43 protein-coding genes and 8 pseudogenes are annotated in these 57671 nt (G+C 69.9%); 24 read left to right on the forward strand and 27 right to left on the reverse strand.

All coding sequences use genetic code 11. The annotated features are described in order from the left end of the window. Positions 1–366 precede the first annotated feature (366 nt). Positions 367–882: an RICIN domain-containing protein gene (locus ACIBAD_RS33240; protein ID WP_398910543.1), complete on the reverse strand. Its 516-nt coding sequence runs from the start codon at positions 880–882 to the stop codon at positions 367–369. An 821-nt stretch (positions 883–1703) separates the two neighbouring features. Between ACIBAD_RS33240 and ACIBAD_RS33245 the strand changes: the two genes are divergently transcribed. Next, positions 1704–2090: a peptidoglycan-binding protein gene (locus ACIBAD_RS33245; RefSeq protein ID WP_398910483.1), complete on the forward strand. Its 387-nt coding sequence runs from the start codon at positions 1704–1706 to the stop codon at positions 2088–2090. A gap of 361 nt (positions 2091–2451) precedes the next feature. On the opposite strand, the gene ACIBAD_RS33250 is transcribed toward ACIBAD_RS33245, so the two are convergent. Beyond that, a complete protein-coding gene (locus ACIBAD_RS33250; protein ID WP_398910485.1) occupies positions 2452–3009 on the reverse strand; it encodes a TetR/AcrR family transcriptional regulator in 558 nt (185 codons plus the stop codon). Between the two features lie 73 nt (positions 3010–3082). Here ACIBAD_RS33250 and ACIBAD_RS33255 point away from each other — a divergent pair, with 73 nt between their 5' ends. After that, positions 3083–4240, forward strand: coding sequence for an FAD-dependent monooxygenase (locus ACIBAD_RS33255; RefSeq protein ID WP_398910487.1), 1158 nt, complete (start codon positions 3083–3085; stop codon positions 4238–4240). Positions 4241–4458: 218 nt separating this feature from the next. Here the strand turns inward: ACIBAD_RS33255 and ACIBAD_RS33260 are convergent, their stop codons facing one another. Next, a complete protein-coding gene (locus tag ACIBAD_RS33260) occupies positions 4459–4977 on the reverse strand; it encodes a hypothetical protein (protein WP_398910489.1) in 519 nt (172 codons plus the stop codon). 328 nt (positions 4978–5305) lie between these two features. On the opposite strand from ACIBAD_RS33260, the gene ACIBAD_RS33265 reads away from it, so the two are divergent. Both ACIBAD_RS33265 and ACIBAD_RS33270 read left to right on the forward strand, forming a co-directional pair. Beyond that, the gene (locus ACIBAD_RS33265; RefSeq protein WP_398910490.1) at positions 5306–5674 is read left to right on the forward strand and encodes a hypothetical protein; all 369 of its coding nucleotides are present in this window, start codon (positions 5306–5308) and stop codon (positions 5672–5674) included. 76 nt (positions 5675–5750) lie between these two features. After that, positions 5751–6101 carry a PRC-barrel domain-containing protein gene (locus ACIBAD_RS33270; RefSeq protein WP_398910492.1) on the forward strand — a complete coding sequence of 117 codons (351 nt, stop codon included), beginning with the start codon at positions 5751–5753 and terminating at the stop codon, positions 6099–6101. Between the two features lie 233 nt (positions 6102–6334). Here the strand turns inward: ACIBAD_RS33270 and ACIBAD_RS33275 are convergent, their stop codons facing one another. The 5 genes from ACIBAD_RS33275 to ACIBAD_RS33295 all read right to left on the reverse strand — a co-directional run bounded on the left by ACIBAD_RS33275 (position 6335) and on the right by ACIBAD_RS33295 (position 11429). After that, positions 6335–6859: a hypothetical protein gene (locus tag ACIBAD_RS33275; RefSeq protein ID WP_398910494.1), complete on the reverse strand. Its 525-nt coding sequence runs from the start codon at positions 6857–6859 to the stop codon at positions 6335–6337. Between the two features lie 251 nt (positions 6860–7110). Next, complete coding sequence (locus ACIBAD_RS33280; protein ID WP_398910496.1) at positions 7111–8277, reverse strand: IS630 family transposase; 1167 nt, start codon at positions 8275–8277, stop codon at positions 7111–7113. A 203-nt stretch (positions 8278–8480) separates the two neighbouring features. Further along, on the reverse strand, positions 8481–9392 hold the full coding sequence (locus tag ACIBAD_RS33285; RefSeq protein WP_398910498.1) for an SDR family oxidoreductase: 912 nt from the start codon (positions 9390–9392) through the stop codon (positions 8481–8483). Continuing rightward, positions 9389–10012 carry a TetR/AcrR family transcriptional regulator gene (locus tag ACIBAD_RS33290; protein ID WP_398910545.1) on the reverse strand — a complete coding sequence of 208 codons (624 nt, stop codon included), beginning with the start codon at positions 10010–10012 and terminating at the stop codon, positions 9389–9391. Before ACIBAD_RS33290 ends, ACIBAD_RS33285 begins: the two co-directional genes overlap by 4 nt. Positions 10013–10664: 652 nt before the next feature. After that, positions 10665–11429: a hypothetical protein gene (locus tag ACIBAD_RS33295; RefSeq protein ID WP_398910500.1), complete on the reverse strand. Its 765-nt coding sequence runs from the start codon at positions 11427–11429 to the stop codon at positions 10665–10667. 72 nt (positions 11430–11501) lie between these two features. Between ACIBAD_RS33295 and ACIBAD_RS33300 the strand changes: the two are divergent. Beyond that, positions 11502–11843, forward strand: a pseudogene (locus tag ACIBAD_RS33300) (tyrosine-type recombinase/integrase); the annotation flags it as partial. A gap of 378 nt (positions 11844–12221) precedes the next feature. Here the strand turns inward: ACIBAD_RS33300 and ACIBAD_RS33305 are convergent. Beyond that, positions 12222–12653: a hypothetical protein gene (locus tag ACIBAD_RS33305; RefSeq protein ID WP_398910502.1), complete on the reverse strand. Its 432-nt coding sequence runs from the start codon at positions 12651–12653 to the stop codon at positions 12222–12224. A gap of 17 nt (positions 12654–12670) precedes the next feature. Next, the gene (locus ACIBAD_RS33310) at positions 12671–19627 is read right to left on the reverse strand and encodes a ricin-type beta-trefoil lectin domain protein (RefSeq protein ID WP_398910504.1); all 6957 of its coding nucleotides are present in this window, start codon (positions 19625–19627) and stop codon (positions 12671–12673) included. Positions 19628–20815: 1188 nt separating this feature from the next. On the opposite strand from ACIBAD_RS33310, the gene ACIBAD_RS33315 reads away from it, so the two are divergent. Then, positions 20816–25003 carry a ricin-type beta-trefoil lectin domain protein gene (locus tag ACIBAD_RS33315; protein ID WP_398910506.1) on the forward strand — a complete coding sequence of 1396 codons (4188 nt, stop codon included), beginning with the start codon at positions 20816–20818 and terminating at the stop codon, positions 25001–25003. A gap of 292 nt (positions 25004–25295) precedes the next feature. Then, positions 25296–25985: pseudogene (locus ACIBAD_RS33320) on the forward strand (ISL3 family transposase); the annotation flags it as partial. Between the two features lie 280 nt (positions 25986–26265). Here the strand turns inward: ACIBAD_RS33320 and ACIBAD_RS33325 are convergent. Further along, entirely contained in the window at positions 26266–26544 is a 279-nt protein-coding gene (locus tag ACIBAD_RS33325; protein ID WP_398910508.1) for a hypothetical protein, read from the reverse strand. A gap of 48 nt (positions 26545–26592) precedes the next feature. Here ACIBAD_RS33325 and ACIBAD_RS33330 point away from each other — a divergent pair. Together ACIBAD_RS33330 and ACIBAD_RS33335 are read left to right on the forward strand one after the other, a co-directional pair. After that, positions 26593–27028 (forward strand): annotated as a pseudogene (locus tag ACIBAD_RS33330) (transposase); the annotation flags it as partial. A 343-nt stretch (positions 27029–27371) separates the two neighbouring features. Beyond that, the gene (locus ACIBAD_RS33335; protein WP_398910509.1) at positions 27372–27524 is read left to right on the forward strand and encodes a hypothetical protein; all 153 of its coding nucleotides are present in this window, start codon (positions 27372–27374) and stop codon (positions 27522–27524) included. Between the two features lie 411 nt (positions 27525–27935). On the opposite strand, the gene ACIBAD_RS33340 is transcribed toward ACIBAD_RS33335, so the two are convergent. Genes ACIBAD_RS33340 through ACIBAD_RS33360 form a run of 5 tightly spaced genes read right to left on the reverse strand, consistent with a single transcriptional unit; the run spans position 27936 to position 33231 of the window. Then, positions 27936–29222: an MFS transporter gene (locus tag ACIBAD_RS33340; RefSeq protein ID WP_134076004.1), complete on the reverse strand. Its 1287-nt coding sequence runs from the start codon at positions 29220–29222 to the stop codon at positions 27936–27938. Between the two features lie 41 nt (positions 29223–29263). After that, on the reverse strand, positions 29264–30160 hold the full coding sequence (locus tag ACIBAD_RS33345) for a class I SAM-dependent methyltransferase (protein WP_398910511.1): 897 nt from the start codon (positions 30158–30160) through the stop codon (positions 29264–29266). A 54-nt stretch (positions 30161–30214) separates the two neighbouring features. Further along, entirely contained in the window at positions 30215–31156 is a 942-nt protein-coding gene (locus tag ACIBAD_RS33350) for a YcaO-like family protein (protein ID WP_134076008.1), read from the reverse strand. Next, on the reverse strand, positions 31146–32165 hold the full coding sequence (locus tag ACIBAD_RS33355) for an aKG-HExxH-type peptide beta-hydroxylase (protein ID WP_134076010.1): 1020 nt from the start codon (positions 32163–32165) through the stop codon (positions 31146–31148). Before ACIBAD_RS33355 ends, ACIBAD_RS33350 begins: the two co-directional genes overlap by 11 nt. 46 nt (positions 32166–32211) lie before the next feature. Further along, a complete protein-coding gene (locus tag ACIBAD_RS33360) occupies positions 32212–33231 on the reverse strand; it encodes an aKG-HExxH-type peptide beta-hydroxylase (protein ID WP_398910513.1) in 1020 nt (339 codons plus the stop codon). Between the two features lie 426 nt (positions 33232–33657). Between ACIBAD_RS33360 and ACIBAD_RS33365 the strand changes: the two are divergent. The 9 genes and pseudogenes from ACIBAD_RS33365 to ACIBAD_RS33405 all read left to right on the forward strand — a co-directional run. Next, positions 33658–35042 (forward strand): annotated as a pseudogene (locus tag ACIBAD_RS33365) (RHS repeat-associated core domain-containing protein); the annotation flags it as partial. Beyond that, positions 35043–35471 carry a hypothetical protein gene (locus ACIBAD_RS33370; RefSeq protein WP_134076014.1) on the forward strand — a complete coding sequence of 143 codons (429 nt, stop codon included), beginning with the start codon at positions 35043–35045 and terminating at the stop codon, positions 35469–35471. 12 nt (positions 35472–35483) lie between these two features. Further along, a pseudogene (locus ACIBAD_RS33375) lies at positions 35484–35635 on the forward strand (IS5/IS1182 family transposase); the annotation flags it as partial. A gap of 390 nt (positions 35636–36025) precedes the next feature. Continuing rightward, complete coding sequence (locus ACIBAD_RS33380; RefSeq protein ID WP_166682196.1) at positions 36026–36349, forward strand: type VII secretion target; 324 nt, start codon at positions 36026–36028, stop codon at positions 36347–36349. Between the two features lie 3 nt (positions 36350–36352). Next, complete coding sequence (locus tag ACIBAD_RS33385; RefSeq protein WP_134076020.1) at positions 36353–37654, forward strand: amidase domain-containing protein; 1302 nt, start codon at positions 36353–36355, stop codon at positions 37652–37654. Next, entirely contained in the window at positions 37654–38097 is a 444-nt protein-coding gene (locus ACIBAD_RS33390) for a hypothetical protein (protein ID WP_398910515.1), read from the forward strand. Before ACIBAD_RS33385 ends, ACIBAD_RS33390 begins: the two co-directional genes overlap by 1 nt. A gap of 369 nt (positions 38098–38466) precedes the next feature. Further along, complete coding sequence (locus tag ACIBAD_RS33395) at positions 38467–38739, forward strand: hypothetical protein (protein WP_134076024.1); 273 nt, start codon at positions 38467–38469, stop codon at positions 38737–38739. Then, a complete protein-coding gene (locus tag ACIBAD_RS33400; RefSeq protein WP_134076026.1) occupies positions 38736–39107 on the forward strand; it encodes a DUF6247 family protein in 372 nt (123 codons plus the stop codon). Before ACIBAD_RS33395 ends, ACIBAD_RS33400 begins: the two co-directional genes overlap by 4 nt. Continuing rightward, complete coding sequence (locus ACIBAD_RS33405) at positions 39104–39385, forward strand: hypothetical protein (protein WP_134076027.1); 282 nt, start codon at positions 39104–39106, stop codon at positions 39383–39385. Before ACIBAD_RS33400 ends, ACIBAD_RS33405 begins: the two co-directional genes overlap by 4 nt. A gap of 423 nt (positions 39386–39808) precedes the next feature. Here ACIBAD_RS33405 and ACIBAD_RS33410 read toward each other — a convergent pair. Further along, positions 39809–40197 (reverse strand): annotated as a pseudogene (locus ACIBAD_RS33410) (hypothetical protein); the annotation flags it as partial. Between the two features lie 485 nt (positions 40198–40682). Between ACIBAD_RS33410 and ACIBAD_RS33415 the strand changes: the two are divergent. Beyond that, positions 40683–41141, forward strand: coding sequence for a hypothetical protein (locus ACIBAD_RS33415; protein WP_134076029.1), 459 nt, complete (start codon positions 40683–40685; stop codon positions 41139–41141). Positions 41142–41650: 509 nt separating this feature from the next. Here ACIBAD_RS33415 and ACIBAD_RS33420 read toward each other — a convergent pair. Then, the gene (locus ACIBAD_RS33420; protein ID WP_134076031.1) at positions 41651–42268 is read right to left on the reverse strand and encodes a hypothetical protein; all 618 of its coding nucleotides are present in this window, start codon (positions 42266–42268) and stop codon (positions 41651–41653) included. Positions 42269–42552: 284 nt separating this feature from the next. Between ACIBAD_RS33420 and ACIBAD_RS33425 the strand changes: the two genes are divergently transcribed. Continuing rightward, complete coding sequence (locus ACIBAD_RS33425; RefSeq protein ID WP_398910518.1) at positions 42553–43008, forward strand: RpiB/LacA/LacB family sugar-phosphate isomerase; 456 nt, start codon at positions 42553–42555, stop codon at positions 43006–43008. Positions 43009–43365: 357 nt separating this feature from the next. Here the strand turns inward: ACIBAD_RS33425 and ACIBAD_RS33430 are convergent, their stop codons facing one another. Further along, the gene (locus tag ACIBAD_RS33430) at positions 43366–43626 is read right to left on the reverse strand and encodes a hypothetical protein (RefSeq protein WP_134076035.1); all 261 of its coding nucleotides are present in this window, start codon (positions 43624–43626) and stop codon (positions 43366–43368) included. A 690-nt stretch (positions 43627–44316) separates the two neighbouring features. Continuing rightward, entirely contained in the window at positions 44317–45255 is a 939-nt protein-coding gene (locus ACIBAD_RS33435; protein WP_398910520.1) for an alpha/beta fold hydrolase, read from the reverse strand. Positions 45256–45588: 333 nt separating this feature from the next. On the opposite strand from ACIBAD_RS33435, the pseudogene ACIBAD_RS33440 reads away from it, so the two are divergent. The 4 genes and pseudogenes from ACIBAD_RS33440 to ACIBAD_RS33455 form a co-directional block, all read left to right on the forward strand. Beyond that, positions 45589–45891: pseudogene (locus ACIBAD_RS33440) on the forward strand (helix-turn-helix domain-containing protein); the annotation flags it as partial. Positions 45892–46152: 261 nt separating this feature from the next. Then, on the forward strand, positions 46153–46524 hold the full coding sequence (locus tag ACIBAD_RS33445) for a hypothetical protein (protein ID WP_398910547.1): 372 nt from the start codon (positions 46153–46155) through the stop codon (positions 46522–46524). A gap of 137 nt (positions 46525–46661) precedes the next feature. Beyond that, a complete protein-coding gene (locus tag ACIBAD_RS33450) occupies positions 46662–46859 on the forward strand; it encodes a hypothetical protein (protein ID WP_134076039.1) in 198 nt (65 codons plus the stop codon). A 67-nt stretch (positions 46860–46926) separates the two neighbouring features. Continuing rightward, positions 46927–47112 (forward strand): annotated as a pseudogene (locus tag ACIBAD_RS33455) (darcynin family protein); the annotation flags it as partial. Between the two features lie 49 nt (positions 47113–47161). Here the strand turns inward: ACIBAD_RS33455 and ACIBAD_RS33460 are convergent. From ACIBAD_RS33460 to ACIBAD_RS33490, 7 genes are all read right to left on the reverse strand, one after another. After that, on the reverse strand, positions 47162–47677 hold the full coding sequence (locus ACIBAD_RS33460) for a hypothetical protein (protein WP_398910522.1): 516 nt from the start codon (positions 47675–47677) through the stop codon (positions 47162–47164). 676 nt (positions 47678–48353) lie between these two features. Continuing rightward, positions 48354–49061, reverse strand: a complete 708-nt coding sequence (locus ACIBAD_RS33465) for a formyltransferase family protein (RefSeq protein ID WP_398910524.1) — start codon at positions 49059–49061, stop codon at positions 48354–48356. After that, on the reverse strand, positions 49058–52561 hold the full coding sequence (locus ACIBAD_RS33470; RefSeq protein ID WP_398910526.1) for an amino acid adenylation domain-containing protein: 3504 nt from the start codon (positions 52559–52561) through the stop codon (positions 49058–49060). Before ACIBAD_RS33470 ends, ACIBAD_RS33465 begins: the two co-directional genes overlap by 4 nt. After that, positions 52558–53655 (reverse strand): NAD-dependent epimerase/dehydratase family protein, encoded by a 1098-nt coding sequence (locus ACIBAD_RS33475; protein ID WP_398910528.1) that lies wholly within the window; start codon positions 53653–53655, stop codon positions 52558–52560. Before ACIBAD_RS33475 ends, ACIBAD_RS33470 begins: the two co-directional genes overlap by 4 nt. Next, positions 53640–55598, reverse strand: coding sequence for a fatty acid CoA ligase family protein (locus ACIBAD_RS33480; RefSeq protein ID WP_208329172.1), 1959 nt, complete (start codon positions 55596–55598; stop codon positions 53640–53642). The genes ACIBAD_RS33475 and ACIBAD_RS33480 overlap by 16 nt, the downstream gene beginning before the upstream one ends. 9 nt (positions 55599–55607) lie before the next feature. Continuing rightward, a complete protein-coding gene (locus tag ACIBAD_RS33485; RefSeq protein WP_398910530.1) occupies positions 55608–56567 on the reverse strand; it encodes a hypothetical protein in 960 nt (319 codons plus the stop codon). 3 nt (positions 56568–56570) lie between these two features. Then, the gene (locus tag ACIBAD_RS33490; protein WP_166682197.1) at positions 56571–57638 is read right to left on the reverse strand and encodes a 3-oxoacyl-[acyl-carrier-protein] synthase III C-terminal domain-containing protein; all 1068 of its coding nucleotides are present in this window, start codon (positions 57636–57638) and stop codon (positions 56571–56573) included. Positions 57639–57671 lie beyond the last annotated feature (33 nt).

The raw sequence follows: 57671 nt of genomic DNA on the forward strand, positions 1-57671 counted from the left end.
CCCGCGGAGCGGGTACCTGAGCGCTGCGCGCTCAGGAGAGAACGGCCTCGCTTCGCTCGGCCAGGCGCCTTCGGCGCCTGGCCCTCCGCTTCGCTCCGGGCAGTGGCCGGCCCTTCGGGCCGGTGTCCTGCGCTTCGCTCCGGACTGGTTCGGGGTTCCGCTGCGCTTCACCCCGAACGGCCTGCTCCGCAGGCCTGGGTGACCCCGTTTCACGGGGTCCGGGCCTGCGGCCCGTTGGGCGGGTCCGCTTCGCTCCCCCGCCCAGGTCCTTCCGGCTTCGCCGCCAGGACCAGCCCGCTCCGCGGGCGCTTGCAGTCAAGTCCACAGTATCGCGACCTGGCTCCTGGCTTGTGGGGTCCGGACCTATTACAGGTCCACTCTCACCCAGCCCTGATTGAGGGATCCATTCGTCGGCCAAATGATCATCTGAGTGCCTGACTGGCCGGACATACCAGGGGGCTCAACGGAATTACTGCCACTCTGCAGATTACTGTAAGATCCCATGGCCACATCTTGACTACGCCCATAATTGCAGGACCATACGATTACAGTCCCTGGATTATATCCATTCCAAGTGTCGAGACAGTTTCCATAAGAGTTGTACAGCCTGGAATACACCGTATCACCGGCATGAAGCGGCCCGAAATACCACCACTGCCCACGCTCTTCACGATTGCAGTTCTCCTGCGTTACCCACGCACCAGGCCCGCCCCCCGAACTCGCGTGCAGACACAGACCGCTGTTCATGTTTTTCAGCAACACCCACCCGCCGCTCGCAGAAGCGGGAGCCGCTGCAGCCAATGTCGTCCCCGCAAGCCCAACAAGCAAACAACCAGCAGCCGCAAACCGGCCAACGGTTAGCGAGAAATTCTTCAACATCATAAATCCTTCCAAGGGAGGCAGTCCCACCTGCCGAATGATCACTCCCACTATATGTGATCATGGACATGGCCAACCCTCCCTGTAGCAGCCACCAGCAGCCGAGCCTCCCCTTCGCTGATTCATTCTGTCTCTTAGCTAAAACCTGGAGGGAGTCCCTGGCCGCCCTAGGGGCCAACCGCACGTGGTTGTTGTCGCGGATCAGTTGCGACACCGCGTCTCCCTGTCCAGCTCAACTCATCCCGGTGACACCACTCGCACCGCATCGCACTGTCCCCAAGAGCCGCCCCTCGCCGGCCTGACCAGCCCAAACCGAACACTGCCCGGAAGGACACCAGCTGCGGCCCGCTGGACAACCACCCGCGGTGTCGCAGTGATGGAGCCGCTGTTGGCCGAGGGGTGCCAGGGCGCGTTCACCAGTCCTGGCCGGCGATCGGCTCCGCAACCCTCGTCCATGCACCGCTGGCAGGATTCCGGCCGAGTGCGTACAGGCAGGCATACCGGCCCTGGAACTGAGCTTCGGTGGTCGCTTGCGGGTGCGGCGTCGTCGGCCGCCGGGAGGCGCCCCCGGCCCGTGAAACGGACGACCTCGCCCCATGGCACGCGCGGGGGTCCGTCCACCATCGGGTTGCGATCACATCCGCTGCGTCGGTCATACGCCCGTCTGACCAGCCCAGACGGGCAGACGGGCAGGGATTGGCCGAGAACGTCCGGTTGCGGCCCATGATCACTGGAATATCACGCCGACACCGGCATAGGTTCGCGGTCCCAACCCAACGGCGGGCTGCCCCGCCCCGTTCGAAGGACTCCACTTGCGTCAGCGCATGAGGCTTTCTCTGCTCACCGCCGCCGTGCTGGCAGCGGCTCTGCTCCCGGTCGGCTCAGCAACGGCCGCTCTGGCCGCATCCACCACCCCGCAGGCACCGAACGCGGCGACGGCCACCTGCCAGGAAACCCTCGATGGCGTGTACTGCGGCTACGACCGCAGCAACGCCTACACCGACCGCGGCGACTCGGGCGCCAGGGTGAAGGAAGTCCAGGCACTGCTGATCTACCACGGCTACTCGGTCGGTTCCACCGGCGTAGACGGCCAGTTCGGAGCAGGCACAGAGTCCGCCGTGAAGCGCTTCCAGACTGCGAAACACCTCACCGTTGACGGCAAGGTCGGCGCGAACACCTGGTCCTGGCTCCGAACCGAGCGCTACCCCTAAACGCTGGACGCCAACCAACCCTTGCCGTCATACCGCTGTGACGGCATGACGGCATCGGTGGACCTACCTGCGACTTCCATGGTTCTGCAACCCAACGTCACACAAGCCTGCCTGAGCGCGTATCAGGCCCGGCGCCCGCGCAGGAACACCCACTGCAGCCTGACAGGCGCCCAGTGGGGCGTGTGGGGCCTAGAACGGAGCGCCTGCGGCCTGAGTCTCCGCCGCGGCTACCGCTACAGCTACGGACGGACGGAGGTGGCTGAGCGGGAGGACTTACTGATCGATTCAGAATGAGGTTCGTAGGCGGCGGAGACAGCTGAGGCTGCCAGCTGTTTCGAGCGGGACCGTGGACGCCTGGGGTCTAACGCAGCGCGGCGGCGACCAGCCCTTCGAGGGCCTCGCGCGGTACTTCGCCGCCGTTCACCAGTCGATCGAAGACCAGTCCGTCGATGCAGGTCAGCAGAGTGTGAGTGCGGTTCTCGACGTCGCTTACGCCATGCTCGGCGAGGAACAGCCGGACGGCCTTGCGGCCGGCGTTCTCGCGGGGCACGAGGATCTCGCGCAGTTCTTTGTCGCGCACGCTCTCCACGGCGCAAGCGTGGCGGGCGAGCGAGCGCCGGCGGCCCTCGCCGGTGAGCCGCTGTCGGGTGAGCGTCACCATGCCGTCCACCAGTTCCTCGACGGTACGCAGGGGTAGAAGCTCGTCGGCCGTCGTCTGCAGTTCCGCCTGGTCGAGTTGGACCAGGCGGACGACGAGTCCGGTCAGCAGGGCAGCGCGGGTGCGGAAGTACGCCGAGGTGGTACCGGGCGGCATGGCTGCTCTGCGGTCGACCGCACGGTGGGTCAGGCCGCGCATCCCTTCTTCGGCGAGGACGTCGAGAGCTGCGTCTGCGAGGAGGGTGCGCCGGTCGGAAGCCATGACCCCTTTCTACACCCGTAGAGACGCACGATAGAGTCCGCTTCTACGGATGTAGAAGAAGGGGGGGTTCGTCATGGGCAACACGGCAGTGGTGGTCGGAGGGGGAATAGGCGGGCTGGCCGCCGCAATCGGCCTGCACCGCATTGGCTGGGACGTGACGGTCCTTGAGCGGTCGTCACTGGTTGAGGAGACGGGGGCAGGCATTTCATTGGCTGCCAACGGCCTGCGGGCACTGGACGAGCTCGGGGTCGGCGGGGCGGTTCGGGACGCGTCGCGAGGACAGTACAGCGGCGGCACCCGGACACCCCGGGGCGGCTGGCTGGCCCGGATGGACGGTTCAGCACTGGAGAAGGCGGTGGGCACACCGATCATGGGCATCCCCCGCTCCACCTTGCACCGACTGCTACGCGAAGCCTTGCCCGCCGGGTCACTGGCGATCGGCTCCGAGGCGGCAACGGTCGAGCAGGCCGGTCCGGGGCCGGTTCGCGTCGGCTGCAGCACCACGACCCTGCAGGCCGACCTGGTGGTGGCGGCCGACGGTATCGGCAGCACAGTCCGCAACCAACTCTTCCCAGACCACCCCGGCCCGGTCCACAGCGGCTCGACGGTGCTGCGGGCGATCACCGAGCACGCCGTCGATCTGCGTACCGACTTCGAGCTGACCTGGGGCCGAGGCGCGGAGTTCGGACACATCGCATTCCTGGACGGGAGGGCCGAGTGGCACGCCGTCCTCAGCCTCCCCGCCGGAACGCGGTTCGCCGACCCCCTGACCGAACTGCGCCGACGATTCCACACCTGGCACGCCCCAATCCCCGCTCTACTCCACGCGACCCGACCCGAGGCCGTGCTGCATCACGACGTGAACGAACTCCGCATGCCTCTCCCCTCATACGCGGTCGGGCGGATCGCGCTGCTCGGCGACGCGGCCCATGCGATGACCCCCAACCTGGGACAGGGCGCCTGCCAGGCATTGGAGGACGCGGTCACTCTGGCTGCCGCCCTGGATGCCGAGTCCACCGTCGAGGCCGCGCTCGCCCGCTACGACGCCGAGCGCCGGCCGCGGAGCCAGGCCGTCGCGGTGGCCGCCCGGCAGGCCGGGAAAATGGGCCAGCAACTGTCCCACCCGCTGGCCGTCACCCTGCGGAACACGGCGATGCGACTGACACCGTCCCGGGTCGCCATACATATGATCCTGCGTCACCACGCCTGGGTCCCGCCCTCGCTGAACTGACCTGGCTCCCGTCCGCCACCCCACAGGCGCCTTCTGAGCCAAGTCAAGCTGCGGGTTGTCCCCTGCGCCACGGCTACCAGCCCAAACAACACAACTGATCCACCGGACAACCCATGCGGCCCAACGGACAAGCACACGCGGCGTCGCAGGCAGCCATCCCTTCTTCCGCCTGTCGATGGTCCTCCGCGTGTGCGGAGGCGGGTACGGGCAGCCCCGCATCAGATCGGGTTCAGCCGTGGCCCACGCAAGGCCGTAATGGTCGGTACACCCCCACCCGCCGAGCCGTCCGCGGCGGTGCCCCGCAGGTCGGCGGGCCAGGCCAGCGTCACCCGCAGGCCACCCGACCCCGACCGGAACCGCTCGATCAGCCGCACCTGGCCCAGCACCGTCAACGGCGCCGTCCCCGGCGCAGTCAGCCGGCCCAACGAGGCTCCGAACTCCCCCGCCGCCAAGGCGGTCAGCTCGTCGGCGTCCGCATCCGTAGACCAGCCGGACAGCTCGTCTTCCCCCTCTGCTTCGTCGGCAAGGACCAGGTGCGGGCCATCCAGCCGGAACCGGACCGTACGGCGGCCGGCGCCGACCACGACCAGCGAGGCCGCCGGCATGGCCACAGGCACACCGGTCTTGTCGTGGGCGAGCAGCCACGCCACGATCGCCGGCCGGTCGAACTGCGGGTGCACGTCCGTGCCGCCGGACGGGGCGGGGAAGTCGCCGTGCCGGCGGCGCCAGCACGCCACCGCTGGCCCGGCCCACCCGAGCCATCCGCGCCACCTCGGCCAGCAGCACCCGGTCCCGGCCCGGGACAACCGGGTCCAGGGCGGCGAGCAGGGAGCGGCGGCCCGCGCGGGTGGCGCGCACCGCCCGCCAGTCGACCGAGGGCCGGGTGATGGGGAGCGGGGCGACATCCTCGGCTGAGTAGAGCGGGACCGTGGTGACGCCGCCGTGGGGCTTGTAGCCGATCTCCACCGAGCCGACCGGGGCGACCCAACCGAGCCTGACCACCTGGTCCCAATCCGTCCTGCGCACGCCCAGGCGCACCGCGGCCTGGTCCGGGCCGAGGGGAACGTGCCGGTCGAGCAGGACCGGCAGGTCCCGGCGGCGGCCGAGGGCGGCCACCTGGTCCGGGTGGACGTCGGAGCACTCGGCGTCCCCGCCGAGGCGGACCAGCAGACCCGCGCGGACGAGGTGACCAACCGCCGCCGCGGTCACCCGCGGCCGGCACCGCAACGGCTCCCCCAGAGCCTGCGTCAGCCGGTCCGCCGCCACCCCGGCACCGATCGGACCCCGCAGCGCCGCGCGCACCTGCTCCGGGTCGGCGGCCTCCACCACCGCCCGCGACCACAACCCGCGGCCGGCGTCGGCCAGCGGGACCAGGCCCGTACCGGCCGCCCACCGCCAGGCCGCCAACCTCTAGATCGCATCTCCTACGAATGAAGCGCTTGGTGGACGGACACGCTGCTCAAGCATGACCTCGCGTTCCGCAGTACAGGTACTGACCAAGGAGTCCTCATTGAACAATGAGATGTGGAGCTACGTTCCGACCGCCGGTCATGGCCCGGACAGTGACCTCACGGGGTACAAGGTCGAAGCCACCGACGGGCACATCGGCAAGGTCGACAAGCATTCCAACGAAGTCGCCAACCAGTACATCGTCGTCGACACCGGCGTATGGATCTTCGGCAAGCACGTCCTGCTGCCCGCCAGCACCGTAACCGCCATCGACAACGAGGCGCGGCGGATCCTGGTCTCGCGCACCAAGGCACAGATCAAGGACGCGCCGGAGTTCGACAAGGAGAAGCACCTGGGAGACCCCGCCTATCGCGACCAGCTCGGCGGGTACTACGGCGGTTCCGGCCACTGAACTCGCTCAGAGCCGCTCCGACTCGGCGCCGGGACCCCTCCTCGTACTCGCGGTACTAGGCGTCCCGGATCTCCGATGCGCGCTCGTACGCCGTCGACTTGCGGGCACACCGCGTAAGCCGCGTACGCGTACGCGAGGGGCGGATTCACCTCCTGCGGGGGACACTAAGCGGGAGTGGCCGCCCCATCGGCGGCCACCCCCGAGGGAGTGCGCGCCAGGCCGTGACGGGCCGGTCAGCCGGCGGCTGCAGCAGGCCCCTGCCCGAAGGGCGGAACGTCCTGCACGCCCATGTCGACGCGCAGCCGCCGGAATCGGAGCGGGTGGCGCCAGACCCCGCCCCGGTCGGCGCTGATCTCGGCCACCAGGTCGGGGCGGACCAGGCGTACGTCCAGGACGTCACGGCTCCCCCAGGTCGCGGCGAACGTGACGCCCTCCCAGGGGTGTCCGGGGTCGGCGGCCGTCAGGTGCTCGGCGACCAGGCGGGCCGCCTCCGTACGCAGCGGTACGGTGCGGCCGACCGCGCGGAGCCTGCCGTCTGGGTCGTGGCGGCCCAGGATCAGGAGCTGGGGGCGGGTGAGGGTGCCGGTGACCGCGCCGATGATCGCCTCGGTGGTGTCCCGGTGTCTGACCTTGGTCCACGCCCCCCTGTAGCCCGTCACGTAGCGGCTGGTCTGGGGCTTGACCACGATGCCCTCCACCCCGGACACATCCGTCCACGTCTCAAGCCATTCCCGGGCCTCGGCCAGGTCGGTGGTCATCGGGCAGAGCGTCCAGGGGGCCGTCAGGGCGTGGTCGGTGAACAGCTGCTCCAGTAGAGCGCGCCGCTCCTTGTCGAAGGCGGAAGCGCGCAGGTTCGCGGATTCTGGGATGGGCGAACACGGAAACCCACCCCCCCATGTGGAGGCTGAGATGCCTCTGCGGGCGGGTTCGCTGATGCCGAGGCGGGGAGATGATGGGGATCTCTGAGAGCGCGCTAAGTGGTCGAGCTTGGAAGTCCTTCGGGGGTTGATCAAGCTGCCAGGGCGACGGAGGATTCTTCTGGGTGATCGGCGGTGTGTCGGTCGAGTCTGGCCAGCAGATCGTCCAGGTCGGAGGTGGTGAACTTCCACTGGAACGGCTGTGCCGTGGCGTTGTAGCGGTCTTCGAAGACTCGGAGCCGATCCCCGACCTGGGCAAGGTCGGTGAAGTCGTTGGGCGAGACGACCTTGCGCTGCACGACGGAGAAGAAGATCTCCACTTGGTTCAACCAGGAGGCGTGCACTGGGGTGTGGACCAGTACCGCGTTGGGAAAGGCGGCGGTCAGGCGGTCGGCGGCGGCCTTGCCACGGTGGGAGGAGCCGTTGTCGACGACCCAGAACACCCGCTTCGCGCTGGCGTAGGGTTCCTGGCTCATGACCTGGGTGACCAGGGCCATGAACGGGTCGATGCCGGTACGTGCCTCGGTGCGGCCGAACACCTTCGCGCGGTGAACGTCGTAGGCGGCCAGGTAGGCCAGGGCGCCGCCGCGGCCGTAGGTGTGGTTCACCCGCATGGCCCTCGCCTGCCCCGGTGCGAGGGTGGGATGGCAGCGGCAGCGGGCCTGTATGGAGGTCTTCTCGTCCGCACTGATGACGTATTCGTCCGCACCGAGGGGCGTGCCGTTGAAAGTGCGGACGTACAAGTCCGGCACGCGCTCGGCCTTGCGACGGAAGTCTGGGGCGGTGATGAAGATCCAGGAGCGGTGCTGCCAAGGCTTGATCGCGTCCCTGGTGAGCCAGCGACGCACGGTGGACGCCGACAGGGTCGGGACGATGCGGCGGGCGACGGCCTCGCGCGCCAGTTCCGGGCACGACCACCGCGACAGCGGCGTGCCGGTCTCGGCGGGCAGTTGGCAGGCCAGGGCTTTGACCTGAGCGGTCTGCAGAGTGGTGAAGGATGCGGGTCGGCCCGGGCGCTTACGGTCGGTGAGCCCGGGCAGTCCCTGCTCGGCGAACCGTCTCCGCCAGGCCCGGACGGTGTCCAAGTGAACCCCGGTCTCGCGGGCGATGCGTGCGTTGGCCTGTCCCTGCGCCGCCAACAGCACGATGCGTGCTCGTATCCGAGACTGATGGGGTGTCTTGTGACCCCAGGCTGCCTTTTTCAGCCGATGCCGCTGGGAGGCGGTCAGGGATATCGGGCAGGCGGCGGCAACGGGCATGCAGGCGGGCCGATCGGGGAGAAGTGGATCACGGTCGCCCCCTGTCGGCCCTGCCTGACCGCCTTGACTGTCGGTCCGGAAGCCTTGTTCAGAACCGCTGCGGTGTCAGCCCGCTTCAGCCGCAGTGCCCGAGACCTGCGCTACGGCGGAGACCGACGAGGGGACTTCGGTACAGGATCACGCCGGTGCGTTGCGCTGTGGCGTCACAGAGGGTCTCCCAGCGGCCCATGGTCCTCCTCCAAGGAGTTGGCCCAGTGGGCGGCGAAGTCCGGTTGTGTGCCGTCTGTGTCGGTGAACCCGTACTCCTTGTAAAGGTCCCAGGTGGCCAGGGCTCGCCCGCTCTTGGCCATGATGTCGGGGTCGGCGGCCAGTGCGGCAACCGCACGCCCCAGGTAGGCGGGGGTTTCGGAGTGGGCGAAGTTCGGGTCCTTGGCCACACCGTCCCGCCAGTTGGCCTCGGTCACTCCGAAGTGCTCCAGCATGGCCTCCGAGCGCAGGAAGCCCGGTGTGATCGCAACGGCCGCGATGTCGTGCGCCTTCAGCTCGGCGGCCTGTGCGACGGCGAGGCGGATCACCGCGGACTTCGCGAGGTCGTAGAAGAACGAGCCGCGGTAGCGGGCGGTGTTTCCATCGGTGACCTCCACGACCAGACCGCTCTTGCGGGCGACCATCAACGGAAGTACGCACCGGCTGGTGATCACGTGGGTCTCCACCGCCCGCCGCAGCAGCCGAAGTCCGGTATCGAGGTCCTGCTCCCACAACGGATGCGCCCAGTCCGTCAGCTGGTCCCCACCCCATACGGAGTTGACCAGGACGTCGAGCCGCCCGTCCTGTTCGGCCGCGATCCGGTCAACCAGGGCACGGACTTCCTCCGGGCGGCTGTGGTCGGTGCGGACAGGGATGCCGAGGCCGCCGGCGGCGGTGATCTTCTCGGCGGTCTCCTCGATGGTTTCCGGGCGGTCCAGGTCGGAGCGTGCGGCCATGGTGCTGCGACCGGTGACGTACACCGTCGCGCCGGCTGCCCCGAGCTCGCCGGCGATACCCCGCCCGCCGCCTCGGGTACCGCCGGCGACCAGGGCCACCTTCCCCGCTAACGGCCGTGTGGCGTTCATCATGATTCCTCCAGGTCGTGGCTGCGGCGGGGCGGGATGTGCGGGGCCAGTACGTTGTCGAGCTCTTGCCGGAGCCGCCGCGCGAGGGTGTCTTGGCGGTCGAGCGCCCATGTGAGGCCCGCACCGGCGGTGATCGCCTGGACGGACCCCGCCAACGCTGCGACGTCCGTCCCGTCCTGGAGTTCGCCCGCGGAGACAGCCTCCGCCAGCAGTGACCGGATCACTCGACCCTGGGCCTGGTGAACGGCCAAGGCATGCTCGTAAAGCTGCGGATCCGCGAGGTCCGTACACAGGAACGCCAGATGGTTCGCGAAGCTCTCAGGCGTGGCCATCGGAGCCATGGACTCCACCACCAGCGCCGCCGTCGCCCCGAGCACCGATTCGTGCTCCTCCCGCACCCGCCCGTGCAGCACGTCCGCGTCCTTCGCGGACTGCTCGGCGAGTGCCACAAGCAGGCCGTGCTTGGATCCGAACCGCTGCACGAGGGTGCCGGGCACCAGCCCGACCTCGCGAGCCACGGCAGCCAGAGTCAGCCCTGCAGGACCCACCCGGCCGATCACCTCGGCCGCCGCACGCAAGATCACTACATCCTCGACCCCTCGGGGGCGTCCGGCCACCGCCACTCCCTCATTAATAAATGCCTGTTCATTTATTAAACCCCGCGATCGTCCGCCTGGCAAACCGGCATCAGTCGCGACCGTGCTCGCAATGCTGTCCGTTTTGCCTGCCGCGCTCCAGCGTGAGCCGATCGCGCTCGCCGCGAGCGGCGGACGCGCCACTGCCCGTGCCCGGGGCCGCCTCGGAGGGCGCCGGCCCAGCTCGCACCAGACCAGGCGGCGTTTCGCAGCAGCTCTACCGCGACCGGAAGAAGATCACCGACCTGTTCGGTGTACCTCGCTCACGGCGTACGGGCACTTCGATCGGGAGAAGACCGGGCCGCGCCGACCGAAGAAGGCCATTGCCGCGAAGGGCGACTGGCGACACGGCTTCGCGCCCCACATACCCGTCGCCCTCGGTATCTGATCGGAAGGCACACCTGGCATCGGCTCCAGTCAACCCCCGAAGGACTTCCAAGCTCGACCACTAAGGGCTGTCCCGCAAAGCCTCAGGTGCCCCAGCTGACGCCTGCAAGGTAGCTCGGGACATGATGGCTCTCGTGACGAACAGCCCCCAGACGCCTCCAGCCCTGATCCCGGGCTATGACGGCGGTCCCTTCCACCACCAGCCCGGCCTTCTGGACGAGCGCCTGTTCTGGATGGGCCACCTGCACAACTACTACTCCGAAAGCGAGGAGGCCGAGGACCTGGTACGTGACACGGACGAGCAGGCAGCCGGAAAGCTCCAGTCCCAACTGTTGGCAGGCGACACCTGGCCCGTCTTCACCGGAATGAGTACCCGCCATCGTTGATCGGATAGCCGCCATCGGCCGTTGTCCAGGACGCGGGGCCGCACGGCCCCTGATCCTCCAAGCAGCGCCGCGGCAAGCCGCTCGGGTGCCTCGACGCGAGTGCGGGCGCACAGCGCCGCGGCCAGACGATCGACAGCGCCTTCCGGCAAGTTGTCGTCGCCGAAAGCGGGTAGCAGAAGGAGCAGCCGGGCGTGAGGATCGACGGTGCTGCCGCCCGGCAGGTGGTTGTCCGCAGCTGCGGTCAGCTCGGCCCAGGACAGGCCAGGGCCCATGAAGTGCCCGTCGTCCTGGGCCAGACGCTCGGCCGCATCCCAGTCCGGGTGGTACAGGAGGTAGTCAATGCCTTCGTCCCCCTCCAAGGCGCGGTACACCACGTACAGGGAGTGGTCGCCATGGAGCGGCACCGTGAAGACGGGCCAGGGGTCGCCTGCCAACAGTTGGGACTGGAGCTTTCCGGCTGCCTGCTCGTCCGTGTCACGTACCAGGTCCTCGGCCTCCTCGCTTTCGGAGTAGTAGTTGTGCAGGTGGCCCATCCAGAACAGGCGCTCGTCCAGAAGGCCGGGCTGGTGGTGGAAGGGACCGCCGTCATAGCCCGGGATCAGGGCTGGAGGCGTCTGGGGGCTGTTCGTCACGAGAGCCATCATGTCCCGAGCTACCTTGCAGGCGTCAGCTGGGGCACCTGAGGCTTTGCGGGACAGCCCTTCGTCTTCAGCACGCCGGCAGGAGGGCCGATCGATCCCGCGAACCTCAATCGCAGCTTCCGCGCCCTCCTCGACCGGGCAGGGCTCCGCCGGATTCCCTTCCACGACCTACGGCACTCCACCGCCACGCTCCTCCTGGAGCAGGGTGTCGAGCTCATCGTGATCAAGGAACTCCTCGGCCGCGCACACATCGGCGTCACCGCCACGGTCTACGCCCACGTCAGACTCCGCGTCCAACGTGACGCCATCGACCTCCTCGGCCGCGCACTCCACAACCCCGCCGCGACCGCCAACCAGCCCGACACCAGCGACAACCCGCCGCATCGCGCACCCCGCGTCCACTGACGTTGCCGTCAACTACTGCCGTCAAACAGCCCAACAGCCCCCCGCCGTGAATTCGGCGGGGGGCTGTTGGTGGCCCTGCTGAACGCGTTGAGGCGCCGGTGAACTATCTCCCTACACGAAGTCCCTCACGCGCCAGAAATTCAAGCCGATGGCCGCAAATTGCACTTGACCATCCTCATGGTCCCAGAAATCAACCTGGTTTGCGCAGCAGCCTTCGGCGACCGAGAATCCCCGCCGGTCAATGATAAAGACCCTCTCCGTAACAGAATTGCAGAGAGGGTCTTTAATTACACATTTGAAATAATCGACCCGCTGCTTGCTTACAGCTAGATCGCGCCGAGTAATCTAAATAGAGCTGAGGGTGAAATCAGCCTGACATCACACTGAGTCTCTGACCTCGACTTCGCGCAACCCGAATCCTTCTAGAATTGGAACGAGGTTATTCAGATACCACCCCACATCGCAAAACCTAGAAGAATCTGACAAGGGCTTCCTGTTGATGGTGGCCATGAATGAGACGGCTGACCTACCTGGATGGAATAGCAAGTCACCACCTCGCTGAGAGTCGCGAAGGAGGAGAGAGATGCCTACGGTCGCATTAGCCCATCGCACGTCGCCCATCTCCGCAATGATTGCGGGGAGGCTCGACGCCGAGACGTCCTTCCAGTCAAACATCCCATTCTCATCGAATAGACTTGAAGCCCCCCCTTCCCTGATAAACGAGATGCCATCGTCCTGCATCTTCCGCAACGCCGCCGACGTGTCGATCGGTGTGTCAAACGTGAAATCGATGCCAGTCAATGCGCCCACTTGGACTTACCTCCTCCTCATCCCGCCGTCCTCGGACGTACCTCCCATGGGATGCCCTTCCTGTCGAACCAATCCGTAAATACACTCGGAATTGGATTTTCTGAAATTACCCGATATGGGATTCCTCGATTTTTGGCGATGCCGAATTTCTGGCCCTCCGTCGAGAAGAAGCCGCTCTGGCGATTATTCTTTAGGGTATTCTCCCAGAAATTCCCGGACTTGGCTTCGTACCATGTTCCGCGCCCAGTGGCGGAATCAATGAATGCACCGTCGAACTGGCGTCCCATTTCACTGAAGCCGCCGCCGCCGCCAAGAGTTTCTACGAGGTGATCCTCATAAGATTGGCCTGATTCTTGAGCGAGTCTGGCACCGCTCTTCCCGCCCGCGGCGCAGTTGTGAACCAGGACCGGAGTGGCCCCCGCCAGCACATAGTACGTGTGGACGTCGGCGATGGTCAGGTCGTGCGTGCGCTGGCGCTTGGTGTAGCGCTTGACCGCGGTGATCTGTACGTGGCTGCCTGCGCTGGTGCGGAGCCAGTTGCCCGTCTTGAGGTCGCCGGCCTTGACCCATTCTCTGAGTTCGGGGACCCAGAAGGGGTGAGTGTCCGTGGCGACGATGCTGGCCGGGCCGTCCTCCGTGGCCACGGTGAGGTCGGTGAAGTCCTTGTCGTCTTCGGTCCGAATGGTGTCGAGGACCGTCTTCTTGTAGCTCTCGCCCGTCTCCGGATCCGTGGCGAAGACTTCATCCCCGACTGCGACGTCCTCGATCTCCTTGCGAGACCCGTCCGCCATGAGGGTTTCCGTGCCCGGGAGGAAGGAGTGGCACATTCCGCTCACACCCTTGGCTTCGCCGGTGATACCGCCGAATACGAGCCCTGTCGCCCACGGGATGTCTTGGCCGTCCTCGTACCCCGGATCCGAAGTGTCGAACCCGATGTCCTCCATCAGGGAGTCATACGAGTTTTCCGGATGGAATCCGATAACGGAGAGCGGATTGGTGAGAATGTTGTTGCCGTAGGTGGAGACGAAATATCTCCCTATACCGGGAATGGTGTTCCGGTTGATCCTCAGCTTGCGTGGCGTGACGTTGTACCAGTCGCCGTAGCCGACGCCGCCGTATCGGTAGTCCCGCTTGCCCTTCTTCGTCTGGGTTGTCCATGACGACCACTTCCAGCCGCCGTTGCCCTTGTACTCCCAGGATTCGTGGTGGTCGGTTTCGACGCCGCTGCGGTCCGAGTCCGATACGCAGCGGCTGCTGTTGCCGCCGCAGACTCCGTCGGGCCGGAGGCCGGACGGGTCGGACAGGTTGAGCGGGTCGTTGTTGCTGTAGGCGTAGCCGTTCCACTGCTGCGGATCGGTCGGTACCAGGAGCGGGTCGGCGCTGATGAATCGGCCGGTCGAGGGCTGGTACTGGCGGGCTCCCAGGTTGGTGAGGCCGGTTGCGGGGTCCAGGGTGCCGCCCACGAAGCCCTTGTCGCCGTCCCACGTACCGGCCGTCGGCTGCGCCCCGCGGGGGTTGCCGAACGGGTCCATGGCGCGTCGGGCGACGGCCAGGGTCGCGGAGTCGACGGTGAGCTGGCCGCTGCCGTGGTGATCGGCGAGCTGGATGGACATGGCGTCCGTGCCCACTCGGACCATCGTCAGGCCGCCGGGGATCGGGTAGTACCGCGTTCCCGTCAGGGCCTTCGTCGCCGTGTCGTACGTCAGCTCGTCCGTGCCGAGGGTGATCGTGTTCTTGCCGGGGTTGCGACGGATCAGCTGGTTGCCGTCGGCGTCGTAGAGGTAGGACGTGGTCTGGTCGGTTGCCGTCCACTTCTGGCCGGCGGGCACCGTGGTGCCGCAGTCGCCGAGGACCAGGTCGGTGCCGTTCGTGCTGACATCACCGGGTACGGCGAGGCAGCGGATGGCCGCCGCGTTGTACAGGGTGCCGTCGGCGCGCTTGGTCCAGGTCTGGGCCGGGGTTCCGTCGCAGGGCTGGAGCAGGACGGTCGAGCCGGCCGTGGTGCCCGAGGCGGTGAGGCACTTGTTGAGTACCTTCAGCAGCGAGCCAGTCAGGGTGAACTTCTGCCCGCCGTTCGTGTTGCAGGTGTTGATCTGGGCGGGGGTGCCGTTGGCGGAGCTTCCGCCCTGGGTTTCCAGGCACTTGCCGCCGATGCCGGTGATCGGGATGGGCGGGGTGTAGCTGGCCAGCTTGCCCTCGGAGTTCCAGACCAGGCCCGCGGTGCCGGTCTTCGAGGTGTACATGCTGGTTGTGTTGCCGACGGCGTCGTAGCGGTTGCTGCCCGAGACCGTGGTAGTGGTTCCGACCTTGCTGCTGGTGCCGGTCAGCGCGTGAGGGCCTCCGCTGCCGCCTCCGTTGTTGGTCGTGCCGGCGGCCGGGAAGGTCTGGCTGGTGACCGTGTCCTTCGTGGTGTCGCCGGTCAGGTCGTGGGCGGTGAACGTCTTGCGGTTGCCCGTCACGTCGTACGTGTAGTCGTGCCAGTACGGGTTCCCGCCGCCGACCGTGGCCGCGGAGGGTGCCGTGCTGGTGCACCGGCCCTGGTCCTGAGTCTGCTTCTCGCTGGCAGCCGGGACGGTGACACCCGCGGTGTCGGTCCAGGCCGTCGTCAGCCGCCCGAGGCTGTCATAGGCGAAGCACTGCCGGTCGGTGGCCGACGGCGTATTGTCCGGGACCGTCGTGACGGAGGTGATCCGGCCCACGTCGTTGTACGTGTACCCGGTCTGCTGGACGGCGCCGGTCAGCGAGGTCTGCTTGTCCAGGTACTGATTACGCAGCCGCCCTGTCGCCTGGTCGTAATCAGCGGTGACCACGACCTGCGTCGTGTACGGATTGACCGTGGAACGGACGACGTTGCCATAGGCGTCGTAGTTGGTCTGGACGTCATATGTCGTCGCGCCCCCATACGCGAACAACTGGCCGTAGTCGTTGCGCGAGTAGTTCATCTTGTCGAGCGGCAGGCCGCCCAGTGCGGGGAACAGCGAGGACTTGAGTTGGCCTGTGAGCGGGTCGTATCCCGCGGTGGTCGTGTAACTGAACGTGGTGCCGGTGGCCTGGCCGACCTCGGTACCCGGGATGGTGATGGTGGAACCGGTGGCGCGGTAGGCGTCGTCGTACCCCTTCACCGTCGTGGTGTACGCCTGGCCGGCGCTACCCCCGACGTACCTGGTCGATGATGTCGGCTGGCCCTTGGCCACGGTGTCGAAGGTCCATCCGACCAGTTGGTTGGCCGGAGTGATGGAGCCCTCGTACGTGCCGGTCTTACGTCCGGACAGGTCGTACGTGTAGAGGAGCTTCTTGTTGCGGGCGTCCGTCGTGCCGGCGATGCGCGAGGCCGCGTCGTACTGGGTGACGGAGGTGCCGGCGTCGGGGTCGACCCGCTGGGTCTCCCGTCCTTGCAGGTCGTAGGTGTACTTCCAGGTGTTGCCGGCCGCGTCCTTGCGGGTATCGGCAGCACCCGCTGGGGTGTAGGTGTAGGACGTCACCGTGGCGTCGGCGCGGTTGCCGGTGGCCGTCGGGGTGCTGTACTGCCAGACCTCGCTGGTCCTTCCCCGGAGATCGGCGAACGTGCTGCTGGGGTAGCCGCCCTGTGGCGGGATCACATCGGTGCGGCCCGCGTCTGGATAGCTGGTCGTCGTACGGGACTGCTCGACGCCCAGTGCCCAGGCGGCCGTCACGGTCGGTCGGCCCCGACCGTCGTACGAGGTCCGGGCCTGTTGCAGGGCGGTGGAGTCCGCCGCCGCTACCAGAGTGCCGCCGGGCGCGGTCGAACTGTCGTACCAGGCGGAGGTGACCAGTGCCGTGCGGCCCTGGGAGTCCACCTTGTTGTCGCTGATGAGGCGGCCCGTGTAGGCCGGGTTCGGCGAGGTGGACTGGGTCTGCCGGCTGCGGCCGAACCCGTCGATCAGGTTGACGACGCTCGTCCGGACCGGGGTGTCGCCGTCCCGGGTCAGCACCCTCGTCGTCGTGTAGGAGGGCACACCCGGCGTGTCGGACAGTGAGTAGGCGAAGGTCGTGTTTGCCTCGGGGTTGAGCTGCGGGGTCCGGCCCGGCAGCCAGACAGCCGTCAGGCGGCCGATGGCGTCGTACGTCTGGGTGGTCACCTTGCCGTTGGGATCCGTGCTGCTCAGAGCGGCGGTACGGCGGGTACCCATGGTCTGGACCGTGTCCCAGGTGGCACCGGAGGCTCCCGGAGCCGGAGCGGAGATAGTTACGGTCTGCGGAAGTTCACCGGCTGCGGCCGGGGTGTACGTGGTGGTCGTGGTGGCGCCGTCGGGGTGCTGGGCGTCGGTGGTGCGGGGGTCGGTCACGGTCGATGTCCGCCCGTAGGCGTCGGACGTGAGGGTGGAGGTGGTGATGTACGAGGCGGTGCCGTCGGTGTTGTAGTGGTCCAGGACCTGGGTACTCGACGGTTCACCGAGCGCACCCGCCTGGCCGTGGGGCTTGCCGTCGTACAGGGTTCGCGCACCGGAGACGGTGTTCGTGGCGTCCGGCGCGGCCGTGCACGCGTTGGCACCCGAGACGATGAGCGTTTCGGAGACGAGGTCGGTCCGCTGTGCGTCCGGTCCCACCGCGTACTTGGGACGGGTGCACAGGTCGGGCAGACCGTCTGCCTGGTCGAGGCTGGTATCCGCACGGTTGTTCTGGGCGGGGTCCGTCTTCGCCGTCGTGGTGCGGGTGCGCCAGGTGCCGTCGGCCTTGCGCTCCTGGGCGGTGACCGTCGTCGTGGTGGAGCCGTAGCGCGCCACGAGGTCGGGCAGACCGTTTCCGACCACGTGCGTGGCGGTGGCGACCTCACCCGAAGGAGCATTCACCGTCCGGGCGGTGACGGTGCCGTCGGCCTGGTCGAAGGTCTCGGTCTGGAGGACCGCACCGCTCAGCCAGTCCACGTCGGTGACCTCCCGGCCGAGCACGTCGGTCAGGTGGACGCTGCGGCTGGTGCCGTCCTTGCGCTTGTCACCGTCCATGCCGGGCCGGTACGTGGTGCGGGACTGTGACCGCGGGCCGTCCGTTCCGCTGCCAATGGTCGTGGTGACGGTGGTGAAGCCGCGGAAGTCGCCCCAGGTGCGGGCCTTGGCCTCCGTGAACTCGTTGTCGTCGCGGTGCCAGGCGGCGGGACCGTAGCTGTAGTTGGTGATCTTCGCCGGCGCGTCCGTCGTGGTGTCGTTCTCGGTGATCGACTTGACGGTGTAGTGGTTGAACCAGTCCAGGACCGGATCTGCGTCCACGACCGAACCGGGCGGTGACCACCGGACCGGGTAGCAGGCCATGGTGTTGTCGTCTTCGGCGGTCGGCATCACGTTGGTGCGGCGCGAGCAGCCGGGCAGGTTGTAATCCACATTGAGGACGCCGCCGGTCTCGGTCTTGATCTGCTGGATGCGTCCGCGGTTCATGATCGGCGGGGCCGGCACCAGGTCTGTGCCATCGACCCGGTTGGGCAGCATGACGGGGGTGAAGGTGACTGGCTTCAGGGGCACTGCCGGAGACTCGGCCTTGCCGGTCCGCAGCACGGAGTCGAGCCAGAGGACCTTCTCGCTGGTGGCGTCCTTCGGGTCCGGGAAGGAGTGCTTGAGCTCGTAGTAGTCGATGTCCTTCCAGGCATTGTTGATGCGGACCTGGGTGGTCACGTCGGCCAGGCGGCGGGTCGTGAAGTAGGTCGGGCTGTAGGTGGTGCAGGTCCCGGTCTGCTTGCACTCCTGGTCGACGGGTACGTCCGGCCAGTTGGTCTTGTTGGCGCTGGTGCGGTGGGCCTCGTCGCAGTTGGTCTGGGAGAGGCAGCGCTCTGCCGTGTTGAAGTTGACGCGGGCGGCCGGCTCCAGTGTGCCCTTCGCGGCGATCTGATCACTGATGCGCTGCCCGTAGGCGATCTTCTTGACGGTGGTCGCGCGGGTGTACTGCGTACGGGTTCCGGTGCCGGCGTTCTGGGCTCCGCCACGCTCGTACCAGTTGGTCTCGGGAGACCAGGTGTACGAGGTCAGGTTGCCGTTCGGGTCGACGACGTAGTCGAGGGAGAGCCGCTGCCACATTGTGCAGAACGAGGCCGCGCCCTTGGCACTGTCGTAGCAGGGGTCACCGCTCTTCGGCGAGTAGACCGGAACGCTGGAGACGGAATTGCTCGCAGGGTCGGAGTTGTCGCCCCCGGGCAGATGGTTGACGCCGAAGTAGAAGACGGTTCCGGAGCTGTCGGTCACCTTCGCGTAGGTGCCGTCCTTGACACCGTTGGCGGCGCCGGAGAGAAATTCGACCTTGCTGCCGTCATCTCCCTTGAGGCGCCAGGTGCCCGTGGCCGCGTCAGTGGTGGCGTTGGCCGATCCCTGAGCCTTGTCTCGGACGAGCTGCCCGCTGTGGGATCCCGCCGAGATGGTGGCGTTGAAACCGCCCCAGCACAGGTCACCGGAGTTCTTGATGCCGTTCTTGTCGCACGGCTTGAACGAACGCTCGATGTAGCCGGGGTTGAAGTCCCAGCCGTCACCGATCCACGATGCCTGCGAGTTTGTCGCCGACGTACGGCCGTCCACCGAAGAGGAGTTGTAGCCAAGAGAGACAGCCGGAGCCGGGCCGCCGAGGGTCGGCGGCATCTCGAAGGGATAGCTGTACGTCATCGAACCGGCGGATGAGCCGGCGACCCAGCCCGAGGAGGAAGCCAGCGGGGTCGCGGCGTACGAGCCGCCGCCACCCGAAGGGCCGGTCTCCGCGGCGAGCACCATGGCCTGGGGCGGTGCGGCCGGTGGAACGGTCGAAGCCGACGATGCCGCCTGCCCGGACTGCTTGGCCTGCGGTGTGAGTACGGAGCCGCTGGGGGACGGGAGATCCACATCGGCGCTCACCCGGCCGGTGGCCTTGTCGAAGGCCGTTGTCACGGGCGTGCGCTTGCGGCATTCGGGGAGGTTCGGAGTGACGGACGCGCACGAAGGCAGCGCCACCAAGCGGCCGCGGGAGGCGAACTGCCCGTCCGTGGCCTCCTGAAGTGCGCCCATGTCGAGAGCCACACGGGTGGGCACCCCACCGGCTGTCGGGCTGCCGCCCTGCTGAGACACGGTGAGTGTCAGCAGGGTGCCGTTGACACCGGCTGCTTCCGCGGCTCGTGTGCCGCTGCGGACAACCGTGACCGTTGTGCCGGCGGGCCCCTTCTTGGCGGTGGGCGCAATCCATACCGGTAGATCCCCGGCCTTGGCAGGAGCGCCCTCCTGAGCCGCGCTCAGATTCACCGCTCCGGTCTGGGCCGGGCGGGCAGCAGCTGCCCGTTGCGGCTTCACCCGGCTGGGAACCTCGTAGCGCGGTTCGATCTTGCCCGCGGAGCGGCTCGCAGACACGGCCACCGAAGCGGTGTGCGGCAGCGGCGTGTGCGGAGGCTTCCACACCTTGCTGAAGTCGGGCCCGCCCGCCACTGCCTGCCCGACGGGCACGGACAGCAGGGACGTCGTAAGGGCGAGAACAACGGGACCAGTGACCCGTATCCGACTTCTTCGACTATTTCTACGTATGCCAAATGATGGCATCGCGACTCCCCCCGGAGTGAGCTGAGATGGCCGGGATCTCTGCTGATCAACGGCCCAATCGCACGGAATTTACCTCCCAGAACGGTAGCGAGCCGACTGCCCCTGGAGTTGGTCGCGTGCTTCAGGTCACTTTCGGACGGATTGACCGCGATCTTCGCCTGCCGTGGCAGGGAAGCCTGGCGGTTGCTGCGGTCCCCGGCCCACACCTGGAGCGGCAGCTCGTCTTTTCCGTAAGGGAGTTCAGGATTGATCCCGTCCAGGTCGGCGCGACGGTTCAGATCACGGGTGACACGCATCTTGCGCGGGTGTTCAAGATCACCTCACATTTTCGACCACCACATCCGGCATAACGGGAATAAGCCGCAGCTCGCACGTTGCCGGAAAGTCGCGTTCCTGTCAGAGTGCCCCGGATCTCTGTGCGTAATTGTCCAGAGGCGCAGATGTAATGGGGGGAAGTGCGCAAGCATGTCCAATATGCCAAGACCCGGCCCGGGATCGCTGCTGAAGAAGCAGATAACGGAGCGGGGGCCGAACAAGTCAATCCGGGCGATATCAGCCACGACGGCTTTTACGCTTTCCGCGGCGCTACTGCTGGCCGCACCGTACGCCGCACAGGCGGCCACCCCACAGCCTTCCGCCAGCGCCAGCCCCCCCACACCCCAGACCGTGAGCAGCCCGCCCACCGCGCCCACACCTTCCAGCCCTGCAGAGAAGGCGCGGGCGGAGGCGGTGAAGACCGGCAAGGACGTGCCGGTGCCCGAGCTCACCACCGAGTTCAACACGACGGTGGTGACTCCACAGGGGAAGCTGCGCACCGAGCGGAGCCTGCTGCCTGAACGCACGAAGAACCAGCAGGGGCAGTGGCTCGCCCTGGACGACACGTTGACCGCGGGGGCGGACGGCACGGTCGTACCCAAGGCCTCGAGTTCCGCGCTGGTCATCTCCGGGGGCGGTACGGGGCCGCTGGCCACCATGACCACCCAGGACGGCAAGCAGCTGTCGGTGTCGTCGCCCTTCCCGGGCGCCCTGCCCAAGCCCGTACTCCAGGGCAACGGCGCGCTCTTTCAGAACGTGGCCCCTGACACCGACCTTCAGGTGAACGCCACCAAGTGGGGCGGCTACACCACCGTCGTGATCCTGCGCAGCCCCGCAGCGGCCGCCAACCCGGCCGCGCGCGACCTCGTCTTCCCGACCACCGCCAAGGGGCTCACCCTTGCACGGGAAGAGGACGGCAGCCTCACGGCTGCCAGCGGTCAGGAGGCCGCTTTCCGGGCTCCCGAGCCGCTGATGTGGTCCGCCAAGGAGCCCCGCCAGCCGGCGGCTCGCGGTGCCGCGTTCGCCAACCTGGACGCCGCAGTCGAGACGACGGGCTCCGGCCCCGGCGCTGCCTTGAGCAGCGCCCAGGGGCCCGGTGCCAATGCCACCGTGGCGAAGATCCCGGTCACGCGCGCCGAGGTCACCGGCCCGCCCGCCGGTGCCAGCGGCGCCATCGCACTCGCCCCGAGTCCGGAGCTGCTCGACGGCGAGAACACCAGCTATCCGATCTACGTGGACCCCTCGTGGTCACCCGACGCCCGTGGCAAGCAGCACCACGCCTGGGTCGGCTCCGCATGGCCCGGCACGAGCAACTTCGACCGCACGGGCTCCGCCGACCGAGACCACCCGGGCGTGGGCTACCAAGGCTGGGAAACCCAGACCGGTATCGAGCGCGCGTTGTACGAGTTCGACATCAACGGGTACTCCGGCGCGACCATCAACTACGCCAACCTGCGTGTGAGTCAGTACATCTCCGCGGACTGGTCGTGCACGAACAAGTACTCCGTGAACGTTTACCGGGCACGGGAGTTCGACGGCTCGGTGTCCTGGAGCAACCACGAGATCCGCGACTGGATCGCTACCCAGGATGTGCCCGGCAACGGAAGCTCCGACTGCTACGCCGACGTCCCCGTGGACTTCAACGTCACCGGCGCGATGCGTGACGCGATTCGCGACACCGGCAAGCCGCTCGCTTTTGCCCTGCGTGGACCGGAGGGCTCCGGCAACAAGATTGCTTTCAAGCGGTTCTCGTACAACGCGACCCTGAGCACCGAGTACGACTTCCCGCCCAGGATCCCGGACAACCCGCACACCGTCCCGGCCCCGCGCCGCGTGGTAGCCGGCGATACGCAGTCCTGCGGCAGCGTGGCCGCGGCGCAGTACGGGTGGATCACCACGAGCAACGTCACCCTCGCTTCCACCGTCAGCAGCCCCAACCAGGGCCAGCTCACCGAGTGGGTGGACGTCTGGGACGAGACCGCCTCCGCCACAGCGCACCAGAACTGGTCCGGCTTCGTCGGAAGCGGCACCGAGGCGCGCTACACGACGCCGCCCGGCACGCTCCAGGACGGCCACAACTACGCCTGGGCCACCCACGGGGACGACGGGCTTCTGCGAGGTCCCTCCAGCACCACCTGCCACTTCGCGGTGGACCTCACCCCGCCGGTCATGCAGTTCGGCCAGTTCACCGACCAGGCCACCCAGTTCCCCCCTGCGGGCAACGGCCAGATCACCAAGCTGGGCCTCGGCGACACCGGCACCATCCCAGTCACAGCCTCCGACGCGAGCCCCGGTACAGGTCTGCGCAGCTCCGGCTTGGCCTGCATCCAGTTCGGCTTCGACCCGCAGCTCGTCGGCGCCACCCAGCAGTGCAACAGCCCGCTCAACCTCACCGGCATCAGCGTCAAGCCGACCCACTGGGGCACCAACACCGTTTATGCCCGGGTCCTCGACGAGGCCGGCAACTCCTCGCAGACCCTCGCCTACTCCTTCTACGTACCGTGGAAGGCCGGCCCGGTCGCCTTCGGTGACACCAGCGGAGACGCCCGCCCCGACATCCTGCTCCCGGACAGTGTCGGAAACCTGATCGCGCACGGCCGCGCCAGCGACGGCACCGCCGCCAGCATGATCCCCAGCGGGACCACCGCCAGCGCCCTGCAAGGGCCGGAGACGGCGGCCGGCCGGACGTGGAAGGACTACCGGGTTTCCCACCGCGGCTCCCGCGACCCCGGCCGCAACGTGGACGACCTCTTCGTCCACCGCGAGCCGACCTCCATCGGCGGTCTCGGCGGCTCGGACCTCTTCGTCTACGACAACAACCTGCTCAATCCGGGCACGTACGACCTGGGCGCCAAGGAGAAGCTCGACAAGCCCGGGTGCGACACCGCGTACAGCCCGTCCTGTACGGGTTACCACAACGTCACCACCTGGCAGTACTCCAGCCAGATCACCATGACCGGCCCGGCCAAGACCACCCGCACCCCCGGCCGCACCGTCACCGATGCCACCGGAATGCTCGCGGTGGAATCCGGCAACCTGTGGTTCTACCCCGTACAGAGCAACAGGCTGCTCGCCGAGCCGACCCTGGTCGACGGCAGCGGCACCTGGGACGACAAGGACCTGATGGTCCCGGGCAACGCTCTGCGCATCGGCGGCACCACCGACAGCGCCCCAGCCCTCTGGGCGCGCAACCGGACCACGGGTGACGTCTTCCAGTACGACATGAAGACCGCCGCCCGCGCCGACACGCTCGTCGTGGTGACCGGCCTGGCCCAGCAGCCGACCGCGAGGATCGGCTACGGCATCAAGGGCGCCGACTACCCGCGGGTGGGCTCGGACGGAGACCTGACCGGCGACGGAATCCCAGACTTCTGGGCGCAGGACACGGCCGGCACCCTGCACGCATGGGCCGGCTTGACGGGTGCTCCCGTCGGGGGGATCAGCACGGTGACCGGCTTCACCGGTTACCACCAGCGCGCCAGCGGGCTCGCCCCGACCCTCGAATGGAGGCTCGACGGCAACACCAAAGCGATCCCAGAGAAGAACGCCGCAGGGGATCCGAACAGCACCACCGAATCGGGTGTCACCTACCCGACGCAGCAGATAGATGGCAAGACCCGCCAGGTCGCCGCCTTCGACGACGCGGTCCACTCGCAGGTCAATGGCCCGGCCAAGGTCGTCGACACCCGACAGTCCTTCACCATCAGCACCTGGGCGAAGCTCGACAAGCCCGATAGCGTCATCGTCAGCCAGGACGGGGCGCACGCGAGCAACTTCATGCTGTGGGCCGACCCCCAGCACTGGCGCTTCGCCCTGGCGCGAGGCGACGACGACAGCTGGATGTACGACCACAACGTCGCCGTTACCCCGGCCAACGTATTCAAGCCGGGCGTCTGGACGCAGCTCACCGCCACGTACAACGCCACGACAGGAGCGATGAGCCTCTACGTCAACGGCACGCTGGCCTCCAGCGGCTACCACGCCGCGAGCACCAGCCCGGCACCCAGCGGCCAGCTGGTCCTCGGCCGGTACAAGTACCAGAGCAAGCCGGCCTCCTGGCTGAAGGGCAGCATCGCGAACCTGTCTGTCTACCAGAACTACGTCCCGGCAATGACGGCGTCCAAGGTTCCGGTCCGCTACGCCGCGTCGCCGGACATCTGCATGGACGCACCGAACGGAAACTCCGGTAACGGCCAGCGCCCCGAACTCTGGGGCTGCAACGGCTTGGACGCTCAGCAGTTCGACGTCAATGCCAACGGCACCCTGACGCTGAAGGGCCAGTGCACGGCGGCCATCGGAAACCAGACGGCCCCCGGCACGGCCGTGATCTTCTGGCAGTGCCTGGGGGAGGGCGGCCAGCAGTGGCTCCCGCGCGCCGACGGCAGCATCTACAACCCGCAGTCGGACACCTGCGTCGACGTCCCCTGGGCCAACCGCGAGTGGGGCACCCTCTTCCAGCTATACGGATGCAACGGCACACCGGCTCAGCGCTGGAGCATCCCCACGGTGACCACGGCCAACCTGCCGTTCTCCCCGTAACCCCGCAACACGAACGAACTCAGAGCGCTCGGCCGGGCAACCCCGGCCGAGCGCTCTGAGCTTTGCCACAAACGACAACCGGGGTCCAGGACATCTCCCAGCGTCCTGAGCCTGGGGCTCCTGGTTGGTCGTAGGGAGGGCTCAGCGTCAGTTGGCTGCGTGGGTGAATACGGGCTCTGGTCCACTTCTTGTGGTCGCGTACGCAGCGTGACGGTTGCTCGTCGTTGGATAGCTGACGAAGTCGCCCGAAAACCGTCCTGCCTGGGTGGAATGGGGTCGACAGTTCGGGCCCATGAAGCAAGTACGGCCGCAGCTGGATGAGCTGCTGTTCGGGTCGCTGGAGAACGTGTCGGTGGAGTTGGTCGAGGTAGCCGACACCGTCGTGCGCGTGGAGGCCCAGACCACGGCCAGTGGGGCGGCCTGTCCGGGCTGCGGGTACTGGTCAGGGCGAATACACGGCTCCTACCTGCGGTTTCCCCGTGACCTGCCAACCGCAGGCAAGCTGGTCGTGGTGGCGCTGCGAGTGCGCCGGTTCCTCTGCGTCGAGGCGCCCTGCCCACGTAAGACGTTCGTCGAACAGGTGCCAGGGCTCACCCGTCGGTTCGGCCGCCGGACAGAGCGGCTACGTTCGACGCTGGTCTCGGTCGGGCTCGCACTCGCGGGGCGGGCCGGCGCCCGGATGTCGGACGCCTTCGGGGTGCGAGTCAGCCGGAACACGCTGCTGAGGCTGATCACCTCGCTGCCGGATCCGCCCGCCTCCACGCCCCGCGTCGTCGGAGTCGACGAATACGCCCAGCGCAAGGGCCGGATCTACGGAACCGTGCTCGTCGATGTCGAGACCCGCCGCCCCGTGGACCTCTTGCCGAACCGGGAGGCGGACACCCTCGCGGCCTGGCTGGCCGAGAGGCCCGGGATCGAGATCATCTGCCGGGACCGCGCCCGCTTCTACGCCGAAGGAGCCACCCGAGGCGCCCCACAGGCTCTCCAGGTCGCTGTAGGTGGCACCTCTGGCACAACCTCGGCGAAGCCGCAGAGAAGTGCGTCTTCCGGGCACCGCGCCTGCCTGCGACCGCCACCGGCACCGCTCGAAGAGCTTCAGCAGATATCGGAACCGCCCGAGTCGTCGCCGTGGCCGACTGGGCACCGGTTCGCTGAGAGGACCCGCGCCAAGCACGCCACCGTCCACGCGCTCCTGGCCGCCGGCCAATGCCGGTTTCGAACTCCTCCGCAAGCGGGTCTTGCTCTACTCCTGAAAAGGCTGCTCAGGACACATCGTCGATCAGCCCGAAGCCCTCCGGAAACGCTTCCAGGAAACCGCGGCGAGCCGGGTTGTCCTCGGCGGCCGCCATCTCCCCGACCAGCTCGATCAGCTCCTGCCGCTGATCACTCGGCAGCGTGCTGACCACGTGGGCAAAACCCTCCATGACCTTGACCGCGTCGTCCTGATCCATCTGCTCGTCCTCGCTTCCGTCGATGAACCACAAGACATCGACCAAAGCCTCGGCCAAGGCACGAGTCAGGGATGGATACGAGGACGTCACGAGGGCCTCCCAGCGGATCAACGGCAGAGTCAGGCCATCCCACCACACACCACTGACATCACTGTCCGTGAGCCTTCACAAGAAGGGCCAGAGCCGCTACTGACGTATAAAGCCATCGTCATCGACGCCGACACCCGGCCGGTTGTCGCCGTCGGGCACGCCCTACCCGGCAACCGCAACGACTGCAAGGCCTGGGTCGGGTCCGGGGGCAGCGGCCATCGTCGGCCGGACCACCACGATCGCCGACGGCGGCTATCCCGGCACCGGTCTCGTCATCCCGCACCGCCGGCCGAACGGCAGCGAGCTCTGCCAGTGGAAGCAGGAGCACAACCGTTCCCACCAACAGGTCCGCGCCCGAGTCGAGCACGTCTTCGCCCGGATGAAGACCTTGAAGATCCTGCGCGACTGCCGCCTCAAGGGCGACGGCGTCCACCACGCCATGCTCGGCATCGCCCGCCTGCACTACCTGAGCCAGGCCGCGTAGCCGAGCGGTCGCCCCAACCCGCAGCTCGCTCCAGCGCGTCAGTGATCAATTACGGGACAGCCCTTAGACCTGGGGCGCCTACCTCTCGGCCAGGGTCCGCACCGGTGTGTTCTCGGTCAGACCGACCCGGAAAGCGGCCAGCCGGCCGGCCGCGGTGTCCTCGTTGATCTCACGGTTCCGTGCCACGGCACCCTTCCCCACCGAACTGTCCATCCCTGACCACGCGATGACCACCCTCGTATGCCCCGCGACCAGCCGCAACACCCAGTCCCGGTCCATGGACAGCCCACCCGGGGCGAGGCTCTCCCCACGCCATCCGGGACTGCCCACAGGGAGAGCGCCCATGAGCCTGTGCACGCTGTACGCCTTCCTCGCCCACGACGTCCTCGGCAACGTCCTGGCCGCACTCATCGCCGCGGGAACGGGATACACAGCCAAGAAGATCCGCACCGGCATCCACAAGCGGAACAGCGAAACCCACAACACCGGCCAGTAATCGGATCGTGCGGCCCGCGTCCACCGGGGCGGCCCGCACGCGGACCACCAGCCTGCTCAGGAGCGCTTAACACCCGCGCTCTGCCGACCACCTCGATCACCCCGGCCCCCACACGAAGAGGCCCCACCCCCGAAGAGGTGGGACCCCTATGCGCCGTACCGAGGACTACGGCGCCGGGGTGAACTCCGCCTTCGTGCCGCCGCACCACGGCCGTGATGTCCAGCAGCTGCTCCATCCACGGCAAGGCCCCAGTGGAGCTTGGTCGCGATCTGCTCCGCGGCGTACCGGCCCAGCGCGTCCGGCGCCGGCAGCAGCATCCTGGTCCGCCTTCGATCGGTTCGAGCAGGCGGTCACCGCGACCAGCGGCGCCGCCCCGCCGCCTCGGCGATCTCCCGGCGCCGTCGCGACACGTCACTCTCCCGAGGAAGAGGGCTCCCTCCGCGCTGAGCTGGAGACGCTCTCGTCACTCACCAACATGGCCACCCCTGAGGGGTGCTTCGACGCGGTGGCCGTGCGGCGGCCGGCCGGGAAGAGCGCCGGAACCGTGAGCAGGCAAGCAGCGGATACCCATGCCGATTCCACGCCGTACCCCATGAGAACGCCTCCGAGCGCCGGTCCCGCGATGAGGCCGGTCTTGCTGGCGAAGACGTGGAGCGCGAGGATCCGGGGTCGATTGGTCTCGGACACGGCTTCGGGCAGCTGCGGCACGAGGCAGGCCGTGTGGAGGCACTCGGTGAGGGAGAAGAGGAACACGGCACCCCAGGCGATGATCAGAGCGGCCGTACGGCTGCCCAGCTGGAGGCCCACTACCAAGAGGAGCCAGGCCGCCGAAGCCCCGAGGAAGAAGATCCGCACGGCCGTCGGGCGGTTCAACCTCCCGGCGACCCGGGAGATGGGCAACTGCAGACAAATGATGATCACCGTATTGGCCGCAAGGAGTACCGCGACCTGCCGCAGGGACAGCAGCTTCGCCTGGCTGGCGAGGAGCGGCAGCAGGAGAAGGAACCCGATGCCGAACGTGAAGTAGATGCCGTCGGCGATGAGGAGCCGGCGGGCGTGGGGCTGGCGCAGCACTTCCCGGTAGGAGCCCGTGGCATCCTCGCGCGTGCCGAGGGCGGCAGGGCCGTGGCGCGGCAGCACCACGTACACGACCGCGGCGAAGAGGGCGAACGTAGCGGCGTTGACGAGGAAGACGGGGCGCATGGTGTCGGCGAGGTTGCCGGTGACCATGTAGCCCCCGGCGAGGAAGCCGAGTCCCTGGCCCAGGTTGAGGACGACTTGCAGATGGGACCAGACCCGGTCCTCTCGCCCGCCGGCGAGGGTGAGGGAACCCAGGACCGCGGCTTGCGCGGCCGAGGCGATTCCCTGGGCCGACCCCAGTGAGAAGAGCAGGACGGCGGCGGCGGGAAGGCTGCCCGCGACCGTGAGGAGAAGGGCCGCCAAGGCCGACAGGGAGAGCGCGCCGGCCAGCACCTTACGAGGAGGGACCAGCGTGAGCAGGCGACCGGCGTACAAGGTCGCGATGAGTTGCCCGGCCCCCGTCGCGCCGAAGAGGATGCCGGCCACCCGCGTGGAGCCGTGCGGAAGCACCGCCAGCCAGCTGATGACGTAGGGCGTCATCAGCCCGTTGCCGAAGGCGTTGACCGCTACGCCTGTGAGTGTCGCGCGGTACGTACGCGGGGGAACTGGTGTGGGCACCGGCGCTCCTGGGCATTCGGCGGATCAGCGGGCTCGACCCGTCAGGGCGTGCGGGTGGCGGTGAGTCCGACCAGGGCGAAGGGCCGCGTGATGTGGTTTTGACACTCGGTCAGAACGTAGTCGCGCACGGCCTCCCTCAGTGCGCTGCGCGCACGGTCGTCCATGCGCCGGAAGGCCCCATAGGACTCCAGCGCCGCAACGAAGCCGTCCGCGTCGTACTGGCGGCTCTGGACCTCCCCCGCCACGGTCACCGGCCCGAACATGTCCTCGACCGGGACGGAGTCGGCTTCCAGGGGCTTGCCGAACTCCACGTATTCGAGGGCACGGCCGATCGAGTCCGGGTGGGCTTCCAGACCCTCGAAGAGCTCGTCGGCCGTCCGGGTGCCGAAGCGCGGACCCTTGTGGTGGGGGGCGTGCCGGGCGAACAGGGTTCGGATGTCGGCGCAGCGCCGTTCCCACTCGTCGTCGCCGATGAGTTCGGAGTAGGTGACGAAGACCAGCTTCCCATCGGGCTTGAGCAGCTTCCGGGCCAAGGCATAGGACCGGGTGGGATCGGTCCAGTGGAATGCGGACGCCGAGAAGACGCAGTCGTAGGTACCGGTGTGCCAATCCTCGAAGTACGACTCGTGGACGTCGACGTTCGGGTGGCCGGCCATCCTCTCCTGGGCCTGGCGACACAGGTTGCTGCCGGGCTCGATCGCGGTCACGCGGCTGAACAGGTCCAGCAGAAGGCCGGTGGCCTGGCCCGTTCCGGCTCCTACCTCAAGCACGTGCGCGTCCGGCGCCACCGGGGTGATGAGCGAGTGCAGGAACTCCGTCGGGTAGGAGGGGCGTCCGACGGAATAGACGTGGGAAAGCGTCTCGAACTGGTCTCCGCGTTCGCGTCGATCGAGGCCCAGTTCGATGGGTGGCGCGGGAGGGAATTGCATGTCGGCCATGCTCGACTCCTGGGATGGTCAGATCGTGGGTGCGGAAGCCTAGCGGTCCGGATATCAGGTGAACGGATCCGGAGGTACGGCTCGACCCTGTCTCCGGCGGGCCTTGAGGGTGTTGGCGCCTTCGGGGGCGACGGCCCTGACGAGGGATACGCCTTCCCATTCGACGAGCTGATAGAGCGTGATCTCGTCGCCGAGCGGCTCGCTACCGGCGCTGGGCCGACCGCCACCCACCAGGCGGGTGGCCAGGTGGCGCGCACGGGTCGTGTGCAGGTCGCCGCGCAGGGACTCGTACCGGCCCCGCGAGAGCGAGGTGTGGTAGCGAGGGGTTCTGCCTTCCCACACGCCGTCGTACACCATGACCGCCTCACTCAGTGCGTGCTCGACGGCCTGTTCCCGACTTTCCCGCACCGCGGAGCCGATGACGAAGATCTCGCTGTCCGGGTCGTGCCAGGCCGCGAGCGAGAAGAACCCGAGCCGGCAACCGAACGTGTACGTCCGCATACGGCCCCTGGTCACACAGGAGTGGTCGGTGATCTCGCTGGGGAGCGGTTCGGTGCCGTACCAGACGGTCGCGAGCAGGGCCCGCTCCAGGAGCTCTCGTTCAGCGGAGAGCCGTGCGGCCGGGGTGGTGGCGTGCACCGCAAGACCGGTGGCGTCCAGGCCCGGACGATAGGTGCTGTGCCAGGGGCGCGGCACGATGTCCTCGAACGGTCGGCTGCTGGTGGTGGCGCCGCTCCGGGTCGTGCCGCGGACTCGTCGTCCAAGGCTGCCCGAGATCTCTGCGACCATCAGCAGACGCTCGTACGTTTCCCACAGCGCGGAGTCACGGCTGCGTTCGGGGCTGCGCGAGCACCCGAACCCGAGCGCGGCGTGCCGCTGCCCGCCGATGGAGAATCCCAGTCCGCTGGAGACGCTGAGGAACTCCGGGGCACAGGCCGGGGCGTGTTCGTGCCGCCTGACCGGTAGCCTGCGGAGGTCCTCAGCGCTACGCAGCAACGATCTCCTTGCAGGAGGCGGCCACGCTGTGGCCGGCGGGGGTGAGGTCGGCGTGCTCCATGACGGTGCTGTAGCCCATGCCGAACCTTTTCAGGGCCACGTCGCGGGCCGCCCGCGCGCCCGGCGCCCCCGTGGCGTCCGCGTACCGGGCCAGGACGCGGTGGATCCGGCTCAGGACGAACATGGCGTGGAAGATCCCGTACAGGGGGCGGGGGTCATTGCGGATCGGAGCCTGGTAGCGGGCGGTGAAACCGTTCGTCAGCAAGGGGTCGATCCCCATGATGGCGTGCAGCAGGATGTGTGAGGACTCGTGGACCAGGTGCTCCAGGAAGAAGAGCGTCGGGTCCGCCGCCTCCTCGGCGTCGGGGTGGCGCAGGTACATCTGCCCCCAGTAGCGGAGGCTGGAGATGCCGGTCGTGGTGGAACCGGTGAGCGTGGACCGGTCGAACAGGCGTACGGCGGCGACCAGGTCGGCGAACTCCGCGTGCATGGCCGGATCGAGCTCGTGCAGGATCTGGAGGCTCTCCCCGATCCGCCGGCGCCCCTCGATCAGCCGGGCGTCGGAGACCGCGGTGATCTCGACCACCTCCCCGCTTCGGGACCGGGGGCCGTCCTTGCCCAGCAGGAAACTCGACACCTCGGCGTCAGCCAGGTCCCAGGAGACGGTGTCGACGGTCAAGTCGGGTCGGTGGAAACCTCCCGCGTCCCCCATCTGGGAGATCCGGCCCAGGGCCGTGAGGACGCCGCCCGGGTCCTGCGCGCGAAGAGCCCGTCCCAACATCCAGTGCAGCGTGAACAGCTGCGGGTTGAGTCTGCTCTCGATGCTGATGTGGCGCAGGGTACGGGCGGCCGCCTCGGATGTCCGCGGCAGCAACGTCGATGCCACGGTGGTGTACTGCCGGAGGTCACGGACCAGCGTCGCGTTGATGCGCGACCGCAGCGCCGGCGTTCGATTCGCCTGGGGTCGCGCGTGGAAGGACAGGTCCGCGGTGGGTTCGACGATGGTCACGTGAGAACTCCGGTAGTGGGTTTCGTCGCGCTGGAGCGAGGTCGTCTCAGAGCTCGGCTTCGACCAGTTCGTGGCACGAGGCGAGGACCATGCGGCCGGCGTCGGTCAGGTCGGCGTGCTCGATGATCGTCTCGTAGCCCTTGCGGAAGCGCTGCACCGACTCGTCCCGCAGGGCCCGGGTGACGGGGCGCGGGTCGGCGGCGGTGTGGCGGGCGAGGACGCGCGAGATGCGGCTCAGTACGAACGTCGCGTGGAAGACGCCGTAGAGGGGGCGGGCGTCCCTGCGGATCGGGGCCGAGTGGCGGGCTTCGAAGGGGTTCTTCAAGAGCGGGTCCGCGCTCATGAGGGCGTGCAGCATCAGGTGGCCCGACTCGTGGACCAAGTGGTCCAGGAAGTAGTTCACCGGCTCTGCCGACTCCGCCCCCGGGTCGGGGACCCGCAGGTAGTTCAGGCCCCAGCAACGCGAGCTGGTGGCTCCTCGGATCACGCTGCCGTGGACGAGGCGCAGCCGGGAGACGAGTTCGTCGAACTCCTCGTGGAGCTCCGAGTCCAGCTCCCGCAGGGCGTCCAACGCCTGAGAGACCCACACCTTGCCGGTGCGAAGCTCCGCCGGAGTGACCGGAGCGATCTCGACGAGCCCTCCGCGTTCCGAGCGGGGGCCGTCCGCGCCGGTGAAGAAGCTCGCGGCCTCCGCATCGATGACGTCCCAGTCCATCGTCTCGACCCGGAACCCGTCGCCGTACAGCTCGCCGTCGGTCGCTACACGTGCCAGGCGGCCGAGGGCGGCGGACACGGCGCCGGGCTGCTGCGTACGGAGTCCCTCGTTGAGCTGCCAGTGGAGCGTGAACAGCAGGGGGTTGAGCTTGCGGGTGACGTCGAGGCCATCGAGGGCGGCCGCAGCGGCCGCGGCGCTGTTGGGCAGCCGCCTCGCAGCCGAGTCCACGTAGACGCGGAGGTCGTTCGCGAGAACACCGTTGATGCTGCGCCGGAGGCGAGCGGCCCGTGCGCGGTCGGGGTGGGCCCCGAAGAGGATCTCGGTGTCAGCAAGGGGGGCTGTGGCGGTCATGCTTCTCCTGGCGTGATGGCGGCCGGCGGACCGGGTGGCGCGACGGGAATCGCGCCACCCGGTGGTGCCGCGGTGGGGTTGTCAGTCACCCTGCATGAGCTGCGAGGACTCGGACAGGTAGCTCTCCGGGATCTCGTCGAACGCGATCTCCGCCTGCTCGGCGGTCTCGGTCTGAAGCTCCTTGTTCTCCATGTGGCATTCACCTCCTCGTGGGTCAGGAGACCCTCAAGGAAGGAACTCCTGAAATGTGCTCGTCGCGGACTCGACGTCCGCTCGGCTCGTATGCGTGCCAGACTCCCCCGGACGGCTCGGGTGGCGACGGAGCCCTGCTCGCGACGAACTCAAGTGCACTCCGGGGCTCGGGTTCGTGCGGGGGAGGCGGGGCGGGAGTGCGTCAAAGCGTCGGCCCCGGCGCCCCCGCACGGGGCGTCGCCCCGCCACGCGAAACGGGCGACGACGGCTTCGGCGCCGCACGGCGGTTCAGCCGGCTGGTACGCGGGCGGTTCAGCCGGCTGGTACGCGCTGGACCCGGTCGGCAGTGGCACCGCGGTGAGCGCCCACGACTGGAGCGAGCGATACGCCTACGACGCCGCAGGCAACCAGACGGAGGCCGTCTGGCCAGCCGCTCACCCGGGCGGCCCCGACGCCACCGGGCCGGGCACGTACGAGGGCACCCGGCTCACCGGCGCGGGCCGCGTCCGGTACGAGTACGACGCCATGGGCAGGATCGCGCTCCGCCAGCGCACCCGGCTCTCGCGCAAGCCCGACACCTGGCGCTACGAGTGGGACGCAGAAGACCGGCTCAAGGCGGTCACCGCCCCCGACGGCACGCTGTGGCGCGACGCCTACGACGCCCTCGGCTGGCGCAGTGCCAAGCGCCACATGGCCGCGGACGGTGTCACCGTGGCCGAGGAGGTCACCTTCGTCTGGGACGGGATGACGCTGTGCGAGCAGACGACGACCTCGGCGGACCTGCCGCACACGGTCACCTTGACCTGGGAGCACGACGGCCTCCAGCCGCTCGCCCAGACCGAGAGACTGGCCGATGCGGACGGACGGGAGATCGACAGCCGCTTCTTCGGGATCGTCACCGACCGGGTTGGCACGCCGACGGAACTCGTCGACGAAGCGGGTGGGATCGCGTGGCGCACGCGTAGCGCCCTGTGGGGAACAACGACCTGGAACGTGGATGCGAACGCCTACACGCCGCTCCGCTTCCCCGGGCAGTACTTCGACCCTGAATCGGGTCTGCATGACAACTGCTTGCGGTACTACGACCCCGAGACCGCCCGCTACCTGTCGGTCGACCCCCTCGGCCTCGGCCCCGCGCCCGATCCGGTCGCCTACGTCTCCACCCGCACACCTGGTCCGATCCGCTGGGCCTCAGCCCGTGCCCGCCCAAGGGCGAGAAGAGCAACCCGTTCAAGCTGCGGTCCGACGCCGAGCGTGCGGCGTTCGACGCCGCGGGAGTCCCTTTCGGGACCACTCCTGATGCCGAATGGATCGTCATGGGTGACAAGACTCTGAAGAACATGCCCGGACACGTCTACTCGAGCGATCCCACTCACTGGGGCAACTTCCGCCAGTTCGAAACGCCAAACGGCTCCCGTGTGGTCGTCGAGCACACCGATGATCCCGCCGGACCGCACTTCCACGCGGGCGGGCCGAAGGGCAGCACGATCGAGGACCAGTCGCGCTCCGGAGTGAATTTGGCTGGGACAACACGGTCGACGGCTACCGGAACAATGGAGCGCTACCGAGCCATCGACAAGCCCGGTGGAGAGCACTACTTCTTTTACGAGGAGAAATGAGTGCCCACAAGCGAGCAGAACCTCATCGAGCTCATTCGGAGCAGTGGCCTCGAGGTGGACGCCGTCGAGAGCAATGACCTCGGTCCGTCGGTCGACGCAGCCTGGCGCGCGATGGCGGGCTTCGGCGTGGAGCCCAGTGCAACCCTTCCCCTGAAGGGCGAGCTCGGAGGGGTCCACCGGCTGTGGCTCGACCACGCCCGTCGGGCTGGTGTCATCGGCGAAGACGGGACGTTCCTCCTCACGGCGGTAGTGACCGGCAGTGCTGCGGTCGGCTGGGTCCGCGTGCGCCTGACGGAAACAGCCGATGTATCCCGCCTCCTCGACGACCAGGGCCGAATCGAATTCATCGCCCGCTCCTCATCCGGCGGCCACATCTGCGGGGTCACCGCGGAGGAATACGACTACTGGGTGGTCACCCTGGCCCTCTGACAGCGACAGCCCTGGGCCTACCTTCCGCATGACTTCCCGCCGCACCCGAGCGTCTACGGCTACTTCGCCAGATGGGCGGACGAAGCATATTTGCCCATCTCAACGGACTCCTCCGCCAACTCCTACGGGAGAAGGAGGGACGGGACGCGGAGCCCTCCGCGTGCTGCACGGCCTGGTCGCTGGACGGCCCGCGGCGCCCCGCCATCCGCACGCGCACCACGCCCTCAGCGCCTCTGATCCTCAAGGAGCGCCCGCGGCAAGCCGCTCGGGCCTTGTGGTGCGGGTGCGGGCGCGCAGCGCCGCGGTCAGACGCTCGACGGCGTCATCCGGAACGGCGTCGTCGACGAACGCAGGTGGCAGGAGGAGCAGTCGGGCATGGGGATCAGTGGTGCTGCCACCAGCCGGGCGGTGACCGTCGTCCTCGAACCTGCCGCCTGGCCCAACGGCCGAGCCCGCCTGAGGCCTGAGGCCTGACTCGGTTCCGGTCATCGCCTGCTGTCAGATCCGGCCACAAGATCAAGTTACGCTGTTCTCCGGTATTTACGGGGGATTACGTGGACATAGACATCAAGACGTACTACGTGCGGCAGAGCGCGGGAGGTGCCGACGCTGCCGCCGAGAAGGCGCTGGAGAACCTCCGCAAGTCCCTCGATTCGAGCGACACCGCAGCCGACGGGCACCACGGCTGGGCCTCCGCGGCGGCGCTGAAGCGGTGTGCGACCGCGTGGGAGGACCACATGGTCGACCTGGGCAAGCAGATGAACACCATGGCCGACAACCTCCACACCACGGCCCACGCCTATGACACCACCGACGCCCAGGCGGAGGACGCCTTCAGCAGGCTCCGGCACGGCCTCGCCGACTTCGGGAGGAACTGACCCGTGGTCGCCTATCACGACCTGTACGACTGCCGCGTGGACCAGTGGCAGAAGGCCGCGGACGACTGGGTCGACCTGGCACGGCGCTCCTCTTCCGCCTGCGAGGACATCCGCGCTCAGGGCAAGAAGCCGCTCGACGACCACTGGGCGGACGCCACCGGGAAGCAGGCCGGCAAGCGCCTGGAGGACCTCGCCGACCGCCTGGAGTCCGGCGGCGACATCATGAAGGGCGTGGCCATGGTCCTCGACGCCCTGGCCCATTCCATGGGCTTCGCCCAGCGCACTCTCTTCCATGCGGCCGAGTTGGCGAGGGAGCACGGGCTGGGCATCCAGGACGGCCGCGCCGTGGGCGCGTACACGGGTGCCGCACCCGTCGGCCCGAACGTCCCGCAGAACGTGCGCGACGCCTACACCAAGGAACTGGGGCACATCTCGGAGGTCAACGCGCTGATAGAGGAAGCCCTGCGCGAGGCCTCCCAGGCGGACGGGAAGGCCTCCGCCGAGCTGGACAAGCTGGCGACGACCATCAATGTCGCCGACACCTCGCAGGCGCACAACGAGATCCTGGTCGAGGCGTCCCACGTCGAATTCGACATGCTCAGGGCGGACATCCCGGTCGGGAAGGACCCGCACCTCCAGCGCGCCTGGTGGGACGGCCTGACCCCGCAACAGCAGAAGGACCTCATGCGGGCCGATCCCGTGACCCTCGCCGACCTCAAGGGCCTGCCGCCCGAGGTCGGGCGCGAACTCCGCGGACCCGACGGCAAGATCGACCGGGTCGAGATGGTGCGGTACGCACTCGACCACTGGGACAAGAAGGACGACCTGGACTACGGGGCCTCCGGCAACTGCACCAACTTCGTGTCGTCCAGTCTGGAAGCGGGCGGCATGAAGAAGAAGATCTCGCCCTGGACGGGGCTGATGGGCGACGACACCTGGGGCCGCCAGAGCGGGACCGGGTGGGACTGGCTCGACCAGAACGCGTACCACTCCGAGTCCTGGGCGCGGGCCGAGGGGTTGCAGAACTTCCTGCTGCGCCACGGCAGCAAGGAGGTCCCGAGGGCGGACGCGCGCCCCGGTGACATCATCTTCTACGAGCAGGTGGCGCCCGGCACGGAAACAGCCCCGGGCGAGACCCACCATGCCGCCGTCGTCACCTCGGTCACCCCTGACGGGGACATCAAGCTGACCCAGCACACCAGCTCGTTCCAGAACGTGAGTCTGGACAGCCGGGAACACATCGCGAACAGGAACGGGGGCGAGCAGCGCATCCGCATCGTCCGCCCGGAACCGGATTGGTACTGATGGCCGCCACCTCACCCTCCCCCGCTACGAGCGGCGGCACCGCGCGCCCGCGTGCCGTCACGTTCGGCACCGTGACGGCGGCACTGATGGTGCCGCTCATGATCGTGGCGGGTGTGGCGGCCTCCCTGCACACGCAGGAGATCCAGCACGAGTGGGCCGACCGTCAGCGGGAAGCCTGTCGGCACTTGCCCTTCCCGATGGCGGAGTACGCCGCCGGGTGGGCTGGTGCGATCCTCGGCGTAGCGGCGGTGGCGGTGTGCGTGCTGCTCGCGCGGTGGCTGCGCGGCCGCTATGGCCTCCGGCTCGGGGAGACCTGGCCAGGTCTGCTCGCCGGCACCACCGTGTGGCTCAGCGTCCTGGCGATTCCGATGGAGCTGATCCAGCTGTATGTCGTGTACTCGGCCGCCGCGTCGGGGATCAAACTCGGCGACGGGTGTTTCTGAGCTTGTAAGCGGGGTGTCGTCGGTGTGGTACCGGTTGCGGTGAGGCATCTGTCGATGGCGTCGCTGCGGTGTTGGATCTGGCGGAGGCCGTGTCGTAGCCGGCGGATGAGGCGGCCGGGGTCGGTGAAAGCATGTTGGCCTGGCTGGTCCCAGCCTCAGCTGCGCGACCCCTTGGAGCCATGCCTGCTCGCACTTCTTGATCGAACGTTGTGACACGTACGCAGTGGTCCTGCCGATCGGGTGGTGCCGGCTGGTCGCGGCTGTCGGAGCCGGCCCGGGGGCACTCCCTCCGCCAGACCTCGCGCCTTGGCGGCGGCGCTTTGTCAAGCGCGCTTGCGTTTGCGGTTCGGGTGAGGAAGGCTCGGTCCCATGACGACCCCCATGGGCGCGACACGCGTCGCGCTCGCGCCCGGCGAAACGGACGAGCTGGACCACCTCTTCCGTACGGTGGAGGAGCTCACGGCTGCCCTTGAACAGGCCCGCGCTGCACTCAGTGAGGCCGCGGGACGGATCGCAGCCGGGCACGGGCGGGGCGGGCCGGCCGCCGTCGCAGCCCAGGTCGGCTGGTCGCGCCAGCACGTCTCGACCCTCGCCGCCGCCCACCGCCGACAGGAAAACGGCAGCCGAAAGGACGCGGCGTGAGCACCGCCGCCGAGCACCCCCACGACGGCGGCCTCCCGCAGCCCGCCGCCACCGTCGAGGATCTGCGCGCAGCCCTGGTACGGATCGCGCCGGATGCGGTCGCCACCTTCGACGCCGAACGCGCCGCGGCCGTCGCCCAGGCCCGCCGCGAGGTCAGCTCGGCCCCGGTACGCCGGTTCCTGCGGCAGTGGGCGCTGCATGTGGCGATCGAGCGGCACCCCGACCTCGCCGCCCGGCTGCGGCACCTCGAAGCGAGGGCCGCGCACGTCACTGACCCCGAAGAGGGCCGGATGATCACCGCTGAGATCGGGCGAATCCTCGACAAAGCCGCAGCCGAAGCCGGACTGCACCATGGCGGGGAGTCTTGAGCGGCTGGCGGTGGGAGTACGACCCCGATGCCGAGCACGTCGTCAAAGGCCTGCCCGGCCATGTGGTCGCCGAGGTCGAGCGCCTCGCGGACGAGCTCGTCGCGCTCGCCGACGTCGGAATCGATGTCACCGACATCGGCGAAGGAGCCCGCCGCGGCGTCGGCGGCGGGCTACGCCGTATCCCCCTCCTCGCCGACGGCTGGTTCTACGCCCTGCCCCTGCCCCGTCTCCAGCTCATCGCGGTGGTTCGCGTCATCCCCCCGTACGCCGATCTGTAAGACCTCCGTGGCACGCCGCCGTGGAGGACCGGGATCCGGCCGCCCTTGCCCGGCTGCTGGCCGCTGACCAGGCCCCGCGCGATCAGAGTGAGGACCGGCGCCGCGCCGGCGTCCTGGCCGCGCTGATCGCGAATCTGGTGGACACCTATGGGACTGATGGCGATCGGCCTGTGTGAACGGCTGCGCTGGTGGTACTGACGGGCATCGGTCGGTCCTGACGTCCGAGGACCTCGAGCGGTCTCACGACGCCGTGTAGGGCGTGTCCCTCACATCTGACGGTGAGTTCGCCATTCGAGCCAGTTGGGTTGCGTGACCGCTACGGGCGCGCTGCACGGCGACGTCTGTGGACCACGCGCTTCGCCGGGTGTGGAGCCTGCAAGTCCGATTCACGGAATCCGGTGATCGAGTCCCAGCCCTGACCCAGCGGACGCTGCCCAGGGTGCGGTCGGCTTCGGAGCCGCTCAACCTCGGGGTGGTTTCCTCGATGCGGTGGAAGCGGCCGTCGGGGGCCAGGTCGGCGAAGGCGTAGACCGCCATGGTGACGGTGGTCCCGTCGTTCTTGGTGATGTGGCAGGTGTGCCGGTCGGCGTACTTGCCGCCGTCGTACAGCTCTTTGTGGACCTCTACCGTGCCGCCGGAGACTATGCCTCGCAGGTGGCTGAGGTGGTCGAGGAACTCGGCGCGGTCGGCCCACTTGGCGTCCGTGCGCTGGCGGTACCCGGGCGTGAAGGGCGCTCGGCGGCCTCCTCCAGGGTGATGTCGTGGTTGAAGAGCAGGTCGTTGAGGGCGGCTTCGATTCCGGTGCGGGTCATGGTGACGGCTGACGGCTCCCTTGGGTGTGCGTGGGTGGGTGCGTGGGTGGGTGCGCGGGTGGGTGCGCGGGTGGGTTGCTCGGTGTCAGGCGGTGGGGGCGAGGGTGGTGTCGAGCCAGTCGTAGATGCGGGTCCAGAGCCAGGCGCGTGGCTCCGGGGTGGCAGGGGGCGCCTGCTCCTTCCTCGGGTCAAGGACACCCCGGACAGCAGATTCACCGAGCCGCGGGAGACACCCTCCGCCCGACTTCGACAACATCATGCGCCACCGGTCGATCCGCGCGCTGGCGGTATCGATTGCCTCGCTCGCGGGGACCTCGTTTCCCGAACGCCGGGCTGACCGCTGCCTCGGAGAGCTGTTCACCTCCGGACAGAAGGAGTTCAGGGCGCGATCACCTTGCATTCTTGTGTGATGTGAAATATCACATCACACAAGGCGCGTTGATGACCCGTCACGCACCGACGAAGACACAAGGAGAGCACGTCCCATGAACCGCTTAGCCCTTCTCGCGGTCGGCGTTGCCGGCCTGACCGTTCTGGCCGCAGGCCCTGCCTCCGCCGCGACCCCTGAGGCCGCCGCCGACCAGACCGTGACCACCTGCGGGAACTCGGGGCTCCAGGCAGGCCTGCTCACCCGGCTGTGCGCGGAGGTCACCGGTAACACGGTGCAGTTCTACGGCAAGGTCAGCCTCGCCGGGCCGCCCTCTCCCGGCAGCCCGGCGCCGGCTCCGAAGGAGCTGTCCACCACGCTGTCCACCGAGGTCGTGGGCGCCGGCGCCCCGCCCCTCACGCAGGACAAGCCGGTCGTCTTCACCTCCACGACGCTCGACGTGCGCGGCCCGGCGAGCACCGTCCCCTGTGGCGCGACGGTTCGCGGCACGTTCGGCGTGGCCTCCTTCCCCTGGTCGCCCCGGCCGGTCGTGCACGAGGTCACCCTCACCTGCTGACGCCCCGTCGCCCGGCGACCCCGTCACGTCCGGCCCGGCGACTCGCCCGAGCGGGTCGCCGGGCCGGTCACGCCGCCCGTAGACCGTTTGGCCTGGTGGTGCGGTGCGCGGGCACCGCAGGCTCCGCGGGCGCGGCCCGCCGGGGGCTGCGCCGGTGGGGTGGTGGAGGAGCGGGCGGCCGAGGCGGAAACGCGGGCCGTCGGGAACCGGGGCGCCGGGCGGGCTGGTCAGGGCACGCAGGACCTGGCCGACCATACGGCCCGCCAGTGAGCGGACAGCGTGGGCTCCTCCAGGCCGTGCGCTACGACGGCGGCGACGGCTTCCCGGACCTGGAGATGAACGACAAGGTCAACAACGGCACCGCCCCCCTCTTCGGCCGCATCAGCCTGCTGAAGCAGTGGAACCAGACGGACCTGCGCTGCTCGAAGGCGCCCGGAACCGTAACCCGTTCATCGACCACCCGGAGTGGGTCGACTCCATCTGGTGGCAGCCCGGGGGCGCTCGGCGTGCTACTTGACGTAGATCTCGTCGAGGGTGTCGATGACCCCCGCCGCGTTCAGGTGGTAGTGGAAGGGGAGCCCCTTGTCCGGGTGGGTGTCCAGCCACCCGGTCAGCTCGCTGGTGGAGATGGGCTTGCCCATCACCGTGGAGGGCCCGAGGATCGGCGCCGTCGCGGTGATCTTGGCCGTCTCCGCGATCGGGATGTACGTCCACGGGCCCGACGGTTCGAAGCGCCCGGGGCAGCCGTACGTGCCGTGCTGGACGATGAGACTGGTCATACCGCCCTCGGGCGTGTAGCGGTGCACGGCGATCGTGTCGGGCGAGACCGGCATCCTGCCGTCGGCGCCGCAGGTCGGCGCGGGGGGCGGGGCCGGGGCGGGTGGAGTCTTCCCCGCCGGGGTGGCGGTCGCCGAGGGCTTGGGCGCCGCGCCGGTCTTCGAGGGGGCCGGCACGGCAACCGTGGCGCTGGCGGTGGGCGGGGCCGGGGCGGTGGGCGGGGCCGGTGCGGCCGCGGTGGGCTTCGCGTCCGGCGCGGCCGGGTCGTCGCCGTTCTGACAGGCGGTGAGCGCCAGCACGCCGCACACCGCCAGGGCGGCCATGGCCGCCTGCCTCCGAACCGCTCTCATGGTCTTCTCCCTCTCCCGGATTCCGGCGTCGCCGCACCGTAACCCCCGGGATCCGGCCGGGGCGACGGCCGGACGCGGTTCGTCACCGGGCCGGGATCCCGTTGTTGCGGAGTGCGGACCTCCGCCCCCGCCCCGCGGACGCCCGTGACCGCTCACCGGTCGGGGTCAGGGGGCCGGGCGGCCGGCGAGGGCCTGGAACTGCGGCCAGGCGGCCTGCGGCGGGCAGGGGTCCCAGAGCGTCAGCACCTACGACCAGGCGAGTTCAACCTGAGTAGTCTCGGGGCATGCGGATCTCCGTTTCCTCGGACATGGACGAACCCGTGGCTCGTGCGCTCCTGGGGCAACTGCGCGACCGCGGACACGACGTGGTGGTGTACGGGGCGCTGAGCCCCGGCGACGACACGCAGTGGGCGGCCTGCTCGGAGGCGGCGGCCCGCGAGGTCGCCGCCGGGCATGCCGACCAGGCCGTCGTGTGCTGCTGGACCGGTACGGGCGCCTCGATCGCCGCGAACAAAGTGCCGGGTGTACGCGCGGCCCTGTGCACGGACGCCTACACGGCGGACGGTGCGCGCCGCTGGAACGACGCCAACGTGCTCGCGCTCAGCCTGCGCCTGACCTCGGAACCACTGCTCAAGGAGATCCTCGACGCCTGGTTCGCCGCCGAGGCGAGCACGGACGCCGAGGACCGGGAGAACGTGGCGCGCATCGAACGGCTCGACGGCACCGGGACCACACCCTGAATGAGGGCAGTGACGGCGGCGGGTGGGACGGTGGCCGGGAGGTCGCCCCGCTGAGGTGGGGGATCACGCTGGTCCGCCGCCCAGATCCAGGCCGAGGCGGTCGCGGGCCTGCTGTGCGACGCCCATACCGGTTCGCCGACCTGAGGAAGCGGGTCGAGTCCGCGCCGAGGCGGACGCGGTCAAGGCGGGCATGGCCGTCTCGGAGCAGATGACGGTCGCGTTCGCCCGTCTGCCGCCGTGTTGTGGGGCTGCGTCGCGTAGCCGGCGACGTCTTGCAGTACCGCCTGCCGTTCCTGCCGGGGAGGGGGCCCAGAACCGCGTCGTCCCGTCGTCCGGCGTGCGGAGCCTTTGGGCGGGCTAGCCGAGCCAGACGATGCCCAGGACGGACAGCCGCCGGGTGGGGCGGTTGGCCACGTAGACGACGGACAGCTGCCCGACGGACGCGGCGCGGACGTCTTCGCCCTCCGGGTCGCCTGCGTTCCACTGGGGCCAGCCCCACGGGGAGCGCACCGCGATGTCCAGGACGTCGCGGGCCATCTCCCTGGCCGGGTCGGGGAGTTCGGCGAGCGTCTTCGCGGCTTGCGGGGACAGGCGTACCGCCCACGGCTGATCACTCACCCGCGGCCTCCGGGGCCTCGTCCAGCTCCACGTGGGTGGGCTCGTCTCGGCCCGAGTCCGTGAAGGGCGTCGACGGCCGGGGCCGCGGCGACGGGCAGCTGCCGGATTCGCACCACCTCATGCAGGGGGGTGAGGCCGTAGGCGTGTCGGGCGTCCTGCAGAGCCTTGGCCCGGTCCCGTTCGAACGCCGGCACCCATGTGTGCGCACGGCGGTCGGCGGGTGGGACGTTCACGGGCTCCTCCAGACGGGTGGCACCCGCCACGGTAGCCGCCGCGGCCGTGGAGGGAGGAGAGGTTTCGTCCTTCCGACGGGTGGAGATGGCTCCCGACGCAGCGGCGGGTTCCGGACGACGCGCGCAAAACGCAGGAGCGCCCGGGCCAGGGCCCGGGGCGTCACGGCGCCGCACCGCACGCGATGCCGGAGGAGGCCGGGGGCGGCGCAGTGGCCGGCGCCGGGTACGGCCGTGGTCTCCGTACGTGCCAGGAGAGTTGTCGGCCGCGGTGTCCCGTCCCGGGTCCGTCTGCGGCGTGATCGGCGCCGAAGCCCCGTCCGGACCCGACCCATGCGCGTCGAGTCCACGAACCGGCGCTTCATCGGCCGAAGCCGCCCGGGCGGCTTCGGCCCCGTCGGGGCGGGGTCAGCGGTTCGGACGCCGTGCGGCGGCCGGCTGGGGGCCGTGCGGCGGCCGGCTACGCGTCCGTGGGGGTCGGGGCGAGGGAGTCGATGTCGTCAAAGAAGCTCAGCATCCGGGCGTTGACCAGGTCGGGGTGGTCGATCTGCGGACCGTGGCCGGTCGCGGCGACGATCTCGGCCCGGGCGCCGGGGATCGTGCGCGGAACGCGTTCCAGCTGGCGCTTCGGGTGCACCAGCAGGCTCCGCTTGCCCATGATCAGGTAGAACGGCCTCCGGATGGAGCCCAGCTCGGCGTCGGACAGCGGCAGCGGAGCGGGGCGGCGTATCCGGAAGGCCTTCACGCCGGCGTGGATCCAGGCGCGCAGGTCCCGGTCGATGATGACCGGTTGCTCCAGCCACTTCGCCAGGGCCGGGCGCAGCGCCTTGGGGGCGAACGTCGCGAAGAGGCTGGCGAAGATCCAGACGAAGAAGCGCAGCCCCACCTTCTCCAGCCCGCCCGGGTCGAGGGCGGTGACGGAGGCGAGGCGCTCGGGCCGGCGGTGGACCTGGTTGATGACGAGCCACCCGCCGTAGGAGGAGCCGACGAGGTGCACCTTGTCGAGGCCGAGGGCTTCGAGGGCCTCGTCCATCCACTGGGCGGCCCGCTCGGGCTGCCACATGGCCTCGCGCTGGATGCTGCGGCCGGGGTCGCCGGGCGTGTCGAGGGCATAGACGGGGCGTTCGGCGCTGAGGGCGCGGGTGTTGGGGTACCACTGCGCGGAGCATCCGCCGGATCCGTGGATCAGGACGACGGGGGTGCGTGACTCGGCGGCCGGGTCGGTGGGGCCGTACCGGTACACGTGGGTGGTGCCGAAGGTCGTCTCCACGTCGGTCTCGGAGCGGAGGGGCGCGCCCTTCGCGTAGAGGACGTCGCAGGCGGCGAAGTAGCGGTCGCGCAGTTCGTCGCTGACGTAGTGGCCTATGTCGCGTCGCACTCGGGTGGTGTTCTCGGGCACGGGGCACCTCCGGGAAGATCTGTTCTTCGTGGTACGACCGTACCATGTTCATGGTACGGCGGTATCACGAAGAGGCCGGGGCTGACAGGCGCGAACGCGCCGCGCCGGGGTCCGTCGTGCGGAGACCTTGCTCCGGCCTCGGCCCTGGACGGCCGCAAGCGGGCCGCAGGTGTCGTACTTCTCGGCGATGACCGGGAGTCGTCCGAAGGGGGCGGCCTGAACATCGAGTTCCTCGGCGAGTTCACGGCGAGGGCGGCGACATGCGCCACGAGTGGACCCGGCCATTGCTCACCAACGGCCCCCGACGGCGGGCTCGTCGTGCAGGCTGTCGGTGTGGACCGCCGCGTAGACACACAGACGTCCCCGTCCTTGCGCTCCGGCGAAACCGGGCCCGCGGGCCCGGCCGGTGCAGCACCGCTGCGGACAGGAGAGCAGGGGCCGGGTCGCGCTGCCGGGGAAGCCCTGGCCAACCTGAAGCGCCTTCTGCGGCGCCTACGGGTGGAACAGGGCCTCAACGTAGGAGGGCTGGCCCGGCGCGCCCGGCTCGGGCGCACCACGACGAGCCAGGCACTCAACGGCGAGACCGTACCGAGTGAAGCCACGCTCGTCTCCCTGGCACAAGCCCTCAGGACACCGCCGGACCCGCTCCTCCAGCTCCGGGACCTCGCACGCACAGGTGGCGATGGACCAGCACCGCTCACGGCTCGCTCAGAGGGCGGGCTGGCGGCCGCCCCTGCCCGGCAGCGGGAACAGGGCACGAGGAAGACGACCGGGCTTCCGGGGGATCGGGAGGCCCGCTTCACCTACGAGTACCTGGACCTGCGGCCCACCAGCCTGCTTCGCGTGCTCCACGGCAAGTTGCGGGATTCTCCGCTGATCGGACTGAGGATCCGCACCGTGGAGGTGTATCGGGCCGCGCGGCTCGGCGAACCCGGACTCTCCGCCCGGCTCGTGCAGTACGCGGACGAGTGCCTCGCGTTCAAGGACCGGATCAAGGACCACGACGACGGAGTGGAAGCGGCGCTTCTCCTCGTCTACCTCACCATCGTGAGCGAGGCCCGATACGAGGCCGACGCAGCGCAATGGGAAGTGTACGACCACGTCCACAGCAGTGCGATGGTGTTCCTGGCGGACTTCGACATCGACTCATTGCACTTCCTCGAACTACAGGGGCTCGTCGCACGAAGGACCTCTGACGGCACCCCGCCCTGGTCGTTGCTCGACGAGTTCTCGGGCGAGGTGCCCGACTGCTTCCCGCCCTACGACTGACTTCGCGCTCCGGGCTACGGCGATGTGTTCGCCCGTGTTCGCCGGTGATCGTCTTCGGTTCGTCCGAACCCCGTCGAACACCGTGTGCGGGACCTTCGACTCCGTCAGCTCGAAGCCCCACGCCTCAGGGAGTCGTCGTGTCCGGTCTCGCCACCGTCCTGCTCTCCACCGTCATGGCCCTCGTCGTGGCCGTCTTGGTCGCCGCCGGGGCGGGGAAGCTCGCCCGACTGGACGGGGCCACGTACCCGGCCGCGATCCTGCGGGCGGCGACCGCGTTCGCCTCGGTCCTGACACTCACCGCCGCCGCGACCGCTGCCCTCGCCTCACTGCGCTGACGGCCGGGGGCCCCGCAGCAGGGAAGCGATCGCCCGGGCCACCCGGGTACGCGTGCGGAGGTGTTCCGTGGATTCCTCCCCTGCCGGACGCAGTACCCGGCGCACGGCTCCGCGCAGCCACTGGTGGCCCCCGGCCGGACGCGTCCATGCGTTCACGACCCACGTCGCCCCGTGGGTCGAGGCGCGCACCCGCGGCGTCCGCTCCCGCTTCTGCGACACGGAGTTCTACTCGGCGCGCTTCACCGACATCTGGGGTCCCCGTGACTCCGGGTCCCCGGGACGGCGGCATCCTGTTACGTGGTTCAGTTGCTGGTCACGACGGGAGCCGGACCGTCCTTCCGGGACGGGTTCGAGCAGTCGAAGAGCACCTGCCCGCTCCGCTTGTCGTAGGAGAAGGACCCGAAGTAGAGATCCTCGGTGATGTCCTTGTTGACCCGGTCGCTCATCATCCACTCGGCTCCCTCCGGCAGGAGCTTCACGATCTCCGGCGGCACGTTCTGGGGCACGACGGGTTTGAACTGCAGAGCGGGGTCCTCCAGGTCCTTCAGCACGGCCTGGTCGTCCACGGCGTTGAGCACGCCCACGAGGCGGATGTTGTTCTGCGAGGGCAACCGGGACGGCTTGTCCGGATCGATCCCGCACCACGACGCGGATTCGAGCTGCTTGAACGACGGGAACCGCGAGGTGATCTGGTCGAGCTCGTGCCGTACCTTGCACGTGCCGGCCTCATCACTCCCGCCCGCCCCGCAGGACGACACCGATACCACGGTCAGCAGCGCCGCCGCGGCGGCGCCCCGGAACGACATCCGTGCCGTCATCGCCCGCCCCCTCCCCCGCCGGAAATGTTCGCGCCGAGGATGTTACCCCTGGTCCAGGCGACGTCCCGGGTGGCGGTCCCCGAGGTCAGGAAGGGCTTGGCCCGCCCGAGTCCGCCATCCTGACAATCGGAATGACAGCCTCCGCAAGGGTTGCCCTGCCGACGTCCGCCGTCGTTGCGGCATCGGCGGATCCGGTCGCAGACGGTCATTGAGCGAAGAGGACTTCGCTTTGCAGAAGGCGAACGAGACCGGGCAGCCGTGCGAGCTGGTTTCGGCCAGGACGGAATCCTCGGACACCTGGGCGACGCCGCCCGGCAAGTGGTCGGTGAAGCGCTGTGGGGTGTCTTGTCGATCAGGCCGGATCAGGGAGCGGCGGCGGGCGCCGTGGATCGCACGGCGGACGAGGGAGGCGACGCGGTGGGGCGCCTCCCAGCGGTAGGGACGTCGTCGACCGCCTCCGTGGAGCCCGACTTCCTGCGCTCGTCGGAGTCCTACACGGACGAGCCTGCACTGCACCCGGTGCACTTCGACGGCTCCGCGAGCGACACCGCCACGCTCTTCCAGTGCCGCGCCGCTGCAGCCGCTGCCGGAGACAGGGGGGCAACGTGCACCGGTACTGCGCCCCCGGCGGAGCGCTCCGGGCGTCCTTCGACGCGGTCGCCGTCCGCGTGGTGCGTCAGTGAGTCCGGGCGGCGGGTCCTGCCGTCGTGATCGCCGCGGCCAGTTCCGGGGCGTGGGTGGCGAAGGGGCCCAGGTCCGTGGCGCGGAGGTAGGCCGGGTGGTTGTGGTGGGACGCCAGGCGGGCCAGGGCGCGGGTTCCGTAGTACGCCTGCGGGCCCGCCGGAGCGGGTGGGGATGGGAGGGGCGTGCCCGCGGCGATCGCCGGCAGGGTTTCCTCGAACAGGGTCTGGCAGGCGCGCACGCCGCGGAGCATGACCTGGAAGTGGCGGGCGTCGGGGGCGATCGGGAAGCGGTGCTCGGCCAGGACGCGGCCGGTGTCGATGCCCGCGTCGACCTCGTGGAGGGTGGCGCCGTACTCGTGCTCCCCGTTCAGCAGGGCGAAGAGGACGGCGACGGAGGGCAGTCCGCGGTGGCGGGGCAGCAGGCCGTTGTGGACGTTGAGGATGCGCAGGCCCCGGGCGAGGAGCGGTGCGCGGAAGATCCGGCGGTTGTTGAGGGACCAGACGATGCCGTCGCTGCTGGCGTGCGCGAGGGCGTCTGCGTGGGCGTTGACGTCGACGGGGGTGGGGAGGTGGAGGTGCGGGGCTTCGCCGACCGTCGCGTCCTGCGGGTTCTCCGAGCAGACGAGGTCCACGGGGTGGCCCTGCTCGGCGGCGTGTAGGACGGCTCGGCGCAGCAGTGCGCCGTCTCCGACGAAGATCATGCGGGGAGCTCCTCTCGGGCGGCGGCGAGGTGGGAGCAGACCTGTGCGAGCGTCAGGTTCCGTACCAGGCAGTCGAGGCCGGCCATGAAGCGGCGGGCTTGGGCGGGTTCGAGCAGGTCTTCGGAGACGGCTGTGAGCATTTCCACCAGGGCGAGGGAGTCTCCGCCCAGGGCCTGGAAGTCGGATTCCGCGGAAATTCGTGCGGGATCGACGGCGAGGATCGCGGACCAGTGGGCGGCCACCCGTGCCTGGAGGGTGGTGGGCGGCTCCGCCGTGTCGTGGGCGGGGGCTGGAGGGCCGTCCGGGGCGGCGAAGGGGTCGGGCAGGGCGTCCAGGTCGGTCTTGCCGGCGACCGTGCTGGGGACGGCGTCCACCGTGATGATGCGGGACGGGACCATGGCGGCGGGCAGCAGGGCGGTGAGCGCGGAGCGCAGGGTGGCGGAGAGGTCGTCGGGACGGCTCGGATCGTTCCGGTCCTCCGGGCCCTCGCCCGGACCGTGCGAACCGCCGGCGCGCGGGACCACGTACGCGCACAGCACCGGCGTCGTGGTGTGCGGGCGGCGGCGGGCGGTCACGACGGCGCGGCTCACTTCGGGCCGGGCTTCGAGCGCGGCGACGATCTCCGCGGGCTCGATGCGGTGCCCGGCGATCTTGAGCTGGCCGTCGATGCGCCCGGCGAACTCGACCTCCCCGCCGGGCAGTCGCCGGCCGAGGTCGCCCGTGCGGTAGCTGCGGGTGCCGTCCGCGTGCTCGGTGAACGGGGAGGGGCGGCCGTCGGGCGGGCCGAGGTAGCCGCGGGCCACCTGGGGGCCGCTGACGACGATCTCCCCCGTGCGGCCGGTGTCCTGGGGGCCGGTGCCGATGCGGTCGCCGTCCTCCGCCACGAGGTGGACGCGGGCGTAGGGGCCGGGCGTGCCGATCGGGAGGGTGGCGGCGCTCGTGGGCCGCGCGTCGTCCACGACGTGGGCGAGGCAGGCGACGGTCGCCTCGGTGGGGCCGTAGCCGTTGATGATGCGGCAGTCGGGGCCGAAGGCGGTACGGGCGGTGCGTACGGCGGCCTCGGTCAGCGGTTCGCCGCCGAGCAGCAGGGTGCGTACGTCGCCGTGGTCGGGCAGCAGGGCCAGGTGGGAGGGGGTGAGGGCGAGGGTGTCGGCCCGGTGGTCGGTGACGAGCCGGCGCAGGGTGGCGCGCGAGGGCGCGTCGGGCGCGAGGACGACCGTGCCGCCGGCCAGGAGGGGCAGGAAGAGGGGGAAGCAGGAGATGTCGAAGCCGTAGGAGGACGCGAAGCCGAAGCGGGTCCGGGCGTCCACGCGGCAGACCTGCGTCATCCAGCGGACGAAGCCCGCGAGGCCGCGGTGTTCGATCTGCACGCCCTTGGGGCGGCCGGTGGAGCCGGAGGTGTGGATGACGTACGCGAGGTCCCCGGGCGCGGGCGCCGGGGGTACCGGCCGGGGCGGCGGGCCGGTGACGAGGCCCTCGGCCGCGAGCAGGGGGCAGGGCGCGAGCGCGCCGAGGGAGTCGGCGAGGTGGCGCCGGGTCAGGCAGAGCCGGGCGCCGCAGGCGCGGAGGATCTCCGCGGTCCGCGCGGCGGGGTGGGAGGGGTCCAGCGGTACGTAGGCGGCGCCCGCCTTGAGGATCCCCCACAGGGCGCAGACCCCGGCCGGAGTGCGGTCGACGACCAGGCCGACGAGGTCTTCGCGGCCGATCCCGCGGCGGAGCAGCCCGGCGGCCACGGCGTCGGAGCGGCGGTCGAGTTCGGCGTACGTGACCACGCCGTCGGGGCCGTCGAGCGCGGGCGCCGCGGGCGTGCGGGCGGCCTGTGCGCGGAAGAGTTCCACGACCGTGGCGGGGGGCGGTACGGGCGCGGGTCCGGGTGCGGGCACGGGGGCGGGTACGGGCGCGGGCCCGGGTGCGGGTGCGGGTGCGGGAACAGGTGCGGGTGCGGGCGCGGGCCCGGGAACAGGTGCGGGCACGGGCGTGGGCGCGGGCCCAGGAACAGGTGCGGGCACCGGTGCGGGAACAGGTGCGGGCCCGGGTGCGGGAACAGGTGCGGGCGCGGATGCGGGCCCGGGTGCGGGAACGGGCGCGGGTGCGGGCGCGGGCCCGGGAACAGGTGCGGGCCCGGGAACGGGTGCGAGCGCGGGAACGGGTGCGGGAACGGGCACGGGTGCGGGCACGGGCCCGGGAACGGGTGCGGGCGCGGGAACAGGGGCGGGCGCGGGCCCGGGTGCCGGTGCGGGTGCCGATGTGGATTCGGGGGCGGGCGTTGGCGGCGGTGCCGCGGGGGCCGGCAGGTGGGTCAGGACTTCGTCCAGGAGGCGGGTGGCGCGTTCGGCCAGACCGGGGCCGCCGCGGACGCCCATCGTGAGCTCCGTGGCGGTGTCCGTCTCGGAGGCGGCCACCGAGACGGGGACCAGGGGGGCGTGGACGGGCAGCGCGTACAGGGTCCTCGCGGTGAAGCCGCCGCCGGAGAAGTCGGCCGGGTCCAGGCGCCCCAGGTGGGAGACGACGGCCGAGGCGAGGTGGCGGTCGGTCCGTACGGCGCCCGCCTGCGCGGCCCGCAGCAAGAGGCGGGCGGCCGCCGGGGGCAGGGGCAGGAGGGCCGACTCGAAGCCCTCGGCGAGCTCCCGGTTCTCGGCGAGGGCCCGGAGCAGGGTGACCTGTGCCCTCGGCCACTCCTGGCCGGGGCTCAGGTCCAGGAACAGCGGCAGGGTGAGGTTGCCGGTCGAGGCGATGCCGGGGCGGTGGCGCCGCAGGTCGACCGGGATCATGACCCGGGTGGCGCCCGGCACCGCGCTGCCCGGGCGGCCGCCGCCCGGCGCCGCACTGTTCGTCAGGGCCTGGGCCAGCCTGGGCGTGAGGGCCGGGTGGTGGCCGGGGAGGGTGCGGCGCAGCCACAGGGTCTGCTCGGGGCCCGCCCCCGGGCGGCCCAGGGGGGACGGGTGGGCTGGGGCGAGGCCGGTGCGGCGGCCGGTGGCGCCGAGGCGGCGCAGCAGACCCCGGTCGGTGTCCGGGGCGAGGGCCGGGCGGCCCGGCTCCCCGCGCAGGGCGCGGAAGACCTCGCGTACCCAGATCAGCGCGCCGTGACCGTCCATCAGGGCGTGCGAGGCGCTGAACACGAGCGTGGCGGTGCCCGAGGGGGTGCCGCCGGGGATCACCAGGACCTCGCACCCCGGCGGGTCGTTCCGGCGCGCGCGGCCGGTGAGGAGCTCCGCCGTGGCCGGGTCCGACACGTCGATGCCGCCGGCGGCGGGTGCGGCGTACCGGATGGCGGGCAGCGGCCCCTCGGCCGACCAGACGGCCCCGCGCCGTACCAGGCGGGAGCCGGGGCAGGTCTCGGCGGCCCGGGCGAGCGCCGCCCGCAGGGCCGCCGGTTCGGGGGCGGTGTGCCCTTCGACGACGATGCGCAGGGCCATGGCGCCGCGTGCGTGCCCGGCGGCCAGGTAGAGGTGCTCGGTGGGCGATACCGCCCGCCGGTAGGTGGTGCGAGGGGGTGTCATCGTGGGGTGGTTCCTTCGTCGGTGCGCGGGGACGCGGGCGGGTGGTCCGGGCGGACCCAGGCGTCGACGCCGCCGATGCCGTGGATCCAGCGGAGCAGTTCGCTCACGCCGTCCTCCTGCGCGCGCGGCGGGTCGTAGCCGAGGTCGCGGCGGGCGGCGGCCGTGTCGTACGTGGTGGAGCGGGTGAGGAGGGCCGCCGTGTAGCGGCTCAGCGGCGGGGCCGTAGCGGCCGACGGGCGCAGCCGCCACGCCGCCTCGACGGCTTCGGCGAGGATGCGGGTGGCCGCGACGGGGACCCGGGGGTGCGGCGGCGGGCAGCCGAGGAGGGCGCCGACGCGGGCGAGGAAGGCCCACAGGTCGGTCTCCTCGCGGTCGGCCACGAAGTACGCCTTTCCGGCGATGCGTTCGGCGGGGACGGCGGTCGCGCGCAGGCAGGCGTCGACGGCGTTGTCGACGTGGCACAGCGAGACCCGTACCCGTTTGCCGCCGGACAGGTCGGGCAGCCGGCCCGCGCGCATCGAGGCGATCATGCGGGGCAGGAAGCCCGCGTGGTCGCGCGGGCCCCAGATGGCGCGCGGGCGCAACGCGCAGCTGGTGAAGTCCGCTGTGTTCGCGGACAGTACGTACTGTTCGGCGGCGGCCTTCGTCGCGCAGTAGTGGTTGAAGAACCGGGTGGGGTACGGGGTGCTCTCGTCGATCCGGAGCCGGTCGCCCTCGCGCAGGTGCATCAGCGCGCTGGGGCTGCTGACGAAGACGAAGCGGGTGGCGCCCGCCGCGCGGGCCGCCGCCAGCAGCCGCTGCGTTCCGGTGACGTTGGCCTCCTCGAACTGGGCGCGGCTGCCGTGGTCGACGACGCGGGCGGCGCTGTGCAGCACGGTGTCGCAGCCCACGGCCGCGCGGGCCAGCGAGGCGGGGTCGGCGAGGTCGCCGGGCACGAGGTCGAGTCCCGGACCGAGGGCGCCCAGGCGGGCGGTGTCGCTTCCCGGCCGGACCAGGGCGCGGACCCGGTGGCCGTCGCGCAGGCAGGCGTCGGCGAGGTGGCCGCCGAGGAAGCCGGTGGCCCCGGTGATCAGGATGTTCACAGTTCCCGCCACCAGGTCGCGCCGTAGAGCATGGTCAGTGCGGCGGTGGCCGCGCCGCCGTGGCCCGCGGCCCTGCCCCGGGGCAGGGCGAGGGGGATCTGCGCGGCGTGCACCGGGATGGAGAGGAAGGCGTCGGCCCACCAGAGCCAGCGCAGCAGGGGTACGTCGGGCACGTCGGCGACGGCGGCCCAGATCGCGCCGCCGAGGAGGTACGCCCACCCGGCGAGCGGTACGAGGCGGGCCGCCCGGGCCCGCGAGAACGGGGGCGGGGACGGGGCGAGGCGCCGCTGCGCCCATCGGGCCAGCTGCTCGCGGCCGATCTTCGCGTTGTGGCGGACGTCGACCGGGAAGGCGGGATGGTGCAGGAACTCCTCCAGTCCCCGGGTGGGGGCGTGTTCGGCGGCGAGGGCGCGCAGTTCGGCGACCAAGTCCTGCCAGGCGGGGCCGCCGGCCGGGACGCCGCTCTCCACGCAGACGACGGGTCGCTGGGCGCCGGCCGGGCCGATGCCGACCAGGGCGCTGCGGCGCACCAGGGGGTGGGCGTTGAAGACGCCCTCGCAGCGCACGGTGTGCAGGTCCCGGTCGGCGGTCCGCACCCGTTGGGAGGTGCGGCCGCAGAACCAGAGTCGGCCACGGTCGTCGAGGTAGCCGAGGTCGCCGGTGCGGTGCCAGGTGAGCGCGGCGCCGTCGGGCCGGATCTCGTGCACCTTGTGCAGGGCGTCGGAGCGGGGCGCGTGGTGGTAGCGGGGGCTGACGGACTCGCCCTCGACGAGTATCTCGCCGACGCTTCCGGCGGGCAGCGCGGTCTCCGGGTACAGGCGGGGGCGCGGGCCGTCGGTGACGGGGATGATGCGGACGCGGGTGCCGGGGACGGGGCGGCCGATGCAGGTACCGGCTCCGCGGGCGCTGCCGGCGGAGGTCTCGCCGAGGATCTCCTCGGATTCGATCGAGGTGATCGGCAGGACCTCGGTGGCCCCGTAGGTGACGTGGACGGACGCCTTCTCGTCGAGGACGGTGCGCAGGGCGGCGACGACGGAGTCGGGTACGGGCGCGCCGCCGGAGACGATGCAGCGCAGGTCACGCGGGGGGCGGCCCAGGGCGGTGAGGTGGTCGGCGAGGTTCCGCAGGAGGGCGGGCGACGCGAACATGGTGGTCGCGCCGAATCGTTCCAGCGCGTCGACGAGCAGGGCGGGGTCGGCCTGGGCGACCTTGGCCGGTGCGAGGGGTGCGAGGACGGTGGTGGAGCCGTAGACGAGGTCGAGGATGCCGTAGAAGGGCAGGGTCACCAGTGAGGTGTCGTCGCGGGTACGCCCGTGGGCGGCCTCGATCTGGCGGGCGATGGAGAGCGCCATGCGGTGGGTGTACTCGACTCCCTTGGCGGGGCCGGTGCTTCCGGTGGTGAACCCGATCATCAGGAGGTCGTCGCCGCCGACGTCGGCGGCGGGGGTCCGCGGGCCTGCGGCCGTGCGCAGCGCGGCGAGCGTGTGGCCGCCCCACAGCCGGCGGCGGCCCAGCGTGACCGGGATGCGTACGCGGCCGAAGGTGCGCCGGCCGAGGACCCGTACGAGGTGGGCGAGGGGTGGCCCGATGAACGCCTCGGCGCCGACGGCGCGGTAGCAGTGGAGCATCCGGCGCACGCCCATGCCCGGGTCGACGACGACGGGGACGGCGCCGAGCCGGAACAGGGCGAAGGCGAGGGCGAAGAGCTCGGGGCCGGGCGGTGCCATCAGTACGGTCTTGGTCCCGCGGGTGATCCCGGCGCGGGCGAGTCCGTGGGCGATCTCCTCGACCGAGTCCTGTAACTCCCCGTAGGTGACTTCCCGGTAGTGCGGGCCGCCGCCGGGCTCGCGGCCGTCGGGGTGGATGACGGCCGGCTTGTGCGGGAAGGCGGCGGCGTTGCGCTCCAGGCAGTCGGCCAGGCCCGCGGCGGTATCGGAATGGGGAACGGTGCTCATGGCGTACCGTCACCAGCCTTCGGGCCGGTAGGCGACGCAGGCGGCGCTGGGGCCGGCGCCGGCGGCGACCAGGAGGAGCCGGTCGCAGTCCTTGGGGCGCGGGGCGGCCAGGGCCTGGAGGTAGCCGAGGATCGGGGCCGCGGTGTGCGGCTCGCCGGCGCCGTGGGCGGCCGGCTCCTCCCCGGCGCGCGGGCCGACCACGAGGGTGCGGTCCAGGTCGATGCCGTGCTGGCGGGCGTACCCGCTGCTGCAGGCGGCGGCGAGTGCGCTGCGCCGCGCCCGGTGTCCCTCCGTACGGCGCACCGTGATCCGGGAGCGGCCGTCGCTGCCCATGGCCGCGGTGTCGAGGTACCCCTCGGTGTCGGTGGGCCCCTCGCCCGAGTACACGGACACGGGGCCGAAGCCGGCGCCGGGGTCGGCGCTGCGCTGGAGGAGGAAGGCGCCGGCCAGGTCGGCGTACGGGTAGTGGGGGTCGCGGCGGGCGTCACCGCCGGGGTGCACGTCGGCGGCGGTGATCAGGACGCGTTCGGCGCTTCCGGTGTCGAGGAGGCTCTGGGCGAGCTGTACGGCGTTGAGGACACCGCAGGCGCCGTTCATGAGGTCGAAGGAGAAGCCGGCGGCGGGGGTCGGGTCGGCGATGTAGTCCAGGTTGATGCCGACCTCCTTCTGGACGAGGGCCGCGAGGGCGGGTTCGAAGGTGTTGGACTCCCGGTAGACGCCGACGTTGATGAGGACGCCGACGGACGACGGGGAGACCTGCGCCTGGGACAGGCAGGCGCGGGCGGCGCGGCTCGCGAGTTCGACGGCGGAGGCGGCTTCGGTGCCCGCTCGGGTGCCGGTGCCGGTGCCGGTGCCGGTGCCGGTGCCGGTGCCGGTGCCGGTGCCGGTGCCGGTGCCGGTGCCGGTGCCGGTGCCGGTGCCGGTGTTGTGGGGCGTGGCGGTGTGGGCTGCGGCGATGACCGTTCCCATGGCTCAGACCCCCATGTTCGTGATCGTGGCCGACAGGGCGCCGGTCACCACGCCGGAGGCGGCGGGGACCATGAGGAACCGCGATCCGGGGCGGGCGGTGCCGGCCCGCATGTGCTCGCGGAGCGTCAGGAAGTGCGAGGTGGTGGCGGTGTTGCCGTACTTCTCGACGACCGCGAGGGAGGGGGGCATGGGCGCCTCGAACTCGGCTTCGGCGGTCTGGTTCACGTAGTCGATGAAACGGGTGCCGACCTGGTGCTGGATGACGTAGTCGAAGTCCTCGTCGGCGAACTCCCGTCCCTGCTTGGCCAGGAGGTCCCGGTGGAACCGCGGCCACAGTTTGAGGCGGTCGCGGTTGTGCATCTTCTTGTTGTCCGTGTAGAGGGCGATTCCCTCACTGCGGTCGCTCGGCATGCCCATGCACAGGTGCGAGTACTCCGAGCAGGTCATCAGTTCCACGTAGTGGATCCGGTCGGCCTCGTCGGTGGAGGCGTCCAGGACGACGGCGGCCGCCGAGTCGCCGACGGAGAGCGAGGCGAACTGCGGGTCGTAGGAGTCGGTGACCTCGCGGGCCGCGGTCTCGGCGACCGCGGTGGCCTGCTCCCCGCTGACGACCAGGCCGTTGCGTACTGCGCCGGAGCGGATCATGCGGTCGAGCAGGTAGACGCCGGTCATCATGCCGGCGCAGGCGTTGGACACGTCGAAGTGGATGGCGCGTGGCGCGCCCAGCTCGCGGGTGAGCAGCGAGGCGAAGGACGGTTCGAAGGTGAAGCGGCCGCCGGCCGTGAAGCGGGTGATCGAGGCCGATATGACGACGTCGAGGTCGGCGGCGGCGTAACGGGAGGCGTCGAGGCAGTCCCGCGCGGCGGACAGGGCCATCGAGAAGGAGTTCTCGGCGGCCGCCGGGTCCGGGTCGTACACCCGGCGCTCGGCGACTCCGGTGATCCGCTGGAGGTCCGCGTCACGGACGGCGGGTATCCCCTCCGTCAGCTCCCGGGTGGTCATCACGGTCTCGGGGACGTGGGCCCCCAGGGCCTCTAACCGGCTGTGGCGATTCAGTGTGCTGGTGTTCATGCTCCGCGTTCTCCAAGGACATCCCCGTAACAG

Source organism: Streptomyces sp. NPDC051109, assembly GCF_044455885.1.
In the GTDB taxonomy this organism is placed as follows: Bacteria; Actinomycetota; Actinomycetes; order Streptomycetales; family Streptomycetaceae; genus Streptomyces.

Bases quoted from the DNA above. Each gene is read 5' to 3' on its own strand.
- ACIBAD_RS33420 (WP_134076031.1), bottom strand. From the start codon at position 42,268: ATGAGAGCGGTTCGGAGGCAGGCGGCCATGGCCGCCCTGGCGGTGTGC.
- ACIBAD_RS33465 (WP_398910524.1), bottom strand. From the start codon at position 49,061: ATGATCTTCGTCGGAGACGGCGCACTGCTGCGCCGAGCCGTCCTACAC.
- ACIBAD_RS33345 (WP_398910511.1), bottom strand. From the start codon at position 30,160: ATGGCCGACATGCAATTCCCTCCCGCGCCACCCATCGAACTGGGCCTC.
- ACIBAD_RS33240 (WP_398910543.1), bottom strand. From the start codon at position 882: ATGATGTTGAAGAATTTCTCGCTAACCGTTGGCCGGTTTGCGGCTGCT.
- ACIBAD_RS33280 (WP_398910496.1), bottom strand. From the start codon at position 8,277: ATGCCCGTTGCCGCCGCCTGCCCGATATCCCTGACCGCCTCCCAGCGG.
- ACIBAD_RS33415 (WP_134076029.1), top strand. From the start codon at position 40,683: ATGAACCGCTTAGCCCTTCTCGCGGTCGGCGTTGCCGGCCTGACCGTT.
- ACIBAD_RS33490 (WP_166682197.1), bottom strand. From the start codon at position 57,638: ATGAACACCAGCACACTGAATCGCCACAGCCGGTTAGAGGCCCTGGGG.
- ACIBAD_RS33310 (WP_398910504.1), bottom strand. From the start codon at position 19,627: ATGGGCGCACTTCAGGAGGCCACGGACGGGCAGTTCGCCTCCCGCGGC.
- ACIBAD_RS33255 (WP_398910487.1), top strand. From the start codon at position 3,083: ATGGGCAACACGGCAGTGGTGGTCGGAGGGGGAATAGGCGGGCTGGCC.
- ACIBAD_RS33360 (WP_398910513.1), bottom strand. From the start codon at position 33,231: ATGACCGCCACAGCCCCCCTTGCTGACACCGAGATCCTCTTCGGGGCC.
- ACIBAD_RS33390 (WP_398910515.1), top strand. From the start codon at position 37,654: ATGGCCGCCACCTCACCCTCCCCCGCTACGAGCGGCGGCACCGCGCGC.
- ACIBAD_RS33480 (WP_208329172.1), bottom strand. From the start codon at position 55,598: ATGAGCACCGTTCCCCATTCCGATACCGCCGCGGGCCTGGCCGACTGC.
- ACIBAD_RS33335 (WP_398910509.1), top strand. From the start codon at position 27,372: ATGAGCCTGTGCACGCTGTACGCCTTCCTCGCCCACGACGTCCTCGGC.
- ACIBAD_RS33395 (WP_134076024.1), top strand. From the start codon at position 38,467: ATGACGACCCCCATGGGCGCGACACGCGTCGCGCTCGCGCCCGGCGAA.
- ACIBAD_RS33460 (WP_398910522.1), bottom strand. From the start codon at position 47,677: ATGACGGCACGGATGTCGTTCCGGGGCGCCGCCGCGGCGGCGCTGCTG.
- ACIBAD_RS33470 (WP_398910526.1), bottom strand. From the start codon at position 52,561: ATGACACCCCCTCGCACCACCTACCGGCGGGCGGTATCGCCCACCGAG.
- ACIBAD_RS33245 (WP_398910483.1), top strand. From the start codon at position 1,704: ATGAGGCTTTCTCTGCTCACCGCCGCCGTGCTGGCAGCGGCTCTGCTC.
- ACIBAD_RS33425 (WP_398910518.1), top strand. From the start codon at position 42,553: ATGCGGATCTCCGTTTCCTCGGACATGGACGAACCCGTGGCTCGTGCG.
- ACIBAD_RS33250 (WP_398910485.1), bottom strand. From the start codon at position 3,009: ATGGCTTCCGACCGGCGCACCCTCCTCGCAGACGCAGCTCTCGACGTC.
- ACIBAD_RS33485 (WP_398910530.1), bottom strand. From the start codon at position 56,567: ATGGGAACGGTCATCGCCGCAGCCCACACCGCCACGCCCCACAACACC.
- ACIBAD_RS33275 (WP_398910494.1), bottom strand. From the start codon at position 6,859: ATGACCACCGACCTGGCCGAGGCCCGGGAATGGCTTGAGACGTGGACG.
- ACIBAD_RS33285 (WP_398910498.1), bottom strand. From the start codon at position 9,392: ATGATGAACGCCACACGGCCGTTAGCGGGGAAGGTGGCCCTGGTCGCC.